The 53,461-nt window shown below is 73.2% G+C and carries 58 protein-coding genes, 2 tRNA genes and 1 riboswitch (1 of these 61 cut by a window edge); of the genes, 34 read left to right on the forward strand and 26 right to left on the reverse strand.

Annotated elements, in window-relative coordinates:
* The first annotated feature begins 565 nt into the window (after positions 1-565).
* The 4 genes from ABD234_RS10310 to ABD234_RS10325 all read left to right on the forward strand — a co-directional run bounded on the left by ABD234_RS10310 (position 566) and on the right by ABD234_RS10325 (position 3,677).
* A complete protein-coding gene (locus ABD234_RS10310) occupies positions 566-1,387 on the forward strand; it encodes a hypothetical protein (RefSeq protein WP_344355875.1) in 822 nt (273 codons plus the stop codon).
* Between the two features lie 103 nt (positions 1,388-1,490).
* A complete protein-coding gene (locus tag ABD234_RS10315; RefSeq protein WP_344355877.1) occupies positions 1,491-2,468 on the forward strand; it encodes an SMP-30/gluconolactonase/LRE family protein in 978 nt (325 codons plus the stop codon).
* Positions 2,465-3,214, forward strand: a complete 750-nt coding sequence (locus ABD234_RS10320; RefSeq protein WP_344355879.1) for a Pr6Pr family membrane protein — start codon at positions 2,465-2,467, stop codon at positions 3,212-3,214. Before ABD234_RS10315 ends, ABD234_RS10320 begins: the two co-directional genes overlap by 4 nt.
* A 175-nt stretch (positions 3,215-3,389) precedes the next feature.
* Complete coding sequence (locus ABD234_RS10325) at positions 3,390-3,677, forward strand: DUF1540 domain-containing protein (RefSeq protein ID WP_038373731.1); 288 nt, start codon at positions 3,390-3,392, stop codon at positions 3,675-3,677.
* A 120-nt stretch (positions 3,678-3,797) separates the two neighbouring features.
* Here the strand turns inward: ABD234_RS10325 and ABD234_RS10330 are convergent, their stop codons facing one another.
* Genes ABD234_RS10330 through ABD234_RS10340 form a run of 3 tightly spaced genes read right to left on the reverse strand, consistent with a single transcriptional unit; the run spans position 3,798 to position 5,953 of the window.
* Entirely contained in the window at positions 3,798-4,766 is a 969-nt protein-coding gene (locus ABD234_RS10330; RefSeq protein WP_344355882.1) for a prenyltransferase/squalene oxidase repeat-containing protein, read from the reverse strand.
* An 18-nt stretch (positions 4,767-4,784) separates the two neighbouring features.
* A complete protein-coding gene (locus ABD234_RS10335) occupies positions 4,785-5,372 on the reverse strand; it encodes a DinB family protein (protein ID WP_344355884.1) in 588 nt (195 codons plus the stop codon).
* A gap of 5 nt (positions 5,373-5,377) precedes the next feature.
* A complete protein-coding gene (locus ABD234_RS10340; protein WP_038373734.1) occupies positions 5,378-5,953 on the reverse strand; it encodes a mycothiol transferase in 576 nt (191 codons plus the stop codon).
* Positions 5,954-6,047: 94 nt separating this feature from the next.
* Here ABD234_RS10340 and ABD234_RS10345 point away from each other — a divergent pair, with 94 nt between their 5' ends.
* Together ABD234_RS10345 and ABD234_RS10350 are read left to right on the forward strand one after the other, a co-directional pair.
* Positions 6,048-7,019 (forward strand): helix-turn-helix transcriptional regulator, encoded by a 972-nt coding sequence (locus ABD234_RS10345; RefSeq protein ID WP_344355887.1) that lies wholly within the window; start codon positions 6,048-6,050, stop codon positions 7,017-7,019.
* Between the two features lie 90 nt (positions 7,020-7,109).
* Positions 7,110-7,340, forward strand: a complete 231-nt coding sequence (locus ABD234_RS10350) for a hypothetical protein (protein ID WP_038373737.1) — start codon at positions 7,110-7,112, stop codon at positions 7,338-7,340.
* Between the two features lie 2 nt (positions 7,341-7,342).
* Here ABD234_RS10350 and ABD234_RS10355 read toward each other — a convergent pair whose 3' ends face one another.
* From ABD234_RS10355 to ABD234_RS10385, 7 genes are all read right to left on the reverse strand, one after another.
* A complete protein-coding gene (locus ABD234_RS10355) occupies positions 7,343-8,530 on the reverse strand; it encodes a glycoside hydrolase family 1 protein (RefSeq protein ID WP_344355889.1) in 1,188 nt (395 codons plus the stop codon).
* A gap of 70 nt (positions 8,531-8,600) precedes the next feature.
* Positions 8,601-10,424 carry an ABC transporter ATP-binding protein gene (locus ABD234_RS10360; RefSeq protein ID WP_051487022.1) on the reverse strand — a complete coding sequence of 608 codons (1,824 nt, stop codon included), beginning with the start codon at positions 10,422-10,424 and terminating at the stop codon, positions 8,601-8,603.
* Positions 10,421-11,323, reverse strand: a complete 903-nt coding sequence (locus tag ABD234_RS10365) for an ABC transporter permease (protein ID WP_344355891.1) — start codon at positions 11,321-11,323, stop codon at positions 10,421-10,423. Before ABD234_RS10365 ends, ABD234_RS10360 begins: the two co-directional genes overlap by 4 nt.
* Positions 11,320-12,300, reverse strand: coding sequence for an ABC transporter permease (locus tag ABD234_RS10370; RefSeq protein WP_344355893.1), 981 nt, complete (start codon positions 12,298-12,300; stop codon positions 11,320-11,322). Before ABD234_RS10370 ends, ABD234_RS10365 begins: the two co-directional genes overlap by 4 nt.
* A complete protein-coding gene (locus tag ABD234_RS10375; RefSeq protein WP_344355895.1) occupies positions 12,300-13,967 on the reverse strand; it encodes an ABC transporter substrate-binding protein in 1,668 nt (555 codons plus the stop codon). Before ABD234_RS10375 ends, ABD234_RS10370 begins: the two co-directional genes overlap by 1 nt.
* Positions 13,968-14,492: 525 nt before the next feature.
* On the reverse strand, positions 14,493-15,584 hold the full coding sequence (locus ABD234_RS10380; protein WP_344355897.1) for a LacI family DNA-binding transcriptional regulator: 1,092 nt from the start codon (positions 15,582-15,584) through the stop codon (positions 14,493-14,495).
* 99 nt (positions 15,585-15,683) lie between these two features.
* Positions 15,684-16,061: a DoxX family protein gene (locus ABD234_RS10385; RefSeq protein ID WP_038373742.1), complete on the reverse strand. Its 378-nt coding sequence runs from the start codon at positions 16,059-16,061 to the stop codon at positions 15,684-15,686.
* Between the two features lie 234 nt (positions 16,062-16,295).
* Positions 16,296-16,391: riboswitch (TPP riboswitch) on the forward strand.
* 77 nt (positions 16,392-16,468) lie between these two features.
* Between ABD234_RS10385 and ABD234_RS10390 the strand changes: the two genes are divergently transcribed.
* The 3 genes from ABD234_RS10390 to ABD234_RS10400 all read left to right on the forward strand — a co-directional run bounded on the left by ABD234_RS10390 (position 16,469) and on the right by ABD234_RS10400 (position 20,388).
* Positions 16,469-17,344 carry a 3-oxoacyl-ACP reductase gene (locus tag ABD234_RS10390; RefSeq protein WP_344355899.1) on the forward strand — a complete coding sequence of 292 codons (876 nt, stop codon included), beginning with the start codon at positions 16,469-16,471 and terminating at the stop codon, positions 17,342-17,344.
* Complete coding sequence (locus ABD234_RS10395; RefSeq protein WP_038373744.1) at positions 17,344-18,654, forward strand: LLM class flavin-dependent oxidoreductase; 1,311 nt, start codon at positions 17,344-17,346, stop codon at positions 18,652-18,654. The genes ABD234_RS10390 and ABD234_RS10395 overlap by 1 nt, the downstream gene beginning before the upstream one ends.
* A gap of 222 nt (positions 18,655-18,876) precedes the next feature.
* Entirely contained in the window at positions 18,877-20,388 is a 1,512-nt protein-coding gene (locus ABD234_RS10400) for an HNH endonuclease signature motif containing protein (protein ID WP_156954164.1), read from the forward strand.
* Between the two features lie 29 nt (positions 20,389-20,417).
* On the opposite strand, the gene ABD234_RS10405 is transcribed toward ABD234_RS10400, so the two are convergent.
* Together ABD234_RS10405 and ABD234_RS10410 are read right to left on the reverse strand one after the other, a co-directional pair.
* The gene (locus tag ABD234_RS10405; RefSeq protein WP_051487024.1) at positions 20,418-21,155 is read right to left on the reverse strand and encodes a FadR/GntR family transcriptional regulator; all 738 of its coding nucleotides are present in this window, start codon (positions 21,153-21,155) and stop codon (positions 20,418-20,420) included.
* Positions 21,152-21,880, reverse strand: a complete 729-nt coding sequence (locus ABD234_RS10410; RefSeq protein WP_038373746.1) for an SDR family oxidoreductase — start codon at positions 21,878-21,880, stop codon at positions 21,152-21,154. The genes ABD234_RS10405 and ABD234_RS10410 overlap by 4 nt, the downstream gene beginning before the upstream one ends.
* A 104-nt stretch (positions 21,881-21,984) precedes the next feature.
* Here ABD234_RS10410 and ABD234_RS10415 point away from each other — a divergent pair, with 104 nt between their 5' ends.
* Positions 21,985-22,764, forward strand: coding sequence for an SDR family NAD(P)-dependent oxidoreductase (locus ABD234_RS10415; protein ID WP_038373747.1), 780 nt, complete (start codon positions 21,985-21,987; stop codon positions 22,762-22,764).
* 7 nt (positions 22,765-22,771) lie between these two features.
* On the opposite strand, the gene ABD234_RS10420 is transcribed toward ABD234_RS10415, so the two are convergent.
* Positions 22,772-23,659 (reverse strand): LysR family transcriptional regulator, encoded by an 888-nt coding sequence (locus ABD234_RS10420; protein WP_038373748.1) that lies wholly within the window; start codon positions 23,657-23,659, stop codon positions 22,772-22,774.
* A gap of 75 nt (positions 23,660-23,734) precedes the next feature.
* Between ABD234_RS10420 and ABD234_RS10425 the strand changes: the two genes are divergently transcribed.
* The 7 genes from ABD234_RS10425 (at position 23,735) to ABD234_RS10455 (ending at position 31,758) form a co-directional block, all read left to right on the forward strand.
* The gene (locus tag ABD234_RS10425) at positions 23,735-24,571 is read left to right on the forward strand and encodes an aldo/keto reductase (RefSeq protein ID WP_344355904.1); all 837 of its coding nucleotides are present in this window, start codon (positions 23,735-23,737) and stop codon (positions 24,569-24,571) included.
* On the forward strand, positions 24,571-25,503 hold the full coding sequence (locus ABD234_RS10430) for an aldo/keto reductase (RefSeq protein ID WP_344355906.1): 933 nt from the start codon (positions 24,571-24,573) through the stop codon (positions 25,501-25,503). The genes ABD234_RS10425 and ABD234_RS10430 overlap by 1 nt, the downstream gene beginning before the upstream one ends.
* A gap of 161 nt (positions 25,504-25,664) precedes the next feature.
* Entirely contained in the window at positions 25,665-26,678 is a 1,014-nt protein-coding gene (locus tag ABD234_RS10435) for a LacI family DNA-binding transcriptional regulator (RefSeq protein WP_344355908.1), read from the forward strand.
* The gene (locus tag ABD234_RS10440) at positions 26,678-27,682 is read left to right on the forward strand and encodes an ABC transporter permease (RefSeq protein WP_084148593.1); all 1,005 of its coding nucleotides are present in this window, start codon (positions 26,678-26,680) and stop codon (positions 27,680-27,682) included. The genes ABD234_RS10435 and ABD234_RS10440 overlap by 1 nt, the downstream gene beginning before the upstream one ends.
* A gap of 2 nt (positions 27,683-27,684) precedes the next feature.
* Positions 27,685-28,620: a carbohydrate ABC transporter permease gene (locus tag ABD234_RS10445; protein ID WP_344355910.1), complete on the forward strand. Its 936-nt coding sequence runs from the start codon at positions 27,685-27,687 to the stop codon at positions 28,618-28,620.
* 77 nt (positions 28,621-28,697) lie between these two features.
* Positions 28,698-30,284 carry an extracellular solute-binding protein gene (locus ABD234_RS10450; RefSeq protein ID WP_344355912.1) on the forward strand — a complete coding sequence of 529 codons (1,587 nt, stop codon included), beginning with the start codon at positions 28,698-28,700 and terminating at the stop codon, positions 30,282-30,284.
* Between the two features lie 82 nt (positions 30,285-30,366).
* A complete protein-coding gene (locus ABD234_RS10455) occupies positions 30,367-31,758 on the forward strand; it encodes a glycoside hydrolase family 32 protein (RefSeq protein ID WP_344355915.1) in 1,392 nt (463 codons plus the stop codon).
* Positions 31,759-31,874: 116 nt separating this feature from the next.
* Here ABD234_RS10455 and ABD234_RS10460 read toward each other — a convergent pair whose 3' ends face one another.
* From ABD234_RS10460 to ABD234_RS10480, 5 genes are read right to left on the reverse strand one after another with little or no spacing between them, the layout of a single operon-like run.
* A complete protein-coding gene (locus ABD234_RS10460; protein WP_344355917.1) occupies positions 31,875-32,621 on the reverse strand; it encodes a sirohydrochlorin chelatase in 747 nt (248 codons plus the stop codon).
* A complete protein-coding gene (locus tag ABD234_RS10465; protein WP_344355919.1) occupies positions 32,618-33,469 on the reverse strand; it encodes a uroporphyrinogen-III synthase in 852 nt (283 codons plus the stop codon). Before ABD234_RS10465 ends, ABD234_RS10460 begins: the two co-directional genes overlap by 4 nt.
* Before the next feature lie 7 nt (positions 33,470-33,476).
* Complete coding sequence (nirD, locus tag ABD234_RS10470) at positions 33,477-33,857, reverse strand: nitrite reductase small subunit NirD (protein WP_038373758.1); 381 nt, start codon at positions 33,855-33,857, stop codon at positions 33,477-33,479.
* Positions 33,854-36,415, reverse strand: coding sequence for a nitrite reductase large subunit NirB (gene nirB / locus ABD234_RS10475; RefSeq protein ID WP_344355921.1), 2,562 nt, complete (start codon positions 36,413-36,415; stop codon positions 33,854-33,856). The genes nirD and nirB overlap by 4 nt, the downstream gene beginning before the upstream one ends.
* Positions 36,412-37,296: a formate/nitrite transporter family protein gene (locus ABD234_RS10480; protein WP_344355923.1), complete on the reverse strand. Its 885-nt coding sequence runs from the start codon at positions 37,294-37,296 to the stop codon at positions 36,412-36,414. Before ABD234_RS10480 ends, nirB begins: the two co-directional genes overlap by 4 nt.
* A gap of 235 nt (positions 37,297-37,531) precedes the next feature.
* Here ABD234_RS10480 and ABD234_RS10485 point away from each other — a divergent pair, with 235 nt between their 5' ends.
* The 8 genes from ABD234_RS10485 to ABD234_RS10520 all read left to right on the forward strand — a co-directional run bounded on the left by ABD234_RS10485 (position 37,532) and on the right by ABD234_RS10520 (position 43,237).
* Positions 37,532-38,080 (forward strand): flavin reductase family protein, encoded by a 549-nt coding sequence (locus ABD234_RS10485; RefSeq protein WP_344355925.1) that lies wholly within the window; start codon positions 37,532-37,534, stop codon positions 38,078-38,080.
* A 33-nt stretch (positions 38,081-38,113) separates the two neighbouring features.
* Positions 38,114-38,764 carry a hypothetical protein gene (locus ABD234_RS10490; protein ID WP_344355927.1) on the forward strand — a complete coding sequence of 217 codons (651 nt, stop codon included), beginning with the start codon at positions 38,114-38,116 and terminating at the stop codon, positions 38,762-38,764.
* A gap of 4 nt (positions 38,765-38,768) precedes the next feature.
* Positions 38,769-39,527 carry a MerR family transcriptional regulator gene (locus tag ABD234_RS10495; RefSeq protein ID WP_344355929.1) on the forward strand — a complete coding sequence of 253 codons (759 nt, stop codon included), beginning with the start codon at positions 38,769-38,771 and terminating at the stop codon, positions 39,525-39,527.
* Complete coding sequence (locus tag ABD234_RS10500) at positions 39,511-39,699, forward strand: VCBS domain-containing protein (RefSeq protein ID WP_344355931.1); 189 nt, start codon at positions 39,511-39,513, stop codon at positions 39,697-39,699. Before ABD234_RS10495 ends, ABD234_RS10500 begins: the two co-directional genes overlap by 17 nt.
* Positions 39,700-39,716: 17 nt before the next feature.
* Positions 39,717-40,958, forward strand: coding sequence for a chromate efflux transporter (chrA, locus tag ABD234_RS10505; RefSeq protein WP_344355933.1), 1,242 nt, complete (start codon positions 39,717-39,719; stop codon positions 40,956-40,958).
* An 86-nt stretch (positions 40,959-41,044) separates the two neighbouring features.
* Complete coding sequence (locus ABD234_RS10510; RefSeq protein ID WP_038373764.1) at positions 41,045-41,524, forward strand: VOC family protein; 480 nt, start codon at positions 41,045-41,047, stop codon at positions 41,522-41,524.
* 8 nt (positions 41,525-41,532) lie between these two features.
* Entirely contained in the window at positions 41,533-42,096 is a 564-nt protein-coding gene (locus ABD234_RS10515; RefSeq protein ID WP_344355936.1) for a dihydrofolate reductase family protein, read from the forward strand.
* A gap of 61 nt (positions 42,097-42,157) precedes the next feature.
* A complete protein-coding gene (locus tag ABD234_RS10520; RefSeq protein WP_344355938.1) occupies positions 42,158-43,237 on the forward strand; it encodes a hypothetical protein in 1,080 nt (359 codons plus the stop codon).
* Positions 43,238-43,255: 18 nt separating this feature from the next.
* On the opposite strand, the gene ABD234_RS10525 is transcribed toward ABD234_RS10520, so the two are convergent.
* Complete coding sequence (locus ABD234_RS10525) at positions 43,256-44,197, reverse strand: NAD(P)-dependent alcohol dehydrogenase (RefSeq protein WP_344355940.1); 942 nt, start codon at positions 44,195-44,197, stop codon at positions 43,256-43,258.
* Between the two features lie 87 nt (positions 44,198-44,284).
* Here ABD234_RS10525 and ABD234_RS10530 point away from each other — a divergent pair, with 87 nt between their 5' ends.
* Together ABD234_RS10530 and ABD234_RS10535 are read left to right on the forward strand one after the other, a co-directional pair.
* Positions 44,285-44,941, forward strand: a complete 657-nt coding sequence (locus ABD234_RS10530; protein WP_344355942.1) for a TetR/AcrR family transcriptional regulator — start codon at positions 44,285-44,287, stop codon at positions 44,939-44,941.
* A gap of 32 nt (positions 44,942-44,973) precedes the next feature.
* A complete protein-coding gene (locus ABD234_RS10535) occupies positions 44,974-45,969 on the forward strand; it encodes a hypothetical protein (RefSeq protein ID WP_344355944.1) in 996 nt (331 codons plus the stop codon).
* A gap of 39 nt (positions 45,970-46,008) precedes the next feature.
* Here the strand turns inward: ABD234_RS10535 and ABD234_RS10540 are convergent, their stop codons facing one another.
* Complete coding sequence (locus ABD234_RS10540; protein WP_344355946.1) at positions 46,009-46,365, reverse strand: MerR family transcriptional regulator; 357 nt, start codon at positions 46,363-46,365, stop codon at positions 46,009-46,011.
* Positions 46,366-46,422: 57 nt separating this feature from the next.
* On the opposite strand from ABD234_RS10540, the gene ABD234_RS10545 reads away from it, so the two are divergent.
* The 5 genes from ABD234_RS10545 to ABD234_RS10565 all read left to right on the forward strand — a co-directional run bounded on the left by ABD234_RS10545 (position 46,423) and on the right by ABD234_RS10565 (position 50,567).
* Positions 46,423-47,328 carry an aldo/keto reductase gene (locus ABD234_RS10545; protein ID WP_344355948.1) on the forward strand — a complete coding sequence of 302 codons (906 nt, stop codon included), beginning with the start codon at positions 46,423-46,425 and terminating at the stop codon, positions 47,326-47,328.
* A 174-nt stretch (positions 47,329-47,502) separates the two neighbouring features.
* Positions 47,503-48,354: a CPBP family intramembrane glutamic endopeptidase gene (locus ABD234_RS10550; protein WP_038373769.1), complete on the forward strand. Its 852-nt coding sequence runs from the start codon at positions 47,503-47,505 to the stop codon at positions 48,352-48,354.
* Positions 48,355-48,431: 77 nt separating this feature from the next.
* Positions 48,432-49,616, forward strand: a complete 1,185-nt coding sequence (locus ABD234_RS10555; protein ID WP_344355951.1) for an NAD(P)/FAD-dependent oxidoreductase — start codon at positions 48,432-48,434, stop codon at positions 49,614-49,616.
* Between the two features lie 98 nt (positions 49,617-49,714).
* Positions 49,715-50,074, forward strand: a complete 360-nt coding sequence (locus tag ABD234_RS10560) for an ArsR/SmtB family transcription factor (protein ID WP_344355953.1) — start codon at positions 49,715-49,717, stop codon at positions 50,072-50,074.
* Position 50,075: 1 nt separating this feature from the next.
* The gene (locus ABD234_RS10565; RefSeq protein ID WP_344355955.1) at positions 50,076-50,567 is read left to right on the forward strand and encodes an SRPBCC domain-containing protein; all 492 of its coding nucleotides are present in this window, start codon (positions 50,076-50,078) and stop codon (positions 50,565-50,567) included.
* On the opposite strand, the gene ABD234_RS10570 is transcribed toward ABD234_RS10565, so the two are convergent.
* Entirely contained in the window at positions 50,551-51,087 is a 537-nt protein-coding gene (locus tag ABD234_RS10570) for a DUF1990 domain-containing protein (protein WP_344355957.1), read from the reverse strand. The two genes, ABD234_RS10565 and ABD234_RS10570, sit on opposite strands and share 17 nt — an antisense overlap.
* A 90-nt stretch (positions 51,088-51,177) precedes the next feature.
* Here ABD234_RS10570 and ABD234_RS10575 point away from each other — a divergent pair, with 90 nt between their 5' ends.
* The gene (locus tag ABD234_RS10575; protein WP_038373775.1) at positions 51,178-51,432 is read left to right on the forward strand and encodes a hypothetical protein; all 255 of its coding nucleotides are present in this window, start codon (positions 51,178-51,180) and stop codon (positions 51,430-51,432) included.
* 54 nt (positions 51,433-51,486) lie between these two features.
* On the opposite strand, the gene ABD234_RS10580 is transcribed toward ABD234_RS10575, so the two are convergent.
* Complete coding sequence (locus ABD234_RS10580) at positions 51,487-51,900, reverse strand: MerR family transcriptional regulator (RefSeq protein ID WP_051487034.1); 414 nt, start codon at positions 51,898-51,900, stop codon at positions 51,487-51,489.
* Positions 51,901-51,982: 82 nt separating this feature from the next.
* Between ABD234_RS10580 and ABD234_RS10585 the strand changes: the two genes are divergently transcribed.
* Positions 51,983-52,603, forward strand: coding sequence for a DUF998 domain-containing protein (locus ABD234_RS10585; RefSeq protein ID WP_344355961.1), 621 nt, complete (start codon positions 51,983-51,985; stop codon positions 52,601-52,603).
* Between the two features lie 143 nt (positions 52,604-52,746).
* Here ABD234_RS10585 and ABD234_RS10590 read toward each other — a convergent pair.
* The 4 genes from ABD234_RS10590 to ABD234_RS10605 form a co-directional block, all read right to left on the reverse strand.
* A tRNA-Ala gene (locus tag ABD234_RS10590) sits at positions 52,747-52,819 on the reverse strand.
* 47 nt (positions 52,820-52,866) lie between these two features.
* On the reverse strand, positions 52,867-53,025 hold the full coding sequence (locus ABD234_RS10595; protein WP_344355963.1) for a DLW-39 family protein: 159 nt from the start codon (positions 53,023-53,025) through the stop codon (positions 52,867-52,869).
* Between the two features lie 24 nt (positions 53,026-53,049).
* Positions 53,050-53,123, reverse strand: a tRNA-Ile gene (locus ABD234_RS10600).
* Positions 53,124-53,237: 114 nt separating this feature from the next.
* A protein-coding gene (locus ABD234_RS10605; protein ID WP_344355965.1) for a phytanoyl-CoA dioxygenase family protein crosses the window boundary here: on the reverse strand, positions 53,238-53,461 show its 3' end. Its footprint extends 628 nt past the window's final position; only the last 224 of its 852 coding nucleotides appear in the window; the start codon falls outside the window, past its right edge; its stop codon occupies positions 53,238-53,240.

Genomic DNA, 53,461 nt, shown 5'->3' on the forward strand with positions numbered 1-53,461 from the left:
CGATCCGGACCCTGAGGATCACTCCTCGTTCCCGTCCCGTTCACCGGGGCACGAGGGAATACATTACGCACGCCCCGACCCCCGCGCAACTCGAGAGCCCACTTTCGGCACGTGTGCTGCGACACGTTCTCCGGATCGCTCCGTTCCGGCCCCACGGCGGGCCGCAGCGGATGCCGGCTCCCGGCTCCTCCCCGGGCTCCTCTCCAGGCCCCGACGAGGAGACCGCTCCTGCCCCTCTGCGCGACGGGAGCCGGTGCCCTGCCGCTCGGAGGAGGGGCGGCGGTCCTGCCCCAGAGCGAGCAGTCCTGCCCCATGGAGAGAGCCGACTGCCCTTCTCCACGAGAAGGAGGAGGGGAGAGCGACCGCCCCGCGCACCTACGAGGAGGAGGGGGAGCATGCGACCGCCCCGCGCAGCACGCCCACCGCTCCGCCCTCCGGCTCGGATCCCCCGCGTCCCTCGGCCGGCTCCCGGCCCGGCAACTCCATCCCTCCCTCACCATCGGCTGCCCCCGGGATCCCGGCTCGTAGGCTCGAGGGGCACCGATGCATCGACGAAGGACTCCCGATGGGCTTCACCGCCGGAACCGCCCCGCGCCGCACCTACCTCCGCCAGCTGATCGTCGCCGCCGTGATCACCCTGATCTTCGGCGGTGTCGGGACGCTGCTGACCACGATCGCCGCCGTGACCGGAGGGCATCCGGCGCTGTGGATCGTCGGCATCGTCTTCCTCGTGGCGGGTCTGATCGGCCTGATCGGGCTCATCGGCATGGCCCGGGAGCGCCTGGCCGTGGGTCGCGACGCCGGCCGCGCCCTGCAGGAGGTCGTCGTGGGCGGCCCGCTCCCCTCCCCCACCACCCGCTCCGCACCGTGGTCCTGGCCGGATCTCGTGCGCGGCGTCGCCGCGGCCTTCGAGGACTCCCCCTACGTCGTCCACGCGGACGACCACCGGGTCCGGATCACCGCCGACCTCACCGACGCCCGCTGGATCCAGGTCACCTCCCTCCGTACGTACTCCACGGTCTTCGCCGCGACCCTGACCCGGAAGCGCCCCGGGCTGGCCCGGCGCAACGACCTGCTCCACCACGTCGAGACGACCGCGGGGCCGCTGCGGCTGGGCGCGATCGCGGCCGTGCGCTCGGGCCGCAGCTGGTTCTGGAAGCGGGAGGTGCAGGCGGCCATCGGCCCGTCCGGCTTCCAGAAGGTGGTGGACATCGACTTCTCGACCTCGGACATCAACGGCCCCCTCCAGGACGTCGTGAAGGCCGCGGGCTGGAAGCAGACCCTGGACGCCGAGTCGAAGCTGGCGCTGGCCATGGCGCTGCTCGGAGGGTCCTCGATCATCATCGTCCCGCTCGCGCTGCTCGCCTCCTGGCTCCTGGACCGCTGACCGCGCCGCGCCCGCTCCGCGCCGGGCCGCCGCCCGGACGACATACTGTGCTGGTCAGCGCTGGTGCGCCGATGGCGCACGCCCTGGAACGAAGGAGCTCCCCGTGACCGACACCCCGGCCGATCCGGTCGTCCTGCCCGCCCCGCCCGCCTCGCCGCTGCTGGCCGAGGGCGCCCGGCTCGAGAGGGTCGCCACCGGCGCCACCTGGGCAGAGGGGCCCGTGTGGATCCCGCAGCGGCAGGCGCTGCGGTTCAGCGACATCCCCGGGGACCGCATCCTCGAGTACTCCGAGGCCACCGGGCAGCTGAGCGTCCACGCCGAGGGCGTCGAGTTCACCAACGGCCGCACCCTGGACCGCGACGGCACCGTGCTGGAGTGCTCCCACGGCCAGCGGGCCGTGGTCCGGGACCGCGCCGTCGAGCCCGGGGAGGAGCGCCGCGCCGTCGTCGTCGCGGATCGCTTCGGGCCGGCACGGCTGAACTCGCCCAACGACGTCGTGGTCGCCTCGGACGGCGGCATCTGGTTCACCGACCCCTCCTACGGGATCAAGAAGCCGGCCGAGGGCCACGCCGGGCAGGAGGAGTACGGGGATCGCTACGTCTTCCATCTCGACCCGGCCGACGGCACGGTCCGTGCCGTGGTGATCGACGTGGAGGCCCCGAACGGGCTGGCCTTCTCCCCCGACGAGTCCCTCCTCTACGTCGCGGACTCCTCGCTCTTCCCGGCCGATGAGGCCGCCTCCGCCGCGCGGCCGCGCGGGCACGCCATCCACGTGTACGACGTGGTCGAGGGACGGCATGCGAAGAACGGCCGCATCCTCGCGGAGGTCTCCCCGGGGGTTCCCGACGGGATCCGCGTGGACACGGCGGGGAACATCTGGTCCTCGAGCGGCTCCGGGGTGCAGGTCCTCTCCCCCGCGGGCGAGAAGCTGCTGGACATCCCCGTGCCGGAGCCGACCGCGAACCTCGCCTTCGGCGGCGCCGACGGCACCACCCTGTACATGGTGGCGACGACGAGCCTCTACCGGATCCGCACCACGGCGCGCGACGCGGTGATGGCCGCGCGCGGCATCTGCGCATGACCGCCCCGCCCCCGCTGCGTGCGGCCGATCCCGCCGGGGCGGACGGCGCTGCGGGCCCGGCACCGCTGTCCGGCCGCGGCCGCGCCCTGCACGGGGCGGTCTTCGCGGTCACCGCGCTCACCGCGGTCACGCAGTTCGTGCTCACGGGAACCGGGCCCTTCGATCCGAGCAGTCCCGATCCCGGGACGATTCCGTCGATGGTGCGGTTCTTCTCCTTCTTCACCATCCAATCCACCATTCTTGTCGCCGTGACGTCTCTTCTGCTCGCGATGGGCCGCCCGCTCACCCTGGGACTGAGGGTGCTGCGCGTCGATTCCCTGGTCGCGATCGTGATCACGGCGGTGGTCCACTGGTTCCTGCTGCGCCCGCTGGGCACCGAGCCGGGGATCATCGGCGTCCTGGACACCCTGCTGCACGTGGTGGGCCCGGCCCTGGCCGTCCTCGCCTGGATCCTGGCGGGGCCGCGCACCGCCGTGGGCGCCCCGCGCGGGCTGGGCCTGCGCGTGACGGCCTGGGCGCTGGTGTTCCCGGTCCTGTTCGGCGCCTGGACCTTCCTCCACGGCGCGGTGACGCACTGGTACCCGTACCCGTTCATCGACGTGCCCACGGTCGGCTACGGTCCCGCCGTGGCGATGGCCCTGGGCGTGCTCGCGGCGTTCGTCGTGCTCGCCGCCGGGCTGGAGGGCATCGAGCGGGCGGTGGCCCAGGTCATCTCGGCGCGTCGCGCGAGACGCGATGGCACGTAATAAGGAACAGCCGATGTTTTCTAAACTCCTGGCGTTTCCTAAAGGACCGAGGGTCGCCTTCCCTTCCTAGCGGAAAGGAATGCAGAGGTCTAATCTGGGGGCATCGGCCGTGGCCCCACGACCGGTGCCGCCGGTCGAGGCCCCACGGCCGGCCCCTACGTCCAGGAGGAGAACCATGTCCGTCGTCGATATGCCCCGCGTCTCCGAGTGCACCGTTGCCGGCTGCTCGTACAACCACGACGGCTGCCACGCCTTCGCCGTGACCGTCGGCCAGGATCATCACTGCGCGACCTTCGTCCCGCTCGACGTGAAGGGCGGCCTGTCCAAGGTCGTCTCGCAGGTGGGCGCCTGCCAGCGCACCTCCTGCGCCTTCAACAAGGACCTCGAGTGCAGCGCCGAGTCGATCCGCGTGGGCGGCGCCGGCACCGACACCGCCAACTGCCTCACCTACACCGAGGCCTGAGCCTCGCCACCGAGCACCGGGCCTCGCCACCGAGGCCTGAGCACCGCCGCAGCGACGCGGCACCGAGAGCGCGCGAGCGGGCCGGAAGATCATCTCCCGGCCCGCTCGCGCGCTCTGCCGTCAGGCCTCCCACCAGTCCAGGACCCGCCGGGCGTGCAGCGTGAGCCAGGGCGAGGGCTCTGCCTCGGGGACGTCGACCGCGAACCACACCGCCCCGGGCAGGACGGGCCCCTGCAGCCAGGTGCCGTCCTCCTGCCGGGCGGCGCGGACCATCCCGATCGCCTCGCCGGCCCGGGGATCGGGCGCCGTGCCGTCCAGGGCCGATGCCCGACGCAGGTGGTCCAGCGCCCGCAGCACGCTGTACTCCCAGCGGAAGGGGTACCGGAAGCGGTCCACGAACGGGCCGACGCTCTCCCCGGTGGAGAGACGGCGGTGCAGGTGACGGCGCAGCAGGTACTCCTCGCCCCGCCGGCGCGCCGCGCGCACGGCCTGCGTGCCGCCGGTCGCCTCCTCGAGGGCCAGCAGGCCGCCCAGGGCGTTGATCGTCGAGTGGAACGAGGAGCGCTGCGAGCCCTCGACCCAGTCGCAGTTCCAGCCGCCGTCCTCCAGCTGGTGGGCGAGGAGCCAGTCGGCGATCGCCCCGACCTCCGCCCCCAGCCACAGGCCGTTGGCGAGGGTCATCGCGTTGATGCAGCAGTCCACCTCCCCGCCCCAGTACGGCAGGTCGTCGTACTCCCAGCGGGCGTGGCGGGCCAGGCGCTCCACGGCCCCGTTCTCCCGCAGCGGCGCCGGGTCCATGCCCCATTCGCGCAGGGCGGTCAGGCTCCAGGTGGTCGCGGTCCACGGCTGGCCGGGGAGGTCCTGGTTCGCCGGGTCCTCGAAGAAGCCGCCGGGGAAGTAGGCGCCGCCGGCCCACATGCCGTCCTCGCCCTGCAGGTCCAGCAGCCGCGCGCCGAAGCCCTCCTGGGCGATGCGGCGGCGCGTCGCCTGCCACTGCTGCGGCGGCGCCCCGAGCAGATCGCGCTCGACCTGCCAGCGCAGGGCCGGATCGGTCGCCAGGAGCCAGGCGTCCGCGTCGTCGACGGGCATGGGGTCCTCCTCGCCGGGTCAGCCCCGGTGGGCGTACAGGTCGCGCAGCAGCGCGATCTCGGAGAGATGGTGGATGAGCTCGCGGTTGATGTGGGCGACCAGGGCGGCCCGGGGCTCGGCGGCGAAGGGCCCCTCGGCCTCGCCGGTGGGCTGGGAGAGGGCCTCGAGGTCCCAACTGCGCACCCCCGTGATCCATCGGGCGTACTCGGCGTCGAACTGGGCGAGCGCGCCCGCCGCGGTCCCGGAGTACTCCCAGCTCATGTAGTCCGCAGGCGGGCCCGCGTGGTGGGAGGCGCTGCGCGCGGCGAGCACCCCGACGATCACGTGCCCGAGCCGCCAGGCGATCGTTGTGAACGGGGCGGGAGAGGGCTCGGGGAACTCGAAGTCGATGACGAACTCGCCGCTGCCGCCCTGGACCGCGGCCTCCGACGGCTGGGTGCGCGGGTGCACCGTCCAGACCGTCCGGCCGTCGGCCGTGGGGTCGAAGAGGTACTCCTCGTCGGTGAGCCCCTCGAGTCGGGGCCGCAGGTGCTCGGTGACGTGCCAGTCGATCTGCTCGAGCAGCACCCGGGGGACGTCGAGGCTCTCGCCGTGGGTCGTGGTCATCGCGCTCACCACCCTTCCGGCGGCCAGGTGCCGCCCTCGGCGAGGGCGTTCAGCTCGTAGGTGCCCTTGGCATCGATGCTCTCGCGGATGATGTCCGCATGCCCGGCGTGGCGGGCGTGCTCCTCGATCTGGTGCATCGCGTACCAGCGCACCGTCCACAGCTTCCTGCCCTCGAACCAGGGCTGGTCCGGGAAGGGGCCCTTCTCGTCGGGATCCGCGGCGCGGATCGCGGCCTCGAGGGCGTCGGCCGCGGTGCGCAGCTCGGCGATGAGGGATTCCGCCGTGTCCCCCTCGCGGACGGCCTCAGGAGTGATGCCGCCCTCGGCCTGGTACTGCTCGGGAGTGCGCGGGGCCGGCGAGCCCATCTCCGGGGCGGCGGCGATGTGCAGGGCCGCGCCCTCGGCCATGAGGATCGCGTGCCGGGCCAGCATTCCCAGGCTCATCGCCGAGGCGCTGGGCGTCTCCCGGATCTGCTCCGGGGTGAGCCCATGCAGCGCGGTCGCCAGCTGGCGCACCTGCTGGGAGGCGAAGGTGGCGAGCGCGTCGCGCTCGTCAGTGGTCTCGGGGGTCAGGAAGCCCATGGCTGCTCCTCGGTCGGGTCGTCGTGCTGACAGGATGCAGTCTGGCTCACAGTGCGGACAGGAGCTGTCCGCTGATCGCGGCACACTGGTCCCCATGAGCGACGTGACGAGACGAGCCCTGCGACTGCTGTCCCTGCTGCAGTCCCGCAGCGTCTGGACCGGGCCGGAGCTGGCCGAGGAGCTCGGCGTGACCACGAGGTCGGTGCGGCGGGACATCGACCGCCTGCGGGAGCTGGGCTACCCCGTGCTGGCCTCCAACGGCCACGGCGGCGGCTACCAGCTGGGCGCCGGCAAGGCCCTGCCTCCCCTGCTGCTGGAGGGCGAGGAGGCCGTGGCGGTCGCCGTGGGGCTGCGCCTGGCGGCCGGGTCGGGGATCGAGGGCCTGGACGAGCAGGCGCTGCGCGCGCTCACCGCGATCGACCGGATCCTCCCGCCGACGGTCCGGGCCGAGGTCTCCGCGATCAGCGAGGTCCTGGCGGTCCTGGACTCCGGGCCCTCGGGCGTCACCTCGCCGACGCTGCTGACCCTCGCCCGTGCCGCGCGCGAGGGCGTGGAGGCCCGCATCGACTACGAGCGCCGCGACGGCGAGCGCATGATGCGCCGGGTGGAGCCGTACCGCGTCCTGTCCGTGGCCCGCCGCTGGTACCTGTTCGCCTGGGACCGCGATCGCGAGGACTGGCGCACCTTCCGCCTGGACCGCATGCACGAGGCCCGCGCCACGACGTTCCGCTTCACCCGCCGCACCACGCCGGACGTCGAGTCCTATGTGCGCGAGTCGCTCAGCGTGGGCGCCTACGCCACCCAGGCCGAGGTCCGCGTGCTGCGCCCGCTCGAGGAGGTCTCCCCGCACGTCCCGGCGATGATCGGCACGCTCACGGCCGATGGCCCCGACGCCTGCCTGCTGCGCATCGGCGCCTGGGACCTGCGCTGGGTCGCCGCCCATCTGGCCTACCTGGACCTGCCGATCGAGGTCGTCGACCCGCCGGAGCTCATCGCGGAGATCGCGGACATCGGGGCGTGGGCGAGCGGCGGAGCTCAGCGCGCGGCCGGCTCCGAGGGGGCGTAGGCGCGCAGGAAGGCGGCGCATCCCGTGGACCCAGGATTCCCCGCGTGTCGTCCCAGCCGGGACGGAGGTCAGGGGGCCAGGCTGTCCGGCATGAGCACCACGCACCGAGCATCGAGGTCGCTGCCGGGCCGTGACCTCTGGTCGCGCGGGACCTCCCGCACCCCCCGGTCCGGCGCGCTCCCCATCGTCATCCCGGCCCCGACCGTCGAGGAGCGCACCGTGCCCCGCACCCCGCGCACCGTCGAGCTGCCCGCCCGGCTGCGGGACGGGCTGTGGGACGGCCGGTCCCTGCGCGACCTGGGCGAGCTGTACGACCGCTGAGGTCAGCCCGCGACGGGCAGCTCGCCGCTGCGGGCGATCTGCCCGTACCAGCGGGCGCTGGGCTTGACCGTGCGCGCGAACGTCTCCGGGTCCCAGCCGATCAGGCCGAAGGTGGGCCGGTAGCCGCTGGCCCACTCGTAGTTGTCCAGCAGGGACCAGTACTGGAAGCCGCGGACGTCGATGCCGTCGGCCATCGCCCGGTGGATCCCCTCCAGCGAGCCCTGGATGTAGGCGCGGCGGCGGGAGTCATCGGCCGTGGCGATGCCGTTCTCGGTGACCATCAGCGGCACCTGGCCGCTGAGCTCCCAGGCGCTGCGCAGCCCCAGCTCCGCGGCCGGCGGGAAGAACTCCCAGCCGGTCAGCGTGGTCTCGACGCCCTCGGCCACGGGCAGCGGCCCGTTTGGGCCGATGAACGTGCGCGTGTAGGCCTGCACGCCGAGGAAGTCGTCTCCCGCGGAGTTCTCGAGGTACCAGAAGTCGCGCGGGTACCCGTACTCGTGGAGCTTCTCGGCGCTGCCCTCCTCGTCGGTGGCATGGAAGGCCTGGGTGGCGATGGTCCAGCCCGAGAGGATCCCGCCCCGGCCGGCGAGGACCTCGCGCGAGGCCCGGTGGGAGGCCAGCAGCTGGTCCGCGACGTGCAGGTCGGGGAAGGCCAGGCCGTGGGCGACGAGGTTCTCCGCCTTCTCGCCGCCGGCGAGCATGGCGGCGATGTTCGGCTCGTTGATGGTGCACACGTAGCGCACCCCGTCGAGGATCGGCAGCACCGTCTCCGTGTACCGGGCGAACAGCTCCGGGGCGTCGTCCGCGCGCCAGAACCCGTCGCGCTCGAACCAGCGGGGCACCGTGAAGTGCATGAGCGTGACCACCGGCTCGACGCCGTGCTCGAGGCAGGTGTCGATCATGCGCCGGTAGTGGGCGAGCTCGGCCCGGGAGACGAACCCCCGCTCCGGCTCGATCCGCGCCCACTCGATGCTGAAGCGGTAGGTGTTCATCCCCAGCTCGGCGAGGAGGCGGATGTCCTCGGCGAAGCGGTGGTAGCTGTCGGCCGCATCGCCGCTGGGCTCGACCACGGGCGAGCCCGGCCGATGCTCCATCTCCCACCAGTTCGAGTTCACGTTGTTGCCCTCGATCTGGTGGGCTGCGGTCGCGGCGCCCCACAGGAAGCCGTCGGGGAAGCGGAGGGAGGTCATGGGGACTCCTGTCGTGGAGAGGTGGGGCGTGAAGGGTGGGGCCGGGCCCTGCGGCGGGCCCGGCCGGGGGTCAGGCGCCGTGCACGCGCGCCGGGTCGGGGATCGCCTCGAGCAGGCGGATCGTGTACTCGTCGCGCGGATGCCGCATGACCTGCGCCGTCGGCCCCTGCTCGACGACGCGGCCCTCGTGCAGGACGAGGATGTCGTCCGTGATGAGCCGGGCGCTGAGCAGGTCGTGGGTGATGTAGAGCAGGGACATGCCGGTGCGCTCGCGCAGGTCGCGCAGCAGCGCCAGCACCCCGGCGCGCAGGGACACGTCGAGCATGGAGACGGGCTCGTCGGCGATGATCACCTGCGGATCCGCGGCCAGCGCCCGCGCGATCACCACACGCTGCCGCTGCCCGCCGGAGAGCTGGTGGGGCAGCTTCGCGGCGTACTGCTCCACGGGGGTCAGGCCCACCGTCTCCAGCAGCTCCAGCATCCGCCGGCGCAGCGCCGGCCCGCGCAGGTCGGTGAGGTTCGCCAGCGCCCGCGTGAGCGTGTACTCCACGGTGCTCAGCGGGTTCAGCGCCGAGTACGGATCCTGGAAGACCATCTGCACGGTGCGTCGCAGCTCCCGCAGGGCGCGGCCTCGCAGCGGGCCGATGGAGGTGCTGCCGAGGTGGATGGTGCCGGCGGTCGGCTTCTCCACGCCCGTGATCATCTTCGCGAGGGTCGACTTGCCGCTGCCGGACTGGCCCACCAGGGCCGTCGCCCCGCCGGGCGCCAGGGTGAAGCTGACGTCGTCCACGGCGAGCACGCCGGCGGCGCGGCGCCGCGGCGGCGCGAAGGACTTCGTGACGCCCTCGACCCGCAGCTCGAGCCCGGCCCCGGGGCGCCGGCGCCCGGGCCCATCGGCCGCAGGAGCATCGGCCGCGGCAGCATCGGCCGCGGGAGCATCGGGCCCATCGGCCGCAGGAGCATCGGGCCCATCGGGCCCATCGGCCGCAGGAGCATCGGGCCCATCGGGCCCATCGGCCGCGGGCTCGGGCGCCTCGATGCCCGGAAGGGACACGTGCTCGGCGCGGGGATCGGCGAAGTGGCTCAGCAGCATCCGGGTGTACTCGTGCTGCGGGCGGTGGAGGATGTCCGCGCTGGGGGCGTCCTCGACGATCCGCCCCTCGCGCATCACCAGCACCCGGTGCGCCGATTCGAGGACCACGCCGAGGTCGTGGCTGATGAGGATGGCAGTGAAGCCCTCCTCCGCCTGCAGGGCGCGGATCGTGTCCATCACCGCATGCTGGACGAGGACGTCCAGCGCGGTGGTGGGCTCGTCGAAGACCATCAGCTGCGGCTCCAGGGAGAGCGCGAGGGCGATGGTGACGCGCTGGCGCATGCCGCCGGACAGCTCGAAGGGGTAGCGGTCCAGGACCTCCGGCCCCAGCGACACGCGGCGCACCAGCTCGGCGGCCCGGGCTTCGCGGCGCGCCGGCGCCACGTGCCGGTGGGCGGCGAAGATGTCCCCGAAGTGCTGGCGGATGGTCCGCACCGGGTTCAGGGTGTTCATCCCCGCCTGGAGCACCATCGCGAAGCCGCCCTGGCGCTGGGTGCGAAGCTGCTCGTGGTCCATGCTCGCGATGTCCACGTCCCCGAACAGGATCCGCCCGCCCTCGATGCGGGCCGGCGGACGGGCCAGCGCCGTGATCGCGAAGCCCAGGGTCGACTTCCCCGACCCCGACTCCCCGACCAGGCCGAGGAACTCGCCGCGGCCCACGTCGAAGGACACGTCCTTCACGGCCCGGGTGGGCGTCGCGCCGACCGGCTCGTAGACGACGCTGAGGTCGCGGACGCTGAGCAGGGGTGCCTCCCCGCCCGGGGTGTCCCGGGGGCCGGTGGTGGTCTCGGTTCCGGTCATCGCCCGGTGCTCCCTTCCCGCAGACGGGGATTGCTGATCCCGTCGATGCCGAAGTTGATGAGGGTCAGCGAGGTGGCGAGCAGGGCGATGCACAGGCCGGGCGCGAACAGCAGCGCCCACTGCCCGGTGAGCAGGGCGTTGGAGTTCTGCGCCCAGTAGAGCATCGTGCCCCAGCTGACGATGGTCGAGTCGCCCAGGCCCAGGTACTCCAGCCCGGCCTCGGCGAGGATCGCCGCGGTCGCCGCGCCGAAGAACCCGCCGGCGATCAGCGAGGTCATGTTGGGCAGGATCTCGCGGAAGATGATGCGCGGGGCCCGCTCGCCGGAGAACCGCGCGGCCTCCACGAAGTCGCGTCCGCGCAGGCTGGCGGTCTGGCTGCGCAGCACGCGCGCGCCCCAGGCCCAGCCGGTGATCGCGATGACGGCGATGATCACGGAGATCCCGCCGTCGCTGAGGTACGTGGCCACCACGATCATCAGCGGCAGCCCGGGGATCACCAGGAACAGGTTGACCACGAAGTTGATCACCTCGCCCGGCAGCCCCCGCACATAGCCCCAGCACAGGCCGATCACCACGGAGATGATCGTGGAGATCCCGCCGGCGCCGAAGCCGACCAGCAGGGAGATGCGGGCGCCGTGGATCAGCTGGCTGAGCACGTCCTCCCCCGCCGCGGTGGTGCCCAGCCAGTGCTGGGCCGAGCCCGCGAGGCTGCGGCCGAAGCTGTTGTCCTTCGGGTCGTAGGGCGCGATCCAGGGGGCCAGCACCGCGAGGACCACGAACAGCCCCAGCACGATCAGGCCGATGCGCGCCTTGCGGTGGGTCCAGATGGTGCGCAGGCCTCCGCGCAGTCCGGCGAGCGTCGGCGGCAGGGTGCGGGGTGCGGTCTCGGGTGCGCTCATCGCCTCGTCCTCGGGTCGAGAATGCCGTACAGGATGTCCACCAGCAGGTTCGCCACCAGGACGCTGACGGTGATCATGAGGAAGATCGCCTGCATCAGCGGGTAGTCCTGGCCGGTGACGGCGTTGAACAGCAGGAAGCCGATGCCGGGATAGCCGAAGACCTGCTCGACGAGGATCGAGCCGCCGACCACCCCGCCCAGCGCCATGCCGAAGCCGGTGAGGTTGGGAAGGATCGCGTTGCGGGCCGCGTACTTCAGGGCGACGGTGCGGCCGGGGATGCCGTTGGCCTCCGCGAACGTCACGTGGTCCTCGCCGAGGGTGGTGATCATGGCGTTGCGCATGCCCAGCACCCACCCGCCGAGGGAGGTGATGAGCATCGTCGTCGCCGGCAGCGCCGCGTGGTAGACGGCATCGACCACGGTGCCCCAGTCCAGGCCCGGCTGCGTCGTGGCGGAGAACGCCCCGAAGGTCGGGAACAGGTGGGCGACGTAGCCCAGGAAGAACAGCAGCAGCAGCGAGGTCCAGAAGTACGGGAACGTCGTGAGGAAGCTGCCGCCGACGGTGGGCAGGGCGTCCATCCAGGTGCCGCGCCGCCACGCCGCGAGCACGCCGAGCAGGGTCCCGATCACGAAGGACGCGATCGTCACCAGGCCCACCAGGACCAGCGTGTACGGCAGGGCCTGGGCCACGAGACCGGAGACGGGCTCCGGGTAGAAGGCGTAGGAGACCCCGAAGTCCAGCGAGAGGATCTGGCGGAGGTAGTCGACGTACTGCTGGATCAGGCTGCCGTCGGGCACGCCCAGCTGCGCCTCCACGGCGCGGCGCGTCTCCGCGGTGACCGGCCCGTTCTGGGAGAGCTTGGCGATCGCGGCATCGGCCGGGGATCCCGGCATCATGCGCGGCAGCAGGAAGTTCAGGGTGATCGCAGCCCACAGGGTGAGCGCGAACCATCCCCCGCGCTGGAGGAAGTACCGCATCAGGAGGCCTCCTTCTGGGCGCGGCGCAGCCGGGTCAGGACCAGCAGCGGCGAGGACCCGTAGGTCTGCAGCGGCGCGTAGGGGTCCTCGGCGGTGGGCCATCCGGTGAAGCGCGCCTGGTTGTAGAGCCCCCAGAGCCCGCCGTAGTACAGCGCGATGACGGGCAGGTCGGTGTGGAAGAGCCGTTGCAGGGCATGCAGGATCTCGGTCTGCTCGGCCTCGTCGACGCTGGCGCGGTAGCGGGTGATCAGCTCGTCGGCCTCGGCGCTGCGGTACCGGATGCGGTTGTTCTGGCTGGTCTCGCCGACGGGCACGTAGTACTCGCCCGACATGAGGTTGCTGAACCCCTGGAAGGCGTCGGAGCCGTTGGAGGAGCCCACCGCCACCTGGTAGTCGCCGCTGGAGAGGTTGGCCTCGTAGGCCGCGGGCTGCGGGGCGTCGATGTCGACCGCGATGCCGATGGCGCCCAGCTCGCGCTGGACCTCCTGCACCGCGCGCAGCCAGTCGGTGTAGCCGTTGGCGGTGGTGATCGCGAAGGTGAAGGGCTCGCCCTCGGGGGTGCGCATGGTGGTGCCGTCGTAGGTGAAGCCGGCCTTCTCGAAGGCGGCGATCGCCGCCTGCGTGTCCTGGCCGATGATCCCGCGCTCCGGCAGCGAGGGGTCCAGCAGGTCCTCCTGGTTGGGCAGCAGCAGGCCGGACTGGCTGGCCTCGTCCATGTACCCCTCGGCGGCGACCTCGGCGACCTGCCGCCCGTCCAGCGCCAGCGCGAGGCCGCGGCGCACGTCCACGTCGTCGAAGGGGGCGACGTCGTGGTTGGGGTGCAGGCCGATGATCCCGCCGGGCGGGAACCAGTAGCGGTTGGCGTCGTTCGCGGCCATCCAGGTGTTCTCGACGTCGCTCATGTACGCGTAGGCCCAGTCGTAGCCCTTGGTGACCAGGTCCAGCTCCTCGCTCGCGGCGGGGTACACGAGGTGCTCGATGTCGATCGACGAGGCCTGCCAGTGCCCGGGGAAGCGGTCCAGGGTGTACTGCAGGGCGGTGAAGGTGCCCAGCTGGAACGGCCCGGAGCCCACGGGCTCCTCGTTGCGCCAGGTCGAGGGGTCCGCGACGCCCTCCCAGAGGTGCCGCGGGACGATCACGGTCTGGCCGATGACCGGCAGCGCCGGCGAGTCCGGGCTCTTCAGAGTGATCGCGATGGTGCGTCCGTCGACCTCGAGCGTGTCGATGCGTCCCCAGGCGCCGGCGACGTCGTTGGCCGGGAAGTCCTGCAGCATCCGGAAGGTGTAGTCGACGTCCTCCCCGGTCAGCGGCGTGCCGTCGTGCCAGCTGACGCCCTCGCGCAGCGTCAGCACGATGCGCTGCGGGTCCGGCTGGTCCCAGCTCTCGGCCAGCCACGGGACGAGCTCGCCGTCGAGCGGATTGATCCAGATCAGGGGCTCGTACAGGATCGACGCCGCCGTGCGCTTGTTCGCGTGGAACGGGTTGAAGTTCGCGGTGAAGGTGGGGGTCCCCTTGTCGCCGGCCACGAGCATCGTGTCCGGGCCGATGGTCGGATCGGGCCGGCTGCGGATCTGCAGCGAGCAGCCCGACGCCAGCAGGCCGGTCGCCGCCAGGGAGGCGCCGCCCAGCAGGGTGCGTCTGCGGAGCAGGGGTGGTGCGGATGCCACGGTGGTGCACGTCCTCACGCCGTCGTAGGGAGCGGGGTCGCCGGGCGGCGACCTCAGCGGGCCGCACGACGCGGCCCCGACCTCCGCCGCTCTCCGCGGCGCGGTCGACGACGACTGTATGCGCTTACATTCCGGCGGCGCAACCCCGGCGCCCGGCCCGGGATCGGGCGTGCGGGGAACGGAGAGGGGAAGGGGGCGAGGTGACCGGGGCGGACGGATCGGCGTGCACGGAACGGCGCAAGGCCGCCGGCACGGGGGGTCGCGTGCCATGGCCGCTGCGCGAAGAATCGGAGTGAATCCGTCGCTGCGCCCATCGATCGGAGTAACTCCGTCGCTACGCCGATCGACCGGAGTAACTCCGTCGCTACCTCGCCGGGAAGCGACGGACTTACTCCGGTCGTGTGTCCGGCCCCTGCCCCGAGCCGGCGCCTGTTGCCGGTGGCGGTGGCGGTGGCGGTGCCGATGCTGCCGGGGGATCGGCGGCGACCCGCGCCAGCCCACGTCGGCCCGCCCTGACGGGCGGGGTCAGCCGAGGGGGCCGCAGCTCGCGCGCAGGAGGACGTCCACCGGCAGCTGCAGGTCGCGCGGGGCGGCGTCCGGGTCCGCGAGGCGGCGCAGCAGCAGCTCGACCGCGCAGATCCCCAGGTCGATCATCGGCTGGCGCACCGTGGTGAGGGTCGGGGTGCTGTAGCGGGACTCGTCGATGCCGTCGAAGCCGGTGACCACGCAGGTCCCCGGCACGTCGACCCCGCCCTCGCGCAGCGCCGCGAGCGCCCCCAGGGCGCTCTGGTCGTTCGCGCCGATCACCGCCGCGGGGATCTCCTCCTCGAGCTGCGCCGTGACCGCGTCGTGCCCGCCCTGCCAGGTGAAGTCGGCCATCGCCGTGCGCCAGGGGACGTCCTGGCCGGCGATCGCGTCGTGGAATCCCCGGGCGCGGCCCGCGGCATCGGGCGAGTCCGGCGGGCCGGCGAGATAGAGCACGGGCCCCGGGGGCTTCACCGCGAGGACGTGGCGCACCAGGGCGGACATCCCGCCGCGGTTGTCGACCCGCACCGCATCGGCTCCCGTCCCGCCCTCCCCGGCGACCGTCACCATCGGGGTGCGGCCGATGCTTCCCCGGAGCAGCTCGTCGGGGACGGTGCGTGCGACGACCGCGAGGGCGTCCACCCGTCCGGCGAGGTCGTGCATCACCACGTCCCGGCTCACGCTGGTCCCGGCCGCGACGAGCAGGGCGTAGCCGGCGCGCCATGCCGCCGCCTCCGCCCCGCGCACGAGCTGCTCGAAGTAGCGGTTGCGGTACGGATCGGCCTGGCGTCCGTCGCGGTCGTCGAGGAACTCCACGACGGCGGGCGCTCCGTCCTCCGCGGGGAGGCGCCGGCTCGTCGCCGGGATGTCGTGGCCCGGGATCAGCAGGCCGAGCACGCCGGTGCGCCGATCGGCCAGCCCGCGGGCGCTCGCGTTGGGCACGTACCCGAGCCGCCGCACGGCCTGGAGCACGCGCTCTCGCGTCGAGACGCTCACCTTCTCGGGGCTGCGCAGCACGCGGGAGACCGTGGCGATCGAGACGTCGGCCTCGCGCGCGACGTCGTAGACGGTCGGGGACTTGCTCTCGGCCACGCCAGGCCTTTCAGGAGACGCCGGGATCGGCGCAGGGACGGGACCGTGGCACCGTACCCGACGGCGCGGCGCGGCACTCTGCGCGGGAGGGCCCGGGGCTCAGAACGCGTACGGCCCGAACCGCATCCACGCCACGAACACCGAGAGGATGCCCAGCACGATCGCGGGCATCGCCGCCGGGAGGTCGTCCTCCTCGCGTCGCAGGTGCAGCAGCGCGGCGAACACCATGGTGATGCCCAGCCCCGCGGCGGCGAAGGCCGTCAGCCAGGGGGCGATGCCGAGCGCTGCCGGGAGGATCAGGCCGATCGCCCCGAGCACCTCGAGCGCTCCGATGCCGCGCACGGAGGGATGCGGGAACTGCTCGACCCACGGCGTCCGTTCGATCAGTCGTTCACGGGAGCTGACCAGCTTGGTGGTCCCCGAGGTCGCGAAGACCACCGCGAGAAGTCCGGCCAGGGTCCACAGGAGGATCTCCATCTGCCCATCTCCTTCGGCGAGCCGGCGCCTCCGGCGGCCGGGGCGGCCACCTGCGCCGGGTATCAAGTATCTCTCCGACATCGGCCGATGTCATGCGAACGCGCAGGTCGATTCGTCCGAGGCTCGCCACGGGGCGTCCCGGGACCGCGGCCTGCACCCTGGCCGGCCGATCCCGCGGGGTCTCAGCGCGAGGGGCGGTCGCGCCGGCGGGCACGGGGCATCGGGTAGTGTGCCGGGCGTGACACGGGGTGCCGCCACGCGCGGCTGAGAACACACCCGTCGAACCTGATCCAGTTCACGCTGGCGGAGGGATTGTCGCAGCGGCCGTGCGCCGGATGCCCCGGGTGACCGGTGCATCCGTGCAGGTCACGCTCGGGGGTGCCTCTCGCCGAATCGAGAGGCAGACGATGACCGATCCCGTCCCCGCAGCCCAGCCCGATCCCGCCGCGCAGCCCGATCCGACGGCCCAGCCCGATGCGGCTCCCCGCGGCTCCGCGGCACCTCCCGCGCCCTCCTCCGCCCCTGCGCTCTCCGAGCAGGTCGTCGTGGTCACCGGCGGCGCCCGGGGCCTGGGCCGTGCGATCACCGAGGCGTTCCTGCGCGAGGGAGCCCGGGTGGTGATCGACCATCTGCGCAGCGCCGACGCCGCCCGCGAGATCGCCGCCGCGCACGAGGGGCGGGCCCTCGCCGTGCGGGCCGACGTCCGCGACCGCGCGGCGCTGGACGCCCTGTTCGCCGAGGCCGAGGACCACTTCGGAGCGCCGGTGAGCACCGTCGTCTCCAACGCCCTGACCGACTTCGCCTTCGACGGCGATGCCCGCCCGAAGGCCGCGGAGATCGGCTACGAGGCCTTCGCCGCCCAGTTCGCCGGATCCGTCCAGGGCACCGTCAACCTGGTCCAGGCCGCCCTGCCCCACTTCGACCGCGCCGGTTCCGGGCGGGTCGTCACCATCGGCACGAACCTGTTCCAGAACCCCGTGGTCCCCTACCACGACTACACCGCGGCGAAGGCGGCCCTGCTGTCCCTGACCAGGACCTTCGCCGCAGATCTGGGCCCGCGCGGGGTGCGGGTGAACATGCTCAGCGGCGGCCTGCTGCGCACCACCGACGCGAGCGCCGCGACGCCCGAGGCGGTGTTCGACGCGATCGCGGCGAGCACCCCGCTGGGGTCGGTGACCACCCCCGAGGAGTTCGCCGACGCCGTGCTGCTGCTGGCCTCGCCGCTCTCCCGGGCGATCACCGGCCAGAACCTCGTCGTCGACGGCGGGCTGGTGAAGGACTGATGACGGCCGCACCGCGCCCCATCCACCTGAACCTGTTCGCCCACGCCTGCGGCCACCACTCGGCGGCCTGGCGGCGGCCCGGCTCCGATGTGGCGCGGCTGGGCGACATCGGCCGATGGGAGGAGCTGGCGCGCCTCGCCGAGCGCGGGACGCTGGACGCGCTGTTCCTCGCGGACGGGCAGTCCGCGGGCGTCCCCGGGATCGCCGGCGGGCCGCGCTGGTTCTTCGAGCCGATCACCGCGCTCACCGCGATGGCCCGGGCGACCACGCACCTGGGCCTGGTCACGACGATCTCGAGCACCTTCTGGCAGCCGTTCCACGCGGCGCGCATGCTCGCGAGCCTGGACCACATCAGCGGCGGCCGCGCCGGGATCAACGTCGTCACCTCGATGACCGACGAGGAGGCCCGCAACCACGGCATGGACGCGCTGCCGCCGCATGCCGAGCGCTACGCGCGGGCCGATGAGTTCATCGAGGCGATCACCGCCCTGTGGGACTCGTTCCCGGCCGAGGCGATCCTGCCCGACGGCGGCGCCACGGTCTACGCGGACGTCGAGCGGATCCGACCCATCGACCATCGGGGCGAGAGCTTCCGGGTCGCCGGGCCGCTGAGCATCCCCTCCCCGCCGCAGGGCCGGCCGGTGCTGTTCCAGGCCGGCAGCTCGGAGCCCGGGCGCGATCTCGCCGCCCGCCATGCCGAGGGGATCTATGCCGTGGCCTGGGACATCCCCATGGCGACGGAGTACCGCGCCGACATCCGCGCGCGGGCCCGGGCGCAGGGCCGGGACCCGGATTCGATCGTCGTCATGCCGGGGCTGGTCACCTACATCGGCCGCACCGAGCAGGAGGCGCGGGAGAAGAAGGCGGCGCTGGATGCGCTGCTGCCGGCGCGGGAGTCCCTCGCCCAGCTGTCCTTCTTCATCGGCCAGGACGCGAGCGCCTGGGAGCTGGATGCCCCCGTGCCGGAGCTGCCGCCGCTGGAGGAGTTCACCGGTCCGCAGGGCCGGTATGCCACGGTGCTGCGGATCCTCGAGTCCGCCCCGGCCCGGCCGACGGTCCGGGAGCTGCTGGGGCTGCTCGCCGCCGGCGGCGGGCACGCGACGATGATCGGCACCGCGGAGCAGGTCGCCGACCAGATCATCGCGTGGGTCGACGCGGGCGCGGCCGATGGCTTCAACCTCATGCCCCCGACCCTGCCGGAGAGCCTTGAGGACGTGATCGACCAGGTCATCCCCATCCTCCGGGAGCGGGGCCGGTTCCGGCGGGAGTACGCGGCGACGACTCTGCGCGGCCATCTCTCCCCGGGATAGGGACCTCGCGGCGCGGGCAGCGGGGAGCGCTCCGCTCCTCCTCCCCAGGGCACGTTCGTCCCCATCGTCGGGGTGCCTGTGGCGCGGCCGCGACACGCCGCGGAGGATGAGGGGAGAACGTCTCTTCGCGGAGTAGAGTCGTTCTATCGAACAGGTGTTCGATGCGAGGTGCAGGGGCGCACGATCATCCCGCTCGCGCGATGAGCCGGGGAGGAGGGGACGATGAGCCACGGAATGCCGTCGGACGAGGAGATCCGCCGCGCCATCGAGCAGCATGTCCCCCGCCGCTTCCGGGTCGCCGCGCCGCGACGGCGCGTCACCCGCACCGACCTCCCCGCGCGCGCCGAGGAGAGCGGGGACGTCGAGCTCGGCTCCCTGCTCCAGGATCTCTGGGATGCGGAGGCTCGCGCCTCGCAGCTGCACGCGCAGCGCACGCGGGTCCTCGCCGCCCTCGCCGTCGACCCGGGCGAGGGCGACGATGCGCGCCTGGAGCTCGAGCTGAACGCCGACCGCGCCGCGCTCGCCCTCCAGGTCACGCGCCAGGTCGCGCTGCGGCGCATCCTCGACGCCCGCATGGCCGTGCGCTCCCTCCCCCGCAGCCTCGAGCGGCTCGCCGCCGGGCGCATGCCCGTGGACCGGTTCACCCGCCTCCTCCGCAGCACCCGCGCGCTGCGCGATGCGCACCGCCGGATCATCGACCAGCTCGTCGAGGACTGGGGCGAGGGGCTCACCGCGGACACCTTCGAGCGCCGGCTGCGCCAGCTGGTGGCCTGGATGACCGACCGGATGGACCGGGCCGAGGGGCCGCGCGAGCCCCGGCGCGGCATCGAGGTCCTCCCCCCGGCGGAGGACGGCACCGCCTGCCTGCAGGTCTTCGGCCCCGCCCCGGAGATCCTCGACCTCGGCCGGCGCCTCGACGCCGCCGCCCGCGCGGTCCAGGACGTCCAGCGGCGGGCGCTGGCCGCGGGGACAGACGTCCCCCTGGACCCGGACGGTTCCGCCGCGGGCCGCGGTCGGCCGCTGCCGCTGACCCTGATCGGCTATCAGCTGCTGCGCACCGCGAGCTTCGACACCGAGGGCGTCGAGGTGCCGCGGCCGCGCTTCCGCATGAACATCACGGTCCCGGCGATGACACTGCTCGGCGTGAGCGACGCCCCCGGGCTCCTCGACGGCATCACGCCGATCCCGGCGGACATGGCCCGCGAGCTCGCCGGCGGCTGCGACGTGTGGCATCGGGTGCTGACGGACCCGTCCACCGGCGCGTACCTCCCCCTCGCCACGGACACGTACCGCCCGTCGGCGGGGCTGCTGGAGCACCTGCGCCAGCGGGGTCCCACCTGCGCCGTGCCCAGCTGCACGCGCAGCGTGTGCACCGCCTCCGAGAACGACCACATCCGCGAGTACGACCCCGCGCACCCCGAGCTGGGCGGCCCGACCAGCAGCGAGAACTGCCATCTGCTGTGCTGGATGCACCATCGGATGAAGACCCTCGGGATGCTCGACCCGGTCCGGCTCGGACCCGCCCCCGGGGCGGGGCCTGCGGGCGTCTCCCCCGGCCGCACCCGCTGGCGGATCGGCGCCGCGGGCGAACGGTGCACCGCCCTGGACGATGTCGACCTCATGACCCCGGCGGTCGTCGCCGAGTTCGAGGAGCTGTGGGAGGCGCATCAGGAGCGGGAGCGACGGCGGCTCCATCCCCCGAGGCCCGATCCGGGACCTCCCCCGCCGTTCTGACGAGCCGAACCCCTCAGCCGAAGGCAGCCTCAGTCGGCGGAATTCTCAGCCGGAGGTGCCCCCGTCGACGCCGGCTGCGCGTCCTCCGGCCCGGTGCGCTCCACGATCTCCCGCATCGCCGCGGCCGCCGCCGCGGGGTTCCCGGCGGCGATCGCCCGGCACACCTCGCCGTGCAGGGCGACGTCCCGGGCATCGGGGGCGAGGTGGGCGCGCTCGAGCAGGGCCCGGTCCCGCAGCCCCTCCTCGATCACCCGGCGCAGCCGCACGAACATCGCGCTCCCGGACAGCGCGAGGACGGCGGCGTGGAGCTCGGCATCGGCCGCGAGGAAGGCCTCGGGATCGTCCGCCTGCGCCAGCGCCTCGCCGGCGCGGGCAAGCCGCTCGCACTGATCGGGAACGGCGTGACCAGCGGCGACGGTGCGGGCGGCGGCGGCTGCGGCCTCCGGTTCGACGGCGCGCCGCAGGGAACGCAGCTCGTCGATCTGGGCGCGGCGCCCCTCCTCGCCCAGCGCCAGGCGCCAGCGGATCACCCACGGGTCCAGGGTGTCCCAGTGCTCGGCCCCGCGCACGCGCAGACCCACGCGGCGCCCGGCGCTGAGCATGCCCAGGGACCCGAGCACCCGAGTGACCTCGCGGACCACGCTGCGGGAGGCCCCGGTGCGCGCGACCAGGCCCTCGACCGTGTCGGCGTGGCCGGCCGGCAGCTCCCCCGCGACGATCGCGCGGCCCAGCTGGTCCAGCGCCCGCTCGAAGGCGGAGGTGCTCACGCCTGGGAGACCGGCGAGATGACCAGCTCGTCGACGCGCACGTGCGCGGGCGCATCGAGCACGAAGCCGATCGCGCGGCCGATGTCCTCCGGGCTCAGCATCACCGCGCGCGCGGCCTCGCCGGGGACCTCGGGGCGCTGCTCGAGGAAGTCGGTGGCGACGTCGCCGGGGCACAGGTGGCAGGCGCGCACGCCGTGGGCGGCCTCCTGCTGGTTCAGGGTGCGCACCAGGGAGCCGAGCGCCGTCTTCGAGGCGGAGTAGGCGACCCCGGCTCCCGGCTGGAAGGACCAGCCCGCATAGGAGGAGACGACGACGGCCACACCCCCGCTCGTGCGCAGGTGCGGCAGCGCGGCGTCCAGGGTGCTCGCGGTCGCGGTGAGGTTGGTGGCGAGGATCGCGTCGAACTCGCCGAGGTCCTGGTCGTCCCATCGGCGCCGCGGAGCGTTGAGCCCGGCGGAGACGACCACGCCGTCGATGCCGCCGCAGCGCTCGGCGATGCCCTGCGCCGCCGCGCGGACAGCGGCGCGGTCCTGGACGTCGAGCACCAGCGCGGAGGCCACGCCGCCGGCGGCCTCGACCTGCGCGACCGTCTGCTCGAGGGCGTCCCGGCGGCGGCCGCTGACCACGATGCGCCAGCCCGTCGAGGCCGCGGCGAGCGCCGCCGCGCGTCCCATCCCGCTGCCACCGCCGGTGATCCAGAGGGTTCCGCGCGCGTCCTGTGCCATGCCGTCTCCTGCCGTCCCGCCGCCCGCTGGTCGGACGGCCCACAGCAATAGTATGTTTATTCCGGTGCCCGGCGTCGAGCGCACGCCGCACCGGGGAGTGGACAGTGGAGCTGGATCTGCGGAACAAGGTCGTCATGGTCACGGGCGCGGCGCGCGGCATCGGCGCGGTGATCGCGCACCGCTTCGCCCAGGAGGGCGCCCGGGTGGTCGCCCTCGACCTGGCGTTCCCCGAGGGCGACCCGGCGGAGGCTGAGGCTGCGGGCGAGCCCGCCATCGGCCGCGTGACCTGCGACGTCGCCGATCCCGCCTCGGTGGAGGCGGCGGTGGCGGAGGTCGTGCGCCGTCACGGCACGATCGACGTGCTCATCAACAACGCGGGCATCAACGTCGAGGGGACCGTCGCCGATCTCGACTGGCAGCGCTGGCGCACCTGCTTCGACGTGAACGTGGGCGGCGTCTTCCTCATGAGCCGGGCGGTCGCGCCGGTGATGCAGGAGGCCGGCCGCGGGCGGATCATCAACGCCGCCTCCTTCGCGGCGATCATCCCGAGCGTCGGCAGCGCCGCCTACGCGGCCTCGAAGGCCGCGGTCGTCCAGCTCACCCGGGTCCTGGCCTCGGAGCTGGGACCGTGGGACATCACCGTGAACGCCTACGCGCCGGGCATGGTCCCCACCGCCATGAACGGCTTCGCCGACATGCCGCAGGAGGCGCAGGACCGCCTGCTGGACACCCTCTCGCTGCGCCGCTGGGAGAGCCCGGACGACGTCGCCGACCTGCTGGTGTTCCTCGCCAGCGACGCCGCCTCGTACATCACCGGCACCCTCGTGGACGTCTCCGGCGGCAAGCTCGCCACGCAGATCCCCTCCCGCGCCCACGGGCGCTGAGAGGCGCTCAGGCCACGGCGGCCGGCGTGAGCAGCTCGAGCAGCAGCACCGCCGGGACATCGGCCGTGTCCTTGAGCGGGCTGATCGCGCTGACCAGCCAGTCCGGGGTGGTGGTGCCGGGCAGCGAGATCGTGCGCAGCGTCGCGGCCTGCGGCTTCGCGGCGACGTGCTGGGGCACGATGGCGATCCCGAGGCCGCGGCGCACCAGGTCCAGCAGCGTGTGCACGTCGTTGACGCTGCAGCGGACGCTGCGGCGCACCCCGTGGGCGGCGAGCAGCTCGTCGTTCATCGTCCGCACGCCCCAGGAGGCGCTGAAGTCGACGAAGTCCTCGCCGTCGAGCATGTCCCAGCGCAGCGAGGACCGGGCGGCGAGCGGGTGGTCCGGCGGGGTCACGAGCACGAGGGGCTCCTCGCCCAGCGGGGTCTGCCGCAGGGAGCCGAGGTGCCGGGTGGTCGCGACGAAGGCGACGTCCAGCCGCCCGGCCCGCACCGCCTCGACCAGCTCGTGGGAGCCGGACTGCGCGAACTCGGTGGCGATGCGCGGGTAGCGGCGATGGAACTGCTCGAGCAGCGCGGAGACGTCCACCAGGCCCAGGCACTGCTCGGCGCCCACCCGCAGCGAGCCGCTGACGGTGCGGCTGACGCGGACCACGGCGTCGCGGGCGCGGGCGGCCTCGTCGAGCATCGCCCGGGCGTGCGGGATCAGCGCGTTGCCGGCGGCCGTGGGCTCCACGCGCCGCGTGGTGCGGTCGAACAGGGGCGTGCCCAGCTCGAGCTCGAGGCTGCGGATCGCGCTGCTGAGCCCGGACTGCGAGATCCCCGCGAGGTCCGCGGCGCGCGTGAAGTGCCGCTCGTCCGCGAGCGCCACCACGTACTCCATCTGTCGAAGCTCCACTGATCCGTCCCTCTCATGAATGACATCGCCCTGAGCTGTTGGACTTATATATCAAGGATCCCTAGAGTCTCTCGCATGACTGTTCCCACCATCACCCTGAACTCCGGCCACGAGATCCCGCAGCTCGGCTTCGGCGTCTTCCTCGTCCCCGCCGACGAGGCCGAGGCCGCGGTCACCAGCGCGCTCGAGGTCGGCTACCGCCACATCGACACCGCCGCGATCTACCGCAACGAGGAGGGCGTCGGCGCCGCGATCGCCAAGAGCGGCATCCCGCGCGAGGACCTGTTCATCACCACGAAGCTGTGGAACGACCGCCAGTCCGGCGAGCAGCCGCACGACGCGATCCGCGAGAGCCTGGAGAAGCTGGGCCTGGACTACGTGGACCTGTACCTCACCCACTGGCCCACCCCCGAGAAGGACACCTTCGTCAACGCCTGGGAGAAGCTCGTCGAGATCCGCGACCGCGGCCTCGCCCGCTCCATCGGCGTCTCCAACCACCTGCCCGAGCACCTCGACCGCATCGTCGAGGCCACCGGCGTGGTCCCGGCCGTCGACCAGATCGAGCTGCACCCCGCCCACCAGCAGAGCGACGTCCTCGAGTGGGCCGCCGCGAAGGGCATGCACATCGAGTCCTGGGGCCCGCTGGGCCAGGGCAAGTACCCGCTGCTGGAGAACAACGCGGTCACCGCCGCGGCCGCCGCCCACCAGGTCACCCCGGCGCAGGTCGTCATCCGCTGGCACCTGCAGCGCGGGTTCATCGTGTTCCCGAAGTCCTCGCGACAGGAGCGCATGCAGGAGAACTTCGACGTGTTCGGCTTCGAGCTCTCGGCCGATGAGGTCGCGGCGCTGGACGCCCTGGATCCGGGCGACGGCTCCGGCCGCGTGGGCGGGCACCCGCTCGAGGTCAACTGATGCGCACCCTGACCCTGCCGGGCACGCAGATCACCGCCCCCAACGTCGTCCTGGGTCTCATGCGGATCCAGGAGAAGTCCGATGAGGAGGTCCGCACCCTCGTGCGCACCGCCCGCGATGCGGGCATCGACTTCCTGGACCACGCCGACATCTACGGCGCGGACCTGCACGGCTGCGAGAAGCGGTTCGCCGAGGCGCTGCAGCTCTCCCCCTCCGAGCGCGAGAAGTGGACGATCCAGACCAAGGCCGGGATCGTCCGCGAGGGCCCGTACTTCGACTTCTCCTACGAGCACATCGTGGAGTCGGTCGAGGGGTCGCTGCAGGCGCTGGGCACGGACTACATCGACATCCTGCTGCTGCACCGCCCCGATGCGCTGGTGGAGCCGGAGGAGGTCGCCCGCGCCTTCGACGAGCTCGAGGCCGCCGGCAAGGTGCGCGCCTTCGGCGTCTCCAACCACACGCCGCGGCAGATCGACCTGCTCAAGAAGTTCGTGAAGCAGCCGATCGTCGCCAACCAGGTCCAGCTGTCCATCACGCACTCCCCGCTCATCGCCCAGGGCGTGGCGGCGAACATGCAGGCCCTGGAGCAGTCCGTCAGCCGCGACGAGGGACTCATCGACCACGCGCGCCTGCACGACATCACCCTGCAGGCGTGGTCGCCCTTCCAGGCCGGGTTCTTCGACGGGCCCTTCCTGGGCTCGGAGCGGTTCCCCGAGCTGAACGCCGTGATCGACCGCCTCGCCGCGCAGTACGACGTCACCCCGACGGCGATCGCGGTCGCGTGGATCACCCGTCACCCGGCGAACATGCAGGTCGTCCTCGGCACGACCACCCCGCAGCGGGTGGCCGATGCGGCCGCCGGCTCGGACCTCCCGCTGACCCGCGCGGAGTGGTACGAGATCTTCCGCGCCGCGGGGTACACCGTTCCCTGATCGGTCAGGGCCCCTCGGTGAGGGCGAACGTCCCGCGCGCGTCCCCGACGGACGCGCGCGGGACGTTCCGCTTTCCCCGGGGCCGAGGACGCCCCTTGACAGCGGGCCGCGCCGTCCCGCATCCTTCACGTCATACGAATAACGGATCCGAGGAGGGACCCATGGCGCACCGCCCCACGATGCACGACGTCGCGGCCGCCGCAGGCGTCTCGCAGGCCGTGGTCTCCCTCGTCCTGAACGGCAACCACGCCGGCCGCGCCTCCGAGAGGACCGCCGAGCGGGTCCGGGCCGCGGCCCAGCAGCTCGGGTACCGCACCAACCTGCAGGCCAAGAGCCTGAAGACGGGCGTGGCCGAGATCCTCGGTCTGGTCGGCGACGAGGTCGCGACCTCGCCCTTCTCGGGCATGATGATCAAGGGGGCGCAGGACCGCGCCTGGCAGGACCAGCACGCGCTGCTGACCATCGACACCGGGGGCGACGACCGCCTCGAGGCCGCCGCGATCGACACCATGCTCTCGCACCGGGTGCGCGGCATCGTCTACACCGCCATGTACCACCGCGAGGTGCACGTGCCCGATGCGGCGCTGGACACCCGGGCTGTCTGCCTGAACGCCCGCGACCTCGACGAGCGCGTGCCCAGCGTCATCCCCGACGAGGTCACCGGCGGCTACGAGGCGACGAAGGTCCTTCTCGAGGCCGGGCACACCCGCATCGGCATCATCACCATCCACGACGCCCTGCCGGCCGCCGTCGGCCGCCTCGAGGGCTACCGCCGCGCCCTGGCCGAGGCCGGGATCGCGGAGGACCCGGACCTCGTCCGCCCCGGCACCGGCATGCAGTCCGACGGCGACCGCCAGACCCGCGCCCTGCTGGCCCTGCCCGAGCCGCCCACCGCGATCTTCTGCCAGAACGACCGCACGGCGCTGGGCGCCTACCAGACCCTCACCGCCGAGGGCCTGCGCGTGCCCGAGGACATGTCCGTCGTCGGCTTCGACGACCAGGACGTCCTGCGCGACTTCTTCCTCCCGCCGCTGACCACCGTCCAGCTCCCCTTCGCCGCCATGGGATCGCTCGCCGCCGAGCTGCTCCTGTCCGGCGAGACCGCCCCCGAGGTGCACCGCATCCGGTGCCCTCTCGTCCTGCGCGACTCCGTCGCACCTCCGAAAGGATCCTGATGCCGTCCACGCTCACCGGCTCCGAGCCCGTGGCGAGCGCCGGCGTCGACGACGACGCCCCCGCTCCCTCGCCGAGCCCGCCCCCGCCCCATCGGCCGCGCGCCGCCCTGCTGCACCGCGTGCTGAACGCCTGGCAGTTATACGTACTACTCGCGCCGGCCCTCGCCTCGCTCCTCGTCTTCAAGTACTGGCCGATGTACGGCGCGCAGATCGCCTTCCGCGACTACAACCCCGTCGACGGCTTCTTCTGGAGCCCCTGGGTGGGCCTGGAGCACTTCCGGGCCTTCGTCACCTCGTTCCAGTTCGAGCGGCTGGTCGCCAACACCCTCACCATCAACGTGGTCGGCCTGCTGGTGGCGTTCCCGGTGCCGATCATCCTCGCGCTCATCGTCAACCAGCTGCCCAGCGAGCGCTTCAAGCGCCTCACGCAGACGATCCTGTACGCGCCGTCGTTCATCTCCGTGGTGGTCGTGGTCGGCATGATCCACCTGCTGTTCTCCCCCAGCTCCGGGATGGTCAACCACGCGATCACCCTGCTGGGCGGCGAGCCGATCTTCTTCATGGGCGCCCCCGAATGGTTCCGCCCGCTGTACATCGGCTCCGACGTCTGGCAGAACGCCGGATTCTCGATGATCATCTACCTCGCCGCGCTCACCGCGATCGATCCCTCGCTGCACGAGGCCGCCCGCATGGACGGCGCGAACCGGTTCCAGCGGATCCGCCACATCGACATCCCCGGGATCCTGCCGGTGATCGTCATCCTGTTCATCCTCGCGGTCGGGAACATCTTCAACCTCGGGTTCGAGAAGGTCTACCTCATGCAGACCGACCTCAACCTCCCCACCTCCGAGGTCATCAACACCTACGTGTACAAGACCGGTCTGCAGGGCGCCCAGTTCAGCTATTCGGCGGCCATCGGACTGTTCAACTCCGTCCTCAACCTCGCCCTTCTCGTGACCTTCAACCAGGTCGCCAAGAAGGCCAACCAGTCGAGCCTGTGGTGATCATGACGACCTCCGCCCCCGCCCTCCCCCGCCCCCGGCGCGCCGAGCCGCTGCACCGGCGCCTGGCCGATCCGCTGTTCGCGGTGATCACCTACGGCCTCATCGCCGTCGCGATCCTCGTGATCGTCTACCCGCTGTACTTCATCGTCATCGCCTCGATCTCCGATCCGACGCTCGTGCAGCAGGGCAAGGTCGTCCTGTTCCCGCGCGGCCTCACCGTCGACGGCTACGCGACGATCTTCGGGACCTCCACGATCGTGCGCGGGTTCGCGAACTCCGTCCTGTACACCGTGGTCGGCACCGCGATCAGCGTGACCATGATCCTGTGCGGCGCCTACGCCCTGGCCCGCAAGGACATGCCCGGCCGCAGCCTGTTCATGATCCTCTTCGTCGTCACGATGTTCTTCGACGGCGGCATGATCGCCCGCTACCTCGTGGTCAAGGAGCTGGGCATGCTCGACACGATGTGGGCCGTGGTCCTGCCCGGCGCCGTCGGCGTCTGGAACCTGATCATCGCCCGCACCTTCTTCGAGCAGAGCATCTCCCCCGAGCTGCGCGAGGCCGCCCAGCTCGACGGCGCGAGCGACTTCCGGTTCTTCTTCTCCATCGTCCTGCCGCTGTCGAAGTCGCTCCTCACCCTCATGGCGATGATCCACATCGTCGCGAACTGGAACGCCTTCTTCGACGCGATGATCTACCTGAGCGATGAATCGAAGTATCCCCTCCAGCTGGTGCTGAGGAACGTCCTCATCCAGTCCCAGGCCTCGACCGCGGGAATGGACATGGCGTCGATGGAGTCCACCGCCCAGGCGCAGAAGATGGGCGAGCTGCTCAAGTACTCCATGATCGTCGTCTCCACGGTCCCGCTGCTCATCGCCTTCCCGTTCCTGCAGCGCCATTTCGTCAAGGGCGCCACGCTCGGGGCGCTCAAGAGCTGACGCCCGCCCCGTTCCCGCACCCCCCCCCGCACGTCCCACCGCACCCACCCCGCAGCACCGTCACGAAGGAGTCCCGCATGCTGTCCCGCCGCCGCTTCACCCTCACCTCCGCCGCCCTCACCGCCGCGATGTTCTCCCTGCCCGCCTGCACCCGCCCCTCCGAGCGCCTCACCGAGGACCTCTCCTCCGAGATGGGCCTGACCGAGTCCGGGCTGCCGATCGTCACCGAGGAGCTCACCCTCACCTTCGGCGGGGCCAAGTCCCCGCTGGCCCCCGAGTACGAGACCATGCAGCTCGTCCAGACCTGGGAGGAGGACTCCGGCATCTCGATCACGTGGAACAACGAGCCCGACGAGGTCTGGGGCGAGAAGAAGAACCTCCTGCTGGCCAGCGGCGAGCTGCCCGACGCCCTGTTCAACACGGGCCTCACCGACGCCGAGGTCGCCAAGTACGGCGCCAACGGCACGCTCATCGCCCTCGAGGACCTCATCGCCGAGAACGCCCCGACCCTCTCCGGGATCCTCGAGAGGCGCCCCGACATCCGCGCGGCGATCACCGCCTCCGACGGCCACATCTACACCCTCCCCTCCGTCGAGGAGATGGGGCTCGTCGAGTTCCCGAGCATGATGTTCCTGAACACCGACTGGCTCGCGCGGTACGGCCTGGCCATGCCCACGACCGTCGAGGAGTACCACCAGGTCCTGCTCGCCTTCCAGGCCGAGGGGCCTGCCGGCGTGCTGCCGCTGTCGTTCATCGGCGCCGGGGCCATCTGCGACCTCATCGCGGCGCTCGGCGGCCAGCCCGACGTCCCCGACCACCGCATCGTCCAGGACGGCACGGTCGTCTTCACCGCCGACAAGGACGGCTTCCGCGACGCGATCGCCCAGCTGCACACCTGGTACACCGAAGGGCTCATCGACCAGGAGGCCTTCGCGCAGGACTACGTGAAGTTCATCGCCAAGGGCACGGCGGAACCGCAGATCCTGGGCTCCTTCTGCTTCTGGGAGGTGCCCGAGGTCGTCGGCCCCGAGCAGGCCGACCAGTACGCGATCGTGCCGATCTTCCCCGGCCCCGACGGCGTGCGCCGCGCCTGCGTCGTCTCCAACCAGGAGATCAACCGCGGAGCCTTCGCCATCAGCCGCACCAACGAGTACGCCGCCGCCACCGTGCGCTGGGCCGACATGCTGTTCGACCCGGTCATGAGCGCGCAGGCCAACTGGGGCCCGATCGGCGTGACCCAGCAGGAGAACGCCGAGGGCCTGCTCGAGCAGATCCCCGTCGGCGAGGGCGAGACCGAGCAGGAGCGCCGCGTCAAGGTCTCCCCCGGCGGCCCGAAGATCATCACCGCCGAGGACTTCGAGACCGTCGTGCTGCCCGAGCCCCGCGCCGCCGCGCGCCAGGCGCAGATCGCCGAGCACTACGCACCCCATCGGGCGAACGAGAAGTTCCCGCCGGTGATGCTCAGCGTCGAGGAGCTCGACCAGGTGAGCACCATCGAGGCCGATGTCCAGACCTTCGTGAGCGAGAAGGTCGCCACCTGGATCGTCAAGGGCGGCATCGAGGCGGAGTGGGACGGCTACGTCTCCCAGCTGCGGACGATGGGCCTGCCGGACCTCCTCGGGGTCTGGCAGGGCGCCTACGATCGCTTCACCGCCGCCGGCTGACCCGGACGGCCGGCCGGGGCCCCGCGCGCCCCGGCCGGCCCCGAATCTCCCCACCCGAGCACCCGAGCATCCGGAAGAGAGCATGACCACCACCGCCCCGCCCCGCGCCGAGCTGCACCGGCCGCAGTTCCATCTCACCCCCGACGCGACCTGGATGAACGACCCCAACGGCCTGATCCTGCACGAGGGCACCTGGCACGCCTTCTTCCAGAACAACCCCTCCGGATCGACCTGGGGGAACATGTCCTGGGGCCATGCCGTCTCCGAGGACCTCGCCACCTGGCGGGAGCTGCCCGTGGCGCTGCCCTGCCGCGAGGGCGAGCTCATCTTCTCCGGCAGCGTGGTCCACGACGCGGAGAACTCCTCGGGGCTCGGCACGCCCGGCGAGCCCGGCCCGCTGGTCGCGATCTACACCAGCGCATACACCGACGCCCACCCCGAGCGGGCGGGCACGCAGGCTCAATCCCTCGCCGTCTCCCGGGACGGCGGCACCACCTGGCAGTTCCACTCCGAGAACCCGGTGCTGGACCGCGGCTCCGCGGACTTCCGCGACCCCAAGGTCTTCCGCCATGCCGCGACCGGCCGATGGGTGATGGTCGCGGTCGAGGCGGTGGACCACAGCGTCCTCATCCATACCTCGACCGACCTGCGCCGCTGGGAGCTCGCCTCCACGCTGACCGACCCGGCGCTGGACGGCGGGATCTGGGAATGCCCGGACCTGGTGCGGATCCCCGCGGCGGGGTCGGAGACGGAGGAGAGCTGGGCGCTCATCGTGAGCACCAACCCGGGCGGGCCGGCGGGCGGCTCGGGCACCTATGCGATCCTCGGCGGCTTCTCCGGGCGCACCTTCACCCCCGCGGCCGAGGCCGTGCCGCTGGACCTCGGGCAGGACTGCTACGCCGCGGTCTCCTTCGGCGGCGTCGAGGGGGCGCCGGTGCTGCTGGGCTGGATGAACAACTGGGACTACGCCGAGCTCACCCCCACCGGCCCGTGGCGCTCGGCGATGACCCTGCCGCGCACCCTGGAGCTGGCCGGCGATGCGGGCGGCGCGCCCCGGCTCGTGCAGCGGCTGCTGGTCCCCGCGGACATCCCGGTCGTGGATCTCGGCGGGCAGATCGCGGCCCGCCTCGACGGCTCCGCGGTGTGCGTGACCGGCGTGCTCGACCTCCGCACCCCGCACCTCCTGTCGGTGCGGTTCGGCGAGGGCGAGGACTCCCCGGAGCTGCGGGTCGAGATCGACGCGCAGCGTCGGGTGGTGCTGGACCGCGGCGCCGCGCACCGCGAGCCCTTCGCGCCGGGCCATACCCGCTCCGCGCCCTTCGTCCCGCCCGCCGGCGTCGAGCAGATGCCGTTCCGCCTGGTCCTGGACGCCTCGACGGCGGAGCTCGAGCTCGACGGCGGCCGCGCCGTCATCTCCCAGCAGATCTTCCCCGGCGCCGGCCCCACCACGGCGCGGATCGAGCCGACCGTCTGAGCGGCTCGCCCGGGCGGCTCGGCGGGCGGACACGAACGGCTGCCTGAGGTCCTCGAGCCAGGCGATTGCCTGGCTCACGGCTCACTGGCGGCCGTCCGTGCTCGCCCGGGCCCCCGTCAGGCCGTGGCGGCCGAGGACAGCTGGCCGGCGCCGCGGCCTGCCGCGGGCCGGGCGGCGGCGCGGACGTAGCGCTCCAGCAGCACGTCGATCACGGCGGGGTGGGTGCCCAGCGGCGCGGTGACCTGGTCGGCGCCGGCCGCCGCGACGAGGCCCGCGAAGTGCCCCGGGGCCAGGACGTAGCTCGCCGCGATCACCCGGTCGGCGCCGGCGGCGCGGGCCGCGGCGACCGCCTCGGGGATGCTCGGGGAGGCCCCGGCCCCGTAGCCGACGCTCACCGGGACCGGCAGCTCGTCCTCGAGCAGGGCGCGCATCCGCCGGGTCGCCACCGCCGCCGCAGGATCCGAGGACCCCGCGGCGGCGAGGACGACATGATCCCCCGGCCGGCGACCCGAATCGCCCTCCGGGAGATCCGCGAGACGCCCCAGGAGCGCCTCGATCAGCAGGTCGTGGGGGCCCATCGGCTCCGCCACGACCACGTTCTCGAAGGGAGCGGCCGCCCGGGCGATGTCGACCTTCGTGTGGAAGCCGGTGGCCAGCAGCAGCGGCACCAGGACGGCGGGACCGTCGGCGGCGAGGCGGGCGACGACGTCCGCGACCTCGGGCTGCTCGACGTCGACGTAGGCCTCCTCCACACGCACCCCGGGCAGGGCCTCGGCCAGGCGCGCGCGGATCGCGGCGACCGTGGCGCGGCCCTGCGCCGAGCGGGTGCCGTGGGAGCAGGCGATGAGGGCGGGCGAGGTCATGCCGACCCCGCCGCGGGCACCCGCTCGAAGTGGGAGACGACCTCGCGGACCAGGGCGCCCAGCCGGTTCCGCTCGGGGGCGAGGACGGGCAGCCCGCGCTCGACGAAGGGCCCCGCGGTGACGGGTCCGACGACCGCGAGGACCAGGCGGCCGGTGCCGGCGTGCTCGACGATGCCCGGCAGGGCGCCTTCCTGCTCGGCGGTCTCCAGCCAGCAGGCGGCGCCCGGCGCGGAGGTGAACACCACCGCGTCGATCAGGCCGCGGCCGGCGCGGACGGTCGAGCGGCGCACGGCGTCGGGGTCCCGCGGAGGGCCCCAGCGGTAGATGGTCAGGCTGACCACGTCCGCGCCGAGGCCGACGAGGACCTCGTCGAGGCCGTCGGCTCCCGAGCCGTGGTGCTGGACGGCCGCGCGGCACCCGGAGAGATCCTCTCCCGCCAGGTGCTCGGCGATCTCGGCCGCGGTCTCCGAGTCCGCGATCCAGTCCGCCCGCAGCCCCGCCTGCACCAGGGCCCCGCGGGCCTTGGGGCCCCGCGCGAGGATCCGGGCGCCGGCCAGGGCCGCGCGCAGCGGGCCGTCCAGCCCCGCTTCCGAGGCCGCCTCGAACCATCCCCGCAGGCCGACGCCCGTGGTGACCACCAGCAGCTGCGGCGGATCCGCGATCAGGTCGCGGGTCCGCTCCAGCAGCTCGGGGTCGTCCACATGCGGCAGCATGCACAGGGCCGGTGCCCGCTCGACCTCTGCCCCGTGGCGGGCGAGGGCGGCGGCGAGCTCGTCGGCCCGCCGGTCCACCGCGATGACGATGCGGCGACCGGTCAGGGTCTCGGAGAGGCGATCCTCGGAGTTCATGGCGCGCTCACCGCGCGTCCCCGCACAGCAGGTGCACGTCACCGTCCTGCAGCAGCACGGGCCAGACGCGCAGGGCGGCGGGGTCCTTGCCCTGGGTGTCCAGGCAGGCGCCGGTGCGCAGGTCGAAGACCTGCTTGTACATCGGCGAGGCGACGGTGGGGGCCTCGCCCCGGGTGCCGACGATCCCGCGGGAGATGACGTTCGCGCCGCTGTAGGGGTCGTGGTTGTCGACCGCATGGACGGACCCGTCGGGCAGCAGGAACAGGGCGACCTGCGTGCTGCCGAGCAGCGCGGCGCGGCCGCGCTCGACCTCGAGGTCCGCCACGCGGCACACCCGCAGCCAGCTGGCCTCGGGGGCCGTGGCGGGGTCCAGGGTCTGTGCGGTCATCGCCGTACCTCCAGGGTGGTTCCTGCGATCAGGACGTCGCCGGACCGGCGCTCGTCGATGCTGGCCGGGCGCACCTGCCCGCGCTCGGGCACGTAGGCGAGGTCCGGGTCGGGGGTGGACGGGGCGTTCACGAAGGACTGGAACCGGGCGAGCTTGGCCGGGTCGGCGAGGGTCGCCGCCCATTCGTCCTGGTAGCTGTCCACGTGCTGGGCCATCAGCGCGTCGAGGTCGGCGCAGATGCCCAGGGAGTCCTCGAGGATCACCTCGCGCAGCCCGTCGATCCCGCCCTCGAGCGCCTCGAGCCACGGCGCGGTGCGCTGCAGCTTGTCGGCGGTGCGGATGTAGTACATGAAGAACCGGTCGATGGTGCGGATGAGGGTCTCGTCGTCCACGCCCTCGACCAGCAGCTCGGCGTGGCGCGGGGTCGCGCCGCCGTTGCCGCCGACGTACAGGTTCCAGCCCTGGGCGGTGGCGATGATGCCCGCGTCCTTGCCGCGGGCCTCCGCGCACTCGCGGGCGCAGCCGGAGACGCCCAGCTTGAGCTTGTGCGGGGCGCGCAGGCCACGGTAGCGCAGCTCGAGGTTCACGGCCATGCCCACGGAGTCCAGCACCCCGTAGCGGCACCAGGTGGAGCCCACGCAGGACTTCACGGTGCGCAGCGACTTGCCGTACGCCTGCCCGGACTCGAAGCCGGCGTCCACCAGGCGCCGCCAGATCTCGGGCAGCTGCTCGAGGCGGGCGCCGAACATGTCGATGCGCTGGCCGCCGGTGAGCTTGGTGTACAGCCCGTAGTCGCGGGCGATCTCGCCGATGACGATGAGGCCCTCGGGGGTGACCTCGCCGCCGGCCATGCGCGGGACGACCGAGTAGGTCCCGTCCTTCTGCATGTTGGCCATGACGTGGTCGTTGGTGTCCTGCAGGGTGGCGTTCTCGCCGTCCAGGACGTGGCCGCGCACGAGCACCGCGAGGATCGAGGCGAGCACGGGCTTGCACACGTCGCAGCCGCGGCCGCGGCCGAAGCGCTCGATGACGGAGCTGAAGGTGGTCAGCCCCGAGACCCGCACGGCGTCGAACAGCTGGGCGCGGGACATCTCGAAATGCTCACACAGGGCGGTGGAGACGCTCCGGCCCATCTTGGCGAGCTCCGCGCCCACCAGGCCCTTGATCGCGAACACGCAGGAGCCGCAGGTGGCGCCGGCCTTCGTGCAGGCCTTGATGCCGGCGACGTCGGTGCAGCCCTCCTCGTGGACGGCACCGCGGATGGTGCCGGCGGTGACGGAGGCGCAGGAGCAGACCACGGCCTCGTCCGGGAGCTCGGCCGTCGGCGCCTCGACGCCGCCGGCGGGCATGAGGTAGGCGGCGGGGTCCCCGCCGAGCGCCCCGCCGACCAGCGGCCGCAGCGCGCCGTAGGCGGAGGCGTCGCCCACGAGCATGCCGCCCAGCAGGGTCTTCGCGTCGTCGGAGAGGACGAGCTTCTTGTGCACGCCGCTGACGGGATCGGTGTAGACCACGTCGAGGGCGCCCGGGGTGGTGGCGAAGGCGTCGCCGAAGCTGGCCACGTCCACGCCGGAGAGCTTGAGCTTGGTGGACAGGTCGTAGCCGGCGAAGGTGGCGCCGCCGCCCAGGATCCGGTCCGCCGCGACCTCCGCCATGGCGTAGCCGGGGGCGACCAGGCCCACGCACATGCCCTCGAAGCTCGCGACCTCGCCGATCGCGCTGATGTCGGGGTCGCTGGTGCGGCAGCTCGGGTCGATCTCGACGCCGCCGCGGGGGGCGCAGACCAGGCCTGCGGCCCGGGCGAGCTCGTCGCGGGGACGCACGCCGACGGTGAAGACGACCAGGTCGGTCTCCAGCACCGTGTCGTCGTCGAAGACGACGCCGCGCACCTCGCCGTCGTCCCCGGCCAGCACCGAGGTGGTGCGGGTCCGGGTGCGCACGGCGATGCCGCGCTGCTCGATGAGGCGGCGCAGCACGGCGCCGGCGGGCAGGTCCAGCTGCGCGGACATGAGGCGGTCGCTGGACTGGATGACGGTGGGCTCGGCGTCCAGCCCCTGCAGCGCTCCGGCGGCCTCGAGACCCAGCAGGCCTCCGCCGATGACGACGCCGCGCACGGGCCGTCCCAGCTGGGCGGCGCGGCGCTCGACGTGCGCCTTGAGCTGCTCGACGTCGTCCAGCGTGCGGTACACGAAGCAGCCGGGGTGCTCCGCGCCCCGCACCGGCGGGCGGGCCGCGGAGGAGCCGGTGGCCAGGACAAGGTGGTCGTACCCGAGCTCGGCGCCCGATGCGGTGCGCACGGTGCGGGCGGCGCGGTCGATCTGCGCGACCGGGTCGCCGGTGACCAGGCGGATCCGCGGGTCCTCGAGCACGGCGGGATCCAGCTCGAGGTCCTCGGCGCCGGCGCCGTCGAAGAAGCGGGTCAGGCCCACGCGGTCGTAGGGGCGGCGGCTCTCCTCGCCGAGGATGGTGAGGGAGATGTCCTGCTCGGCGCGGGAGACGAGGCTGTCCGCGAAGCGGTGCGCCACCATCCCGGCGCCGACGACGACGATGCGCGCGGTCATCGGGCGGCCCCCACGAGCTCGGGCTGCTCCGGCGCGGCATCGGCGGCGGCCGCGATCGCCGGCTCCACCGGGAGGGCGGCGGGCTTCTCGGCGCGGCGGGCGTGGGCGAGGTACAGGGGCAGGCCCACCAGGACGAAGCCGCCGACCAGGTTGCCCAGGACCGTCGGGATCTCGTTCCACAGCAGGTAGTCCATGATCGTGAAGTCCGCGCCCAGCAGCAGGCCCGAGGGGAACAGGAACATGTTCACGATGGAGTGCTCGAAGCCCATGTAGAAGAACAGCATGATGGGCATCCACATGCCGACGATCTTCCCGATGACGTTGTCGGTGAGGAAGAAGGCGACCACGCCGGTGGAGACCATGGCGTTGCACAGCACGGCCCGCACGAACAGGGTGAGCATGCCGCCCGCCCCGTGCTCGGCGTAGCCGACGGTGCGCCCGTGGCCGATCTCGGAGATCGCCAGGCCCACGGCGCTGGGCTCGGAGGTGAACCCGTACGTGAAGTAGATGGCCATGGCGACGGCGACGCTGAAGGCGCCGATGAAGTTGCCCAGGAACACCAGGCCCCAGTTCCTGAGCATGCTCGTCGCGCTCACGCCGGGCTTCCGGGCCAGCCATGCCAGGGGGATGAGGGTGAACACGCCCGTGAGCAGGTCGTATCCCAGCAGGTAGAGCAGGATGAAGCCGACGGGGAACAGCAGCGCGCCCAGCAGGGGCTGGCCGGTCTGGGTGGACACCGTCACCGCGAACGCGGCGGCGAGGGTGAGGATCCCGCCGCCCATGATCGCGCGGACCAGGGTCTGCAGGGCGGTGTAGCGGACCTTCGCAGCTCCGGCGGCGGTCAGCTGGTCGACGAGGTCGACGGGCTTGACGTAGGACATGGGGGCTCCTGACGGGGTCGGAGGGGCACGGCATGTCCCGCGGGTGCACCAGCGGGAGGTCTGCAATCTATGGCGGGGCGCCGCGGATCCGAACAGTCGGGAGCCGCCGTGATCTTCCCGTGACATAGCGTCTCAGGGCCCCGAAACCTGCAGGTCGGTGCAGGGATGGGGCGCGGGACGCCGCCCCGCGGAATGCCCCGGCGCCCCGGGCCGTTACGGTGGACCAGGAGGTTCCATGAATCCTGAAGCATCCGCCGGCGCCGTGCCGTCGGCGAGCGCCGCGTCCCGCGAGCGCACCAAGCAGCTCTTCGCGAGCTTCCCCACAGGTGTCGCGGTGCTCGCGGCGCAGGACGCGCAGGGCCGCTGGGCGATGCCCATGTCGACCTTCACGGTCGGCATCTCCCTGGACCCGCCTCTGGTCAGCGCCGCGTTCACGCGGTCCTCGCGGACCTGGCCGCATCTGCGCTCGGCCGCCCGCATCGGCGTCTCCATCCTCGGCGAGGACCAGCATGCGGTGCTGCGCCGCCTGGGCGGGGCGGACCGCGCGGCCCGCTGGGAGGGGCTGGAGCCGATCGTCCTGGAGGGCTCGGCGCTGGTCCTGCCGGGTGCCGCGGCCTGGATGCTCACCTCCCTCGAGGCGGTCCATCCCGCCGGCGACCACGAGCTCGCCCTGCTGCGGGTGCTCGACCACGGCCTGCACGCCGCGCAGCGGCCGATGATCTACCACCGCTCCGGCCTGTACGGCCGCGGGGCGGACCTCGAGGGCCCCGCCTCGGGCTCTTGACCGTGCCCCGAGGGCACGGTCTGGGATCGATCCATGAGCACCTCGACGACCCGCCCCTCCCGCCCGCGCCCCGCCCTGCTGGCCCCCGTCCGCCTGATCCGTGAGCATCTGCGGGCCTTCCTCGCCCTGAACGCCATGGCCTTCGGCCTGCTGCTGCTGGGCATGCTGGCGGGCCTCCTGTTCCCGGACCTGCATGCCTCCCGCGCCGCCGGCATGGACGCATCGGGGACCACCGACCTGGTCGTCTCGCTGCTGAGCAGCATGTGGCTGTTCGCCGCGACGATCCTCGCGGTCAACGTCCTCACCGTCGCCCTGGCGACGATCGCCCTGCCCTCCCTGGTGGTCCCCTTCCTCGGGATCCCCCTGTTCGCCTATCGGGCGTTCCTGTTCGGCGTCTCGCTGGCTCCGGTGGACGCGACCGTCCGCACCATCCTGATCCCGCACTCGGTGACCCTGGTCCTCGAGCTGGAGGCATACATCCTGGTCACGCTCGGGACGTACCTGCTGGGCCGGGCGTGGCTGCGGCCGGCGAGCGTCGGGGAGAGCAGCCGGCGCCGGGGATACGTCCACGGGCTGCGTCAGCTGGGCGTGCTGTGGCTGCCGGCGCTCGCGCTGTTCGTGCTCGGCGCCGTCTACGAGGCCTTCTCGATCACGCGGATCATGCCGATCATGCTCGGAGGCTGAGCTCATGGCCTGGAGCACCCGGCAGCTCGCGCAGCTCGCGGGCACGACCGTGAAGACCATCCGCCACTACCACGAGCAGGGCCTGCTCCCGCTGCCGCGGCGGCGCTCCAACGGCTACAAGCAGTACGGGGCGACGCACCTGGTGCGCCTGCTGCGGATCCGCCGGCTGCGGGAGCTCGGCATGTCCCTGCCGCAGATCGCCGCCCTGGACGCCGGCACCGAGGATGCCGCGGGCACCGTCCGGGCGCTGGACGCCGAGCTGGAGCGGACCATCGAGCACCTCACGCGGCTGCGGGCGGAGCTCGGGGAGGTGCTGCGGCACGGCTCGCCCCTGGACGTGCCGCCGCTGTTCGCGGACGATGCGGCCGGGCTCAGCGACCGGCAGCGCAGCCTCCTCGCCGTCTACCAGGAGTTCTTCCGCGAGGAGGACATGATCGCGCTGCGCGACATCGTCGCCCGCGCCTCCCCGGCCGATGCCGAGCTCGAGACGCTGCCCGAGGACGCCTCCGAGGCGGAGATCGACGCCCTCGCCCGCCGCCTGGCGCCGGAGGTGCGGGCGCAGCGCCTGCGCCACCCGTGGACCGCGGACCCCGCGGGCCGCTCCCCGCGCGGTCGCGCGGCCGCCACCACCGCTCTCGCCCACGCCGTCGGCGAGCTCTACCATCCCGGCCAGATCCGGGTGCTGCAGCGCGTGGAGGAGCTGCTCGGCCAGGACGCGATCCCGCCCGTCGAAGCTCCCCCGCGCGATGCTCCTGCGCCATGACCGCGGTGCGGGATCACCGGGCCGCGGCCGATGGGGAGCCCGTTCCGCCCTCGCACCGCTGGCCGTGCTGGCCCTCGCGGGCGGCGAGACCATCGACGTCACGGTCACGGTGACCGGCGTCGACGGCACGGACGTCCAGTTCGACATCCAGGTCGCCGACGCCGTGAACTGATCCGCGACAATGGCAGCATGGATGCCCCGGCCGCACCAGGCCCCGCCCCCGCCCGCGCCGGGACCGCCCGGGAGGTGCTGCTGGTCTTCGGCCGGCTGGGCCTGACCTCCTTCGGCGGCCCCGTCGCCCACCTCGGCTACTTCCACGAGGCCTTCGTGGTGCGCCGCCGATGGCTCTCCGAGGCGCAGTACGCCGACCTCGTGGCGCTGTGCCAGTTCCTGCCCGGCCCCGCCTCCAGCCAGGTCGGCATGGCGATCGGCCTCCAGCGCGCGGGACTGCGCGGGCTGTTGGCGGCCTGGGCGGCGTTCACCCTGCCCTCCGCCGTGCTGATGGTGGCGGTCGCCGCCGGGGTCGGCGCGCTCGGCGTCGACGCCGGCGCGGGCTGGCTGCTGGGGCTGAAGGCCGCCGCGGCCGCGGTGGTCGCCCATGCCGTGATCACCATGGCCCGCAGCCTCGCGCCCGATGCGCCCCGCGCGAGCATCGCCGCCCTCGCGATGATCCTCGTGCTGCTGGTCCCCGGGCCGTTCGTGCAGGTCGCCGCGATCGTGGCGGCGGGGCTGGTGGGCGCGGCCCTGCTCGGGCGCGAGGACGCGGAACCGGGCGATGCGAAGCCGGGGGCAGCGGCAGGGTCGAGCCCGGCGCCGCCGGGCTCGCGGCGGCTGGCCCTCGGAGCCCTGGTGGCCTTCGCGGTGCTGATCCTCGGCCTCCCGCTGCTGGCCGCGGCGACCGGGGACCCGTCCCTGCGCCTGGCGGACGTGATGTACCGCGCCGGCGCCCTCGTGTTCGGCGGCGGGCACGTCGTGCTGCCGCTGCTGGAGACCGGCACGGTGCAGACCGGCATGGTGGACGCGCAGACCTTCCTCGCCGGCTACGGGGCGGCGCAGGCCGTGCCGGGCCCGCTGTTCACGCTCTCCGCCTTCCTGGGGTTCTCGGCCGGCGGCGGGGCCGGCGGCCTGGTGGGCGCGGCGATCGCGCTGGGGGCGATGTTCCTGCCGGGGGCGCTGCTGGTCATCGGCGCCCTGCCGTTCTGGGAGCGGCTGCGCAGCGCCCCGCGAGCCCGCCGCGCCCTGCGGGGCACGAATGCGGCGGTGGTGGGGATCCTCGCCGCCGCGCTCTACGACCCGGTGCTCACCCAGGGCGCGGCGAGCCCGGCGACGCTCGGTCTCGCGGTCGCCGCCCTGGTGGCGCTGATGTTCTGGCGCATGCCCGCGTGGGCCGTGGTGCTCGCGGCGGGGGCCGTCGGCGCGATCGCCCTGTAGGGCCGGCCCTCCGCCTCCGCCGCCGCCGGGTCGTGGAGGTCGCCCTGACCATTGACAGGGTGTGGTCGCCGCCACAGGCTGGGGGCATGACACGTGTGAAGACCTGGCTCTGGTTCGACGGCGGGGTGGACGAGGCGGCCGAGTTCTACGTCTCCCTCATCCCCGGCTCCCGCATCGTCTCGACGATGCCCTACACCCCGGTCGAGGACAGCCCGGGCGGCGCCCCGCCCGAGGGGCAGTCCCTGGCCGTCGAGATCGAGCTCGCCGGCGTGCCGTACGCCCTGCTCAACGGCGGACCGCACTTCCCGCAGAGCGAAGCCGTCTCGATCGAGGTCGCCGTGGACTCGCAGGAGGAGATCGACCGGCTGTGGGACGCGATCGTCGGCGGCGGGGGCCAGGAGTCCCAGTGCGGCTGGTGCAAGGATCGGTGGGGCGTCTCCTGGCAGATCACCCCGCAGCGCCTCTACGAGCTGCTCGAGGGACCCCACGCCGCCGCCGTCACCGCGGAGATGTTCACCCAGCGCAAGCTCGACATCGCCCGGCTCGAAGCCGCGGCGGGCGTCTGAGCGCGGCGATGGGCAAGGTCACCTGGGGGTTCACCAGCTCCCTCGACGGCTTCATCGCAGGACCCGGGCACGACATGAGCTGGCTGTCCGCCGCCGAGGAGCTCGACGAGCAGACCGTCCAGGAGATGGCCGATGCGGTGGGCGTGATCATCTCGGGCCGGGACGGCTACGACGCCGCGCGGGCCCAGGCCGACGAGAGGGACGAGCTGACCGCCGAGGCCTACGGCGGCCGATGGGACGGCACCGAGATCATCCTGACGCACCGTCCGCAGGAGATCGCCGACGACCCCGCGATCATGCCCCTGGACTGCCACATCACCGAGGCCGTGCGCCGCGCCCGGGAGATCGCCGGGGACAAGGACGTCCAGATCATCAGCGCCCAGATCGCCCGGCAGGCCCTCGAGCACGATCTGATCGACGAGATGCAGGTGTTCGTCGCCCCCGTGATGCTGGGCGACGGCATCCGGATCTACGAGGTCGCCGGCGGCCGCCGCGTGGACTGGGAGCTGGTGAGGACCTTCGATCGCAGCCCTCGGTCGTTCGGCCGGGTCTATCGGCCCCGACGGGCCTGACCCGCCGCACCGGCACGGCGGGACCCGCCCGCGAGAGGAGAGCCCGACGGAGGAGAGCAGGATGCGCGACCTGGACTTCTCGGCCCTGGGCCGCGGCAGCGGGGCCCGGGCCCGGCTGCGCGTGCTGGCCGAGAGCCCGCTGCTGCTCATGGGGACCACGGTCGTCGTGCTCCTGGTGCTGGTCCCGGCCATCGTGCTGGTCGTGGTCCTCGCATCGGGCGCTCCGCTCGACGGCGGGATGCTGGCCTTCCTCGGGATGCTCCTCCTGGGCGGGATCCTCGGGCTCGTCGACGTCCGGCGGCGGACCACGACGTCGGGAGGGGTCGAGGCCTTCGCCGAGGCCAACGGTCTCGACCTGATCCGCGAGTCCCCCGCCCGGGACTACGGGGCCCACCGGTTCCGCACCGGGAGCCGCATCGTCCGGGAGTCGGTGCGCACCCGCGAGGCACGGCTGCGCGAGATCGGGGACGCCTGGCCGATGACCCTCCCGGAGGTGGGGATCAGCGCCGCGACCGGCGTCCGCGTCGGCGGGCCGCGCACGGCCGAGGTCTTCCTGCGCGCCCGCCTCAGCGCCCCGGTGCGCGCTCCGCTCGTCCACGACGGCCGGGAGGCCGTGACCTCCGACGGGCAGGAGGACCGCGCCGCTGGGTCCACGCCCTTCGTCAGCCCCGAGATGGACCGCGACCTGCGGGCCTTCGCCGGCCCCTACACCCTGGAGATCTCCGGGCAGGAGCTGGTCCTGTGCGGGAGCAGACCCCTGGACGCCTCCCGCGCGGAGCGCGTCCAGGAGGCCGCGGTCCTCGTCGAGGCCCTCGCCTCCCGGACCGAGGCGCTGCTGGTGGACGACGCGGCGGGCGGGCCCCACGCCCCCGTTGCCTGGGCGGCCGCGACCGGGCCGCACCACCCCGCCCCGCCGCGGCGGGGCGGGCGCCGCCCCGTGGTGGTCGTCCTGGCGGTGCTGGTCCTGCTGGTGGTCGTCCCCGTCGCCCTGGCCGTGGTCATGTCCTCGATCGACCATGTCCTCCTGGGCCGGGAGGTGCTGGCGAAGGCGGTCGTCGGGGTCGCCGTCGTGCTCATCCTCGGCATCGTGGCGGCGGTCGCCCGATGGATGACGGCCGGCCGCGGCGCCCCGCGGCGCTGAACGGTCTCACCAGGCGCCTCAGGGGGCGACCAGGACGGAGCCGAGGGTGCGGCGGGTCTCGACCCGCCGGTGCGCGGCAGCGATCTCCTCCAACGGCAGCTCGCGGTCGATCACGGCGCGCAGCCGGCCGGCCTCCAGCAGCTCGAGCAGGTGGGTCATGTCCGCGGCGCGCACCGGGGTGACCCCGGTGATGACGCGGCCCCGGCCCGGGAGCATCTGCAGGAGATCGCCGCTGACCAGCGCCAGGCCGCCGCCCTCGGCGAGCAGGGTGCGCCCGGCGGGGAGGGTGAGGGTGCCGGTCGTGTCGACCACGGCGTCGAACTGCGGGCCCTGCGTGCCCAGCGCCGCGGGATCGACCACCCGCTCCGCCCCGAGCTCCCGCAGGAGCTCGACGGCGTGCGCTCCTGCCGCGGCGGTGACCACCGCTCCGTGCAGCGCCGCCAGCTGCACCGCCGCTGTGCCGACGACCCCCGAGGCCCCCATCACCAGGACGCGCGTCCCCTCCCGCACCTGCAGGCGGTCCCGCAGGAACCACAGCGCGGTGGTGCCCCCGAACATCAGCGCCGCGGCCTCGCGGATGCCCGCCCCCTCCGGCAGCCGCGCGACGCGCCCGAGGGGCGCCACGCAGAGCTCGGCGTGCGCTCCCGCGAGGGACTCGGCCATCGCGGCCACCCGATCCCCCGGGCCGAGCTCCCGCACGCCCTCGCCGACCGCCTCGACCGTCCCGGCCAGCACGGTGCCCGGGATGCGCCGCCGCGGCCCCCGCACCCCCAGCGCCAGCCGCCCCAGCATCCCCATCCCCGCTGGGAACCGGGCCGCCCGCATCCGCGCATCACCGCTGGTCACCGCCGCTCTCTCCACGCGGATCAGGACCTGCCCCGGCCTCGGCCGCGGGACGGGCACGTCCTGGACGCCCACCACCTCCGGCGGGCCGTACCTCTCGACCACCGCTGCGCGCATCGCATTCCCCTTACGGTTGTAAGCCTGGACGGGGCGAGCGTATCCCTTACACTCGTAAGCCCGCAAGAGCCGATCCGAGGAGGATCCATGCCCCGGCGTCCCGCCCTGGACCGCGCCCGGATCGTGGCGGCCGCCGTGCAGGTCGCCGACCGCGACGGCCTCGCCGCGCTCAGCATGCGCAGCCTCGGCCGGGAGCTCGGCGTCGAGGCCATGTCCCTGTACCACCACCTCCGCGGCAAGGACGAGCTGCTGGACCTCCTGGCCGACTGGCCCTTCAGCCGCATCACGCTGCCGGAGGCCGGCGCCCCGTGGCGCGAGGCGATGCGCGCTCGAGCCGCATCCGCCCGGGAGGTCCTCACCGCCCATCCCTGGGCGCTGGGCCTGGTCGAGTCACGACCCGTCCCGGGCCCGGCCATGCTGCGACACCACGAGTCCGTGCTCGCCTGCCTGCGCGGCCACGGATTCTCCGTGCGCGAAGCCCTGCACGCCTTCAGCACGATCGACGCCTACATCTACGGCTTCGTGCTCACCGAGCGCACCCTCCCGGACCCGGCCGTCGCGGCATCAACCGGCCTGCCGACGGCCGAGGACGTCGGGATCGACCCGCAGAGCCATCCCCATCTCGCCGAGACCTTCGCCGAGGTGCTGGGGCGCGAGGGCTTCACCCCCGCGCAGAGTTTCGGGAGCGGGCTGGCGATGATCCTCGACGGCCTCGCCCAGCGCCTGGATCCCCCGGGACGATAGACCCCCGGGCCGGGGCCCGGCAGACTGGTCGCATGAGAACTCTGCGACGGATCGCCGCCGCCGGCACCTTGGCCCTGGGACTCGCCGTCACGGGCGGCGCCTGCACGGGGCTGCTCCCCGGCGCGGGCGACGATCCGCTCTCCCGCGCCCTGGCCGTCACCCCCGCCGGCCACGGGGCGGAGACGGAGCTGTACGTCTCCGACATCGCCGCGGCCCGTGCGCTGGGCGTCTTCGAGGACGCCGAGTCGCCGTTCGGCGCACTCGGCACCGCGGGCCTGGGCCCGTTCCGCGAGTACGCCCTCGCGGCCCCCGAGCAGGTCCCCTCCCCGGAGGCCGAGGAGGCGCTCGCAATTAGCGTCGGCCAGCCGCCCCGGGCCTCGTTCCGCTTCAGCGGGATGGATCCGGAGGCGCTGGACCGCCTGTTCGCACACCATGACGCGGGGCGCGAGGACCTGGCAGAGGGCGAGCTGCTCGTGCGCCGCGGCCCCGGCGAGCTGGACATCGCCGACCCCCTGGGCACCCCCGCCGCCCTGGGCTACTACAACGCCGTCTGGTACACCGACGACGTCCTCGCCGGCAGCCCCGACGAGGCGATCACCCGGGCCTGGGGCGACCCGGAGACCACGCTCGCCGAGGCGGGGACGTACGAGGACCTCGCCGGCTGCCTGGGCGAGGACGTGGTCGGCGCCTACCTCTCGCGCGAGGGCGCCAGCATCGACCCCCTGCCCGGCGGGGTGGCGGGCCTGGCCACCGCCACCACCGGCACCAGCGCCGAGGACTGGCAGGACGTGCTGTGCCTGGAGCTGCCCGACGAGGCCTCCGCCCAGGACCTCGCCGACGTCATCGAGGCCGCCGTCTCCGACGGCGCGGACCCGATCACCGCCCGGCCCTGGTCGGAGATCCTCGGGGACGCGGACGTCGAGGTCGTCGGCTCGCAGGTGCGGGTGACCTCGCAGGCCCGCGGCGGCATCTTCCTCGCGGTGATCAGCCAGCAGGCCCTGCCCGGCCTGCTCACCGGGCAGCCCTGACCGCGCTGCGGCGGGACTGCTCGGACGGGGAGCGACGCGTCAGACGAGGAGCGACTCGAGGCGTCGCAGCGTGGACTCCTGGGCCTCGAGCTCGACGAGCCTCTCGCGGACCGCGCGTCGGTGCTCGCTCAGGTACTCCTGGACGCAGGCGCCGAGCGTCGCCCCAGCGTCGTGGAAGCAGGGGAGCATCTTCTCGATGATCGCGAGCGGCAGCCCGGCCTCGAGGAGCAGGCGGATCCGCCGCACCGTCTCGACGTCCTCCGGACGGAAGCGCCGCCGGCCCGTGGCGGTGCGATCCGCCGCGAGCACGCCGCGGGCCTCGTAGTGGCGCAGCGATCGCACGCTCGCGCCGGTCAGACGGGACAGCTCGCCGATCCCCAGGGTGCGCTCGCTCACCATGATCGTCACTCCCCCTTGAAGGTGCCTCTGGTGTCAGGTCCTAGCGTCGCCGGCATGACGACGACACATCGCACAACACCGAGCACCTCCGATGCATTCCTCCTCGGCGGGGAGCTGCCCGTGCGCAGGATCGGCCTGGGCACCATGCGCCTGACCGACGGCACCGGCGACGGCACCCACGCCGGCGCCCGGATCTGGAGCGCCCCGGCGGATCCCCGCTCGGCGATCGACCTGCTCCGACGCGCCGTCGATCTCGGCGTGAACCTCCTGGACACCGCCGATTCCTACGCCCTCGGTCAGAACGAGGAGCTCATCGCCGAGGCCCTGCACCCGTACCCCGAGGACCTGGTCATCGCCACCAAGGTCGGGAACCTGCGCCCGCGGGCCGAGGAATGGGTTCCGCTGGGGAACCCCGCCTACCTCCGGCAGCAGACGGAGCTCAGCCTGCGCCGGCTGCGCCGGGAGCGGATCGATCTGATGCAGCTGCACCGTCTGGATCCGGACTATCCCGTGGCCGAGCAGGTGGGAGCGCTCGCGGAGCTCGTGGCGGAGGGAAAGATCGGCCACATCGGCCTGTCCGAGGTGACGGTGGCGCAGCTCGAGGAGGCGCGCCGCACGGCGCCGATCGCGGCCGTGCAGAACCGCTACAACCTCGTCGACCGCGACCACGACCCGGTGATCGACGCCGCCGCCCGCACCGGCTCCGCCTTCCTGCCGTTCTTCCCCCTGGCCACCGGGGATCTGGCCCGGCCCGGCGGCGCCGTCCACCAGGTCGCCGCGGAGCTCGGAGCCGCTCCGGGCCAGATCGCGATCGCCTGGCTGCTGCAGCGTTCGCCGAACGTGCTGCCGATCCCCGGCACCACCTCGCGGGCGCATCTGGAGGAGAACCTCCGCTCCGACGCGCTGCGTCTGGACACCGGGCAGATCTGCCGGATCGAGGAGGCCGCGACGGCCGCCTGAACCAGGATCCGTCGACGGGCAGACTTCCGGGACCCGGTGCGCGAGAGGGGCGGACACGAACGGCGGTCTGAGGGCCTCGGACCAGGCGATTGCCCGGTCCGAGGACCTCAGACCGCCGTCCGTGCGCGCGGCCCGCCTGTGTGCCCCCGGGCCGGGGTCTGCCATGCTGGCCCCGTGACCTCCGAGGCCTCCGCCGCCCCTCCGGATCCCGCCCGCCCGGCCCCGACGACGCCGCCGTTGAGCGCCCGCACCGTGCTGCCCGCCATGGGGGTCGCGCTCTCCGCGTTCCTGCTGTTCGGGCTGATGCTGCCCGGCTGGGGGCACGCCCTGCTGCTGCTGAGCCTCGGCGCGGCGTGGTGGTCCTCCCGCGAGCTCGCGACGGACCTGGGGCTGATCGGCCTCGGCATCGCGATCGTGTCGCTGACCTCGGTGGAGGCCGATGTCAGCTGGGACCGGTTCTTCACCATCGGCACCGTGCTGATCCTCGCCGCACTGGTGCCCTCGCTGATCGACCGCCTGCTGCTGCACCGCCGCGCCATCGCCTTCCCCTGGCGCACGGGCCGGCCCTGGACCCGCTGGGAGAAGGTGTACCTGGTGGCGGTGCCGCTGCTGGGCTGGCTGATCCTGCCGTACTACTTCATCACCTCCGGCGCCTACCTCAACTGGCCGCACATCACGGACGGGAGCGAGCTGGCCCGCTTCTTCGTGGCGGTGAACTTCGTGGGCACCTGGGACGAGCTGTTCTTCATCTGCACCTGCTTCGCGCTGCTGCGCCGGCACTTCCCGGTGTGGCTGGCGAACCTGCTGCAGGCGACCATCTTCGTGTCCTTCCTGTGGGAGCTGGGCTACCGCGAATGGGGCCCGCTGCTCACCGCCCCCTTCGCCCTGCTGCAGGGCTGGATCTTCACCCGCACCGGCTCGCTGACTTACGTGCTGATCGTGCACCTGCTGTTCGACGTGATGGTCTTCCTGGCCATCGTCCACGCGCACAACCCCGGGGTGATGGGCTTCTTCCTGGTCGGGTGAGGCCCTGGCCGATCGTCCCGCACGGGCGCATGATGGGAGTGCATCCGAGTTCGCCGCAGAACCTTCAGGAGGCCGGGATGAGCCAGCAGATCGACCGCATCGTGATCATCGGCGACGGGCTCGCCGGGACGAACGCCGCACAGTCGCTGCGGGAGAGGGGCTTCGCCGGGAGCATCGTCCTGCTGGGCGCGGAGGAGCACCTCCCCTACGAGCGGCCGCCGCTGTCCAAGGCGGTGCTGCTGGGCGAGGCGGAGCCGGACTCCGCCCGCCTGCACCCGCGGGACTGGTACGCCGAGCAGGGCATCGACCTGCGCACCGGCGTGCGCGCCGAGGTCATCGACCGCGCGGCGAAGGAGGTGCTCCTGCGCGGCGGCGAGCGCCTGGCCTACGACCGCCTGCTGCTGGCCCCCGGCGCGCAGCCCCGCCGCCTGCCGCATCTCGAGGTTCCGGGGGCCGATGTGCGCCGCCTGCGCACGATCGACGACTCCGCCGCCCTGAAGGACCGGCTCGCCGGCCGGCTGCTGATCATCGGCGGCGGCTGGATCGGCCTCGAGGTCGCCGCGGCGGCCCGCCGCGCCGGAGGCAGGGTCACCCTCGCGGTGCGCGGGGCGCTGCCGCTGGCGGGCGTGCTCGGCGACGAGGTCGCCCAGGTGTTCGCCGACCTGCACCGCGAGCACGACGTGGACCTGCGCACCGGGACCACCGTGGAGGAGGTGCGGCACGTGGAGGACAGGACGCGGGCACGGCTGTCCGACGGCGAGGAGCTCGAGGTCGACACCATCCTCGTCGGCATCGGCGCCGCGCCCGATGTCGAGCCTGCCGCCGCCGCGGGCCTGGCCGGCCCGGACGGGATCGCGGTCGATGCGGCCCTGCGCACGGCGGATGCGGACATCTGCGCGGCGGGCGATGCGGCCCTGCACGAGCATCCGCAGCTGGGCCGGATCCGCGTGGACCACTGGGATGCGGCCATCGAGCAGGGCAGGCACGCGGCCGGCACGCTGCTGGGCGGGCAGGAGCCGTATGCGCGCCTGCCCTACTTCTTCACCGACCAGTACGACCTGGGGATGGAGTACGTGGGGCACGTCGGCGCGAAAGGCTTCGACCGCGTGCACCTGGTGGGCGATGTGCCCGGGCGCGTGTTCCGGGCCTACTGGGTCCGCGGGGAGTCCGTGGTCGCCGGGATGCACGTGAACGACTGGGACGCCATCGACGAGGTGAGGCGCCTGGTGGGCGGCAGCGTCGCCGGGCTGCCGGCGCGCTGACGGGCGCAGCGCCCCGGGGCCGGCTGAGCCCGGCCCGGGGCGTCGAGGCATCGGATCCCTCCTTGACAGGCCCGCCCCGCGGCCACACACTTAGTCATATGGCTAAGTATTCCGGCGATCCCGACTCCGAGGTCGACCTCGACCGGATGTTCCATGCGCTGGCCGACGGGACCCGCCGGGCGATGGTCGCCCGGCTGGTCCACGGACCCGCCTCCGTGAGCGAGCTCGCCGAGCCCTTCGGCATGGCTCTGCCCACGGTGGTCCGTCATCTGCAGGTGCTCGAGGAGGCGCGGATCGTCTCCTCCGAGAAGGTGGGCCGGGTCCGCACCGTCCAGCTGATGCCCGATGCGATGGTCCCCGCGAACGCCTGGATCATGGCCCACCGCCGACCGCAGGAGAGCCGCCTGGACCGCCTGGGCGAGCTCCTGGACCGGCACGACCCCGCCGAAGAGGATTGACATGACCCAGCACACCCAGACCCACGCCACCTTCGTCCTCGAGCGCCGGTACCCCGTCCCCGTGGACCGGGTATGGGCGGCCTTCGCCGACCCGGAGATCAAGCGGACCTGGTTCGGCGGCGGCGAGTTCGTCGACGTCTCGCGCAGCGACGACTTCCGCGTCGGCGGCACCTGGACCGACGACGGCCGCCCCGGCGAGGACGGGCCGATGTCCCGCTTCCGCGCCACCTACACCGACATCGTCGAGAACGCGCGGATCGTCTACAGCTACGACATGTGGCTGGACGACGCGCACGCCTCGACCTCGCTGTCCACCGTCGTCCTCGAGGCCGTCGACACCGCCGAGGGCCCGGCGACCCGCCTCACCTACACCGAGCAGGGCGTCCACCTCGACGGCGTGCACGGCCCCGGCCCCGAGGCCGCCGCCGGCCGCGAGGAGGGCACCGCCGGGCTGCTCGACGCCCTCGGGGCGACGCTCACCGCCGGCCGCTGAGCGAGCGCAGGTATCGCTGCGTGGAGAGGCGCTGCATGAGCAGCACCGCCGGGTACGCCGCCCGGAAGATCCAGCCGGCGGGCCGGGAGAAGGCCCGGATGCGCAGCCAGACGGAGCCGTCCGGGTCGTGCTCGACCAGGAACACCTCCTCGCCGCGCTCCGGATGCCCGGGCAGGGTGCCGTAGGCGAAGCCGCGCACGGCGGGCTCGCCGGCGCCGCCCGGCTCGTCGACCGTGTACACGACCCGGCACGGCACGTCCCGGGGCCACAGCGGAACGCGCATGAGAACCACGTCCCCCGCGGCGAGCGGACCCTCGTGCGGGGCCGCGACCTCGATGCCGGAGCGCCGCTGGATGCCCCAGCGGAGCGTCTCCTGCGCCGCGGCGCGCCAGGCGGCCTCGCCCCGGCCGATGCGCACCCGCCGCTCGATGGCCCGATAGCCGCGGGGCGGCCGCGACCGCAGATCGGCGCGGCGGGTCGCGCCGACCTCGGCGTACGTGAAGGTGTCCCCCGTGTGCATCAGGCCATCGTGCCACCGTGCGCGGTGGCGGCGGTGCCGAGGGCGCGGTCCCGATAGGGTCGAGGCACCCCATCCCCAGGAGCTGCCGCCGTGGTCCTCAAGACCCTCGCCATCGGACTGATCGTGCTGCTGCTCGCGCTGCGGCTGCTGCGCGGCCGGCTGGGCAGCGCCCTGCTCGGCGTGTCCGAGCGGGTGATCGACCTGGTCTACATCGGTGCGCTCACGGTGACCCTGGGGATCTCGATCGCCGCCGAGCAATGGCTGCTGGTGGCGATCTGCGCCGTGCTGCTCCTGCTGCGCGGGGTGGAGGCGCTGCGGGCCCGTCGGTCCCGGTCCCGCGCCTGAGCGGACCGCTCCGCCCGGCGGGGTCCGACGTTCCCGCGGGAACGCCGGATCCGATCATCCCCGGGGGTCGGCGTCCTCCCGCGGCGGCGCCGGAGTCTCGTCGACGGGCCGCGATCCGCCGAGGCGCTCCCGGAGCCTGTCGCGGACGGCGCGGACCGCCTCGCGCCCCCGGTCCAGCTCGGCCCGGCGCTCGTCGATCACCGCGAGCTGCCCCTCGAGCACGGCCAGGCGCTGCGCGTCGCTCATCGTGTCCCAGTCCCGCAGCTGCGTGCGCATCTGCTCGAGGGAGAAGCCGGCGTTCCGGCCGGCGATGATCAGCTCGAGGCGGCGCACCGCCCCCGGGCCGTACTCCCGGTACCCGTTGGCGCCGCGCGCGACCTGCCCGGGACTGAACATGTCCTCGCGCTCGTAGTGGCGGATCGCCGAGGGTGCCAGACCCGTGCGCCGGGACAGCTCGCCGATGCGCATGGCATCCCCCCTTGACCTTGAAGCGGCTTCACACTTTACCGTCCCGGGAGTCAGCGCATCGTCGTCGCGAAGGAAGTCCTCCATGTCCCCTGTGCTCCCGCTGGTCCCGTGGCTCGCCGCCGGCGCCGCCGCCCTGTTCGCGATCCGACTGGTGCTGTTCGCGGCGCTCCACCTGGTCCCCGGCGGCGTCCATCCGGTGCGCCACGCGGTGAGCGACTACGCGGCATCGCCGCAGCCGCGCACCCGGCGCCTGGCGACAGCGGCCTCCTGGTCGATGGCCGGGGCGTGGGTGGTGCTCGGCGCGGCGGTGCTGGCCGATTCCGCAGGCGCCGGCGGAGTGGCGCCGGCGGGGCTCTGGATGCTCGTGCTGGGCGCGGTGCTGGCCCTGATGCCCCTGGTGCCCACGGATCTGCCCGATGCCCCGACGACGCTGCGCGGGCGGGTGCATCTGCTGATGGCGATCGCCTGGTTCACGATCTCCTACTCCGAGATCGGGCCGATGCGCCGCATGCTGGGCGGGTCCGCCCTCGGCGGCGCGGTCTCGGCGCTCGGGGCGATCGCCGCGGTGGGCCTGGCCGCGCTGATCATCTCCCGCCTGGTGCCGGCGCTGCGCACCCGCACCTTCGGGATCAGCGAGCGGGTGTTCATCCTCGCCGTGACCCTCGCGCCGCTGCTCCTGGCGATCGGCCTGGCGGCCGGCTGATCGCCCGGCACCACGGCCGGGGCACCCCGTGGCCAGCACCCCGATCCCGCGGCCCAGCGCCCCGGGGCGGCTCCTGCCGACCGGGACCCGGACCGACGGAAGAGGCCGCCTCCCTCACGAGAAGCGGCCTCTGTCCTGCGCGGTGGAGACTAGGGGGGTCGAACCCCTGACCTGAAGCTTGCAAAGCTACCGCTCTACCAACTGAGCTAAGTCCCCGTATCGAGTTGTGCGATCCCGGCGCACCCGGGGGTGCGGGCCTCGGATCAGGAGGCGGGGATCTTCTCCGACTCGCCGGAGCCGGAGACCCTCTCGGCCTCGGCCCAGAGGGCGTTCTCGAGGCGGTCGGCCTCGACCTTCCTCCAGACGAGGAGACCGGCGACCGTGGTGCCGATCAGGACTGCTGCGAGCTTCACGAGCTTCATCTCGAATCCTCCGATACCTCGAAGTGGGCCTAACTGGACTTGAACCAGTGACCTCTGTCTTATCAGGACAGCGCTCTAACCGACTGAGCTATAGGCCCGTGCGACGTCCATCCCGCTCTCGCGGAACCTCTGCCGACGCACAACTGTACAGCCGCGGCGGGATCGGAGCCAACTCGGGGTGCGCGACTGTCCCGCAGGTCACAGAGCACCGGTCAGAGCCCGTCCGCGTCGTGCCAGAGGTTCTGCCATCGCCAGTCGATGGGGTCGCCGGCGCGCTGGTACCGGATGTCCGTGGACAGCCGCAGGGTCCCCGTCCCGTCGACGTTGTCGAGGGCGGCATGGATGATGTGCGCCGAGTGCACGACCACGTCCCCGGCGGCGTAGTCGGTCACCAGCCAGCGGGCGTCGTGCTCCTGCGCGAGGGCCGGGAGATCCG

Source organism: Brachybacterium phenoliresistens, assembly GCF_039530785.1.
Lineage (GTDB): Bacteria > Actinomycetota > Actinomycetes > Actinomycetales > Dermabacteraceae > Brachybacterium > Brachybacterium phenoliresistens.

What these genes read in the sequence shown, in the direction of transcription:
- ABD234_RS10325 (WP_038373731.1), top strand. Translation starts at nt 3,390, where the DNA reads ATGTCCGTCGTCGATATGCCCCGCGTCTCCGAGTGCACCGTTGCCGGC.
- ABD234_RS10465 (WP_344355919.1), bottom strand. Translation starts at nt 33,469, where the DNA reads ATGAACTCCGAGGATCGCCTCTCCGAGACCCTGACCGGTCGCCGCATC.
- ABD234_RS10335 (WP_344355884.1), bottom strand. Translation starts at nt 5,372, where the DNA reads ATGACCACGACCCACGGCGAGAGCCTCGACGTCCCCCGGGTGCTGCTC.
- ABD234_RS10355 (WP_344355889.1), bottom strand. Translation starts at nt 8,530, where the DNA reads ATGACCTCCCTCCGCTTCCCCGACGGCTTCCTGTGGGGCGCCGCGACC.
- ABD234_RS10450 (WP_344355912.1), top strand. Translation starts at nt 28,698, where the DNA reads ATGCTGTCCCGCCGCCGCTTCACCCTCACCTCCGCCGCCCTCACCGCC.
- ABD234_RS10395 (WP_038373744.1), top strand. Translation starts at nt 17,344, where the DNA reads ATGACGGCCGCACCGCGCCCCATCCACCTGAACCTGTTCGCCCACGCC.
- nirB (WP_344355921.1), bottom strand. Translation starts at nt 36,415, where the DNA reads ATGACCGCGCGCATCGTCGTCGTCGGCGCCGGGATGGTGGCGCACCGC.
- ABD234_RS10490 (WP_344355927.1), top strand. Translation starts at nt 38,114, where the DNA reads ATGAGCACCTCGACGACCCGCCCCTCCCGCCCGCGCCCCGCCCTGCTG.
- ABD234_RS10360 (WP_051487022.1), bottom strand. Translation starts at nt 10,424, where the DNA reads ATGACCGGAACCGAGACCACCACCGGCCCCCGGGACACCCCGGGCGGG.
- ABD234_RS10410 (WP_038373746.1), bottom strand. Translation starts at nt 21,880, where the DNA reads ATGGCACAGGACGCGCGCGGAACCCTCTGGATCACCGGCGGTGGCAGC.
- ABD234_RS10370 (WP_344355893.1), bottom strand. Translation starts at nt 12,300, where the DNA reads ATGCGGTACTTCCTCCAGCGCGGGGGATGGTTCGCGCTCACCCTGTGG.
- ABD234_RS10460 (WP_344355917.1), bottom strand. Translation starts at nt 32,621, where the DNA reads ATGACCTCGCCCGCCCTCATCGCCTGCTCCCACGGCACCCGCTCGGCG.
- ABD234_RS10310 (WP_344355875.1), top strand. Translation starts at nt 566, where the DNA reads ATGGGCTTCACCGCCGGAACCGCCCCGCGCCGCACCTACCTCCGCCAG.
- ABD234_RS10515 (WP_344355936.1), top strand. Translation starts at nt 41,533, where the DNA reads ATGGGCAAGGTCACCTGGGGGTTCACCAGCTCCCTCGACGGCTTCATC.
- ABD234_RS10570 (WP_344355957.1), bottom strand. Translation starts at nt 51,087, where the DNA reads ATGCACACGGGGGACACCTTCACGTACGCCGAGGTCGGCGCGACCCGC.
- ABD234_RS10320 (WP_344355879.1), top strand. Translation starts at nt 2,465, where the DNA reads ATGACCGCCCCGCCCCCGCTGCGTGCGGCCGATCCCGCCGGGGCGGAC.
- ABD234_RS10365 (WP_344355891.1), bottom strand. Translation starts at nt 11,323, where the DNA reads ATGAGCGCACCCGAGACCGCACCCCGCACCCTGCCGCCGACGCTCGCC.
- ABD234_RS10435 (WP_344355908.1), top strand. Translation starts at nt 25,665, where the DNA reads ATGGCGCACCGCCCCACGATGCACGACGTCGCGGCCGCCGCAGGCGTC.
- ABD234_RS10500 (WP_344355931.1), top strand. Translation starts at nt 39,511, where the DNA reads ATGCTCCTGCGCCATGACCGCGGTGCGGGATCACCGGGCCGCGGCCGA.
- ABD234_RS10510 (WP_038373764.1), top strand. Translation starts at nt 41,045, where the DNA reads ATGACACGTGTGAAGACCTGGCTCTGGTTCGACGGCGGGGTGGACGAG.
- ABD234_RS10350 (WP_038373737.1), top strand. Translation starts at nt 7,110, where the DNA reads ATGAGCACCACGCACCGAGCATCGAGGTCGCTGCCGGGCCGTGACCTC.
- ABD234_RS10495 (WP_344355929.1), top strand. Translation starts at nt 38,769, where the DNA reads ATGGCCTGGAGCACCCGGCAGCTCGCGCAGCTCGCGGGCACGACCGTG.
- ABD234_RS10580 (WP_051487034.1), bottom strand. Translation starts at nt 51,900, where the DNA reads ATGCGCATCGGCGAGCTGTCCCGGCGCACGGGTCTGGCACCCTCGGCG.
- ABD234_RS10425 (WP_344355904.1), top strand. Translation starts at nt 23,735, where the DNA reads ATGACTGTTCCCACCATCACCCTGAACTCCGGCCACGAGATCCCGCAG.
- ABD234_RS10530 (WP_344355942.1), top strand. Translation starts at nt 44,285, where the DNA reads ATGCCCCGGCGTCCCGCCCTGGACCGCGCCCGGATCGTGGCGGCCGCC.
- ABD234_RS10430 (WP_344355906.1), top strand. Translation starts at nt 24,571, where the DNA reads ATGCGCACCCTGACCCTGCCGGGCACGCAGATCACCGCCCCCAACGTC.
- ABD234_RS10565 (WP_344355955.1), top strand. Translation starts at nt 50,076, where the DNA reads ATGACCCAGCACACCCAGACCCACGCCACCTTCGTCCTCGAGCGCCGG.
- ABD234_RS10455 (WP_344355915.1), top strand. Translation starts at nt 30,367, where the DNA reads ATGACCACCACCGCCCCGCCCCGCGCCGAGCTGCACCGGCCGCAGTTC.
- ABD234_RS10340 (WP_038373734.1), bottom strand. Translation starts at nt 5,953, where the DNA reads ATGGGCTTCCTGACCCCCGAGACCACTGACGAGCGCGACGCGCTCGCC.
- chrA (WP_344355933.1), top strand. Translation starts at nt 39,717, where the DNA reads ATGGATGCCCCGGCCGCACCAGGCCCCGCCCCCGCCCGCGCCGGGACC.
- ABD234_RS10440 (WP_084148593.1), top strand. Translation starts at nt 26,678, where the DNA reads ATGCCGTCCACGCTCACCGGCTCCGAGCCCGTGGCGAGCGCCGGCGTC.
- ABD234_RS10595 (WP_344355963.1), bottom strand. Translation starts at nt 53,025, where the DNA reads ATGAAGCTCGTGAAGCTCGCAGCAGTCCTGATCGGCACCACGGTCGCC.
- ABD234_RS10480 (WP_344355923.1), bottom strand. Translation starts at nt 37,296, where the DNA reads ATGTCCTACGTCAAGCCCGTCGACCTCGTCGACCAGCTGACCGCCGCC.
- ABD234_RS10535 (WP_344355944.1), top strand. Translation starts at nt 44,974, where the DNA reads ATGAGAACTCTGCGACGGATCGCCGCCGCCGGCACCTTGGCCCTGGGA.
- ABD234_RS10400 (WP_156954164.1), top strand. Translation starts at nt 18,877, where the DNA reads ATGAGCCACGGAATGCCGTCGGACGAGGAGATCCGCCGCGCCATCGAG.
- ABD234_RS10525 (WP_344355940.1), bottom strand. Translation starts at nt 44,197, where the DNA reads ATGCGCGCAGCGGTGGTCGAGAGGTACGGCCCGCCGGAGGTGGTGGGC.
- nirD (WP_038373758.1), bottom strand. Translation starts at nt 33,857, where the DNA reads ATGACCGCACAGACCCTGGACCCCGCCACGGCCCCCGAGGCCAGCTGG.
- ABD234_RS10445 (WP_344355910.1), top strand. Translation starts at nt 27,685, where the DNA reads ATGACGACCTCCGCCCCCGCCCTCCCCCGCCCCCGGCGCGCCGAGCCG.
- ABD234_RS10330 (WP_344355882.1), bottom strand. Translation starts at nt 4,766, where the DNA reads ATGCCCGTCGACGACGCGGACGCCTGGCTCCTGGCGACCGATCCGGCC.
- ABD234_RS10385 (WP_038373742.1), bottom strand. Translation starts at nt 16,061, where the DNA reads ATGGAGATCCTCCTGTGGACCCTGGCCGGACTTCTCGCGGTGGTCTTC.
- ABD234_RS10555 (WP_344355951.1), top strand. Translation starts at nt 48,432, where the DNA reads ATGAGCCAGCAGATCGACCGCATCGTGATCATCGGCGACGGGCTCGCC.
- ABD234_RS10545 (WP_344355948.1), top strand. Translation starts at nt 46,423, where the DNA reads ATGACGACGACACATCGCACAACACCGAGCACCTCCGATGCATTCCTC.
- ABD234_RS10585 (WP_344355961.1), top strand. Translation starts at nt 51,983, where the DNA reads ATGTCCCCTGTGCTCCCGCTGGTCCCGTGGCTCGCCGCCGGCGCCGCC.
- ABD234_RS10345 (WP_344355887.1), top strand. Translation starts at nt 6,048, where the DNA reads ATGAGCGACGTGACGAGACGAGCCCTGCGACTGCTGTCCCTGCTGCAG.
- ABD234_RS10390 (WP_344355899.1), top strand. Translation starts at nt 16,469, where the DNA reads ATGACCGATCCCGTCCCCGCAGCCCAGCCCGATCCCGCCGCGCAGCCC.
- ABD234_RS10520 (WP_344355938.1), top strand. Translation starts at nt 42,158, where the DNA reads ATGCGCGACCTGGACTTCTCGGCCCTGGGCCGCGGCAGCGGGGCCCGG.
- ABD234_RS10560 (WP_344355953.1), top strand. Translation starts at nt 49,715, where the DNA reads ATGGCTAAGTATTCCGGCGATCCCGACTCCGAGGTCGACCTCGACCGG.
- ABD234_RS10485 (WP_344355925.1), top strand. Translation starts at nt 37,532, where the DNA reads ATGAATCCTGAAGCATCCGCCGGCGCCGTGCCGTCGGCGAGCGCCGCG.